The organism is Marinobacterium sedimentorum (genome assembly GCF_024267675.1).
GTDB lineage: Bacteria > Pseudomonadota > Gammaproteobacteria > Pseudomonadales > Balneatricaceae > Marinobacterium_A > Marinobacterium_A sedimentorum.
The window spans coordinates 115,344-173,014 of the sequence record NZ_JALDYX010000005.1 but is presented as its reverse complement, the minus strand read 5'-3'; the positions used below and the strand labels follow the sequence as shown (position 1 = coordinate 173,014).

Genomic DNA, 57,671 nt, shown 5'->3' with positions numbered 1-57,671 from the left:
TTAATGACGAAGCGATTGAAACTAGGCCCGACAACAATGGCGCGCTGCGGGTAGCCAACCCGAAACAACGGCAGAGAATGCGCAGCAAGCTGGCGATGGTATTCCAGCATTTCAACCTCTGGTCGCATATGACGGTGCTCCAAAACGTCATGGAGGCGCCGATGCAGGTCCTGGGCCTGGAGGCTGCCGGGTTTAACACTGATCTACTCGGCTCGGGCATCCTGCTTCGCCCTACCTCCTGCATCCACTGGCGCATCCGTCAGCCCCGGCTCCGGGGCGGCGATCACTTGTGGGTGCGTTCTTTTATCTCCGCAATACTCTTGCAATCCACGCACAGATTCGCCGTCGGCCGCGCCTCCAGGCGGCGAATGCCAATCTCGATGCCGCAGGTGTCGCAGTAGCCGTAATCGTCTTCACGGATCCGCCCGAGTGTCTGGTCGATCTTGCGAATCAACTTGCTTTCACGGTCTCGGGTTCGCAGTTCGAGGGTCATTTCTTCCTGCTGGGTGGCCTTGTCCAGGGGGTCGGCATGGTTCGAGGCAGCCTGTTGCAGGTGTCCCACGGTGTTGGTGATATCCTGCAACAGGGTCTGGCGCCATTTCAGCAGTATTTGCCTGAAATGGGCTAGCTGCGCATCGTTCATGTAGTTTTCGTTCTCGCCAATGCTATAGGGAACGAGGCTGATATCGCTGATCTGGTGTGCGTTCTGAAGCATGTTAAGCCATTGTTATTCTGGTTGATAAAAGCGGCCCGCGAAGCTAACAGAATTTTGTTACGGTTGCCAGAAGTAGCCCGTCTTCTGCAATTATCAGCATCTTGCGGTGGGCGATCGGCTGATATTGCCCTATCAAAATAACGAGCCTTGGGTAGCAGATTGAGCCTGTAACATTGACCAGGCTCAAGCCGGAACCGGCCCATTCCAGTACACTGATAAGTAAGGACGGGGAATGTTGAGTGCAGGATGCTTTTTGATGCAAATGAAAGAGGATCTACATCATGCTTACCTATCAGGAATGCCTCGACATGTGTGGTCTGTCCGACGATGAGATCAATGCCATCGCCGAACATGAGCATATGGAGCCGATCATTGCGGCGGCGTTTGGACAGTACCTTGTCACACACAAGGATGAACGCCGGATTCAAGGAATTATCCTGGATGACATCAAGCGGGCGGAAAACGCGGGTAATCAGCAGCATGCCGAAGCCTTGCGCAAGGTGCTGAAACATTTCCTGGCGACGCATCCGGAACATCGCGAGGGGGCGGGGGGCTGAGTCTGGCAATCTTTACGCCTTGGGCATGAGGACCCGCGATATCCAGGCCCATTTCCAGGATGCTTACGGTGTCGAGGACTCACCGACATTTATCTCCCAGGTCATCAGCGCTGTTATGGACGAAGTGAGCGCCTGGCCAAACCGGCCGCTGGATGCGGTCTTCGGCCTGTGACCTTCAGCGTCATCAATGACACATCCATGCGGCAATCGGCGTCGATACAGCCCCTGTTTCAATCTATGCGCCCAACTCGCAGAATGCCCCCGGTGCTTCCCTCCTGCGGGACCACCGCAAGGAGTTCAGTGTTGCTCCAGTCGGGGCTCGATGCTTGCCTGGCGTCGGCGCACGTGGCTTGCCAGCAGCACGCCAAGGGTAATGGTCAGCACGCCGACCAGCGCACTGGCCGACAGCCGCTCATCCAGCAGCAAGGTCGCGGCAAGCGCAGCCAGCGCCGGCGTAAAGGAGCCCAGTGCGGCGGTCTTTTCGGCACCCAGTTCACGAATGGCGACACCATAGGTGAAGCCGCCGATGATGCCGGCACCCAGCCCCTGCGTCAGCAGATAGGGCCAGAGGCCGGACCAGGCAATGGCCGTCAGGTTGGAGTCGACCCAGCCGCCGGTCAGCAGCACCATTAGCCCCAGCAGCGATCCCGCACTGAGCAGGGCGGTCGCCTCCAGGGCACCGATACCAATCACGCGCAGCCCCAGGGTATAAAAGGCCCACAGCAGGCTGGCGCCAAGAAAGGCCAGGTGGCCGCGCCAGTAGCCGTTGGCCAGATAGAGCAGACTGCCGCCCAGCAGCACCGCGATGCCGGCGACGATAACGCCAAGCCCCAGCAGCCGCTGGCGGGGCAGAGGTTCTCGGAACAGCAGTACCGCCAGTGCGGTGACGAACAGCGGCGCCGTACCGGGCACCAGAGCGCCGGCATGGGCCGCCGGGGCATAACTGCAGCCCAGCGCAATCAGGTAGAAGAACGGCAGGCCGCCGAGTATCAGCATCAGGGCGTAGTGCGGGCGGATAGGTCGAATCTGCGGCCAGCGCCGGATTAACAGTGGCGCAAACAGCAGGGCCGGCAAGCCGAAGCGCATCAGCGCAAGGTCGGTTGGCGTCAGCGCCGACTGGCTGCCTGTGCGCAGCGACAGCAGAAAGCCGGTCCAGATCAGCAGTGTTACCGCGATGGCCACCAGACCGCAGGCGGTGACCGCCGGTTCGCCACGATATTGATCCACAGTTGCACACCTCGTTCGTCCTGTCTGTGGCGACATTATCCGACAGGGCGGTAAACCGATTCGTGCTATAAGGCTTGCTGTATTGGCTATTTGGGGTTAATGATTGCTCAAATGGTGGAAAATTTGGCAGGAAGTATCGGAATGGCGACCAGCAATCATATCGACACCACCGACCTCAAAATTCTGCGGGCACTGCAGCGGGACGGGCGCCTCAGCAACGCCGATATTGCCGACACGGTTGCACTGTCGCCCTCGCCCTGTCTGCGCCGGCTGCGGCGGCTGGAAGAGGACGGCGTCATCACCGGCTACCGGCCCCAGCTCGACCGGCGCGCCATTGGTCTTGGCATGACAGTGTTCGTGCAGGTCAAGCTGCAGGACCACGGCGCCGCCTCGGTCGAGGGCTTCGAACAGGCGCTGATGGAGATGCCGGCGGTCATCAATGCCAGCACCGTTTCGGGCTCGGCGGACTATCTGCTGGAAGTGGTGGTTGCAGACCTGGCGGACTACGACGTCTGGGTCCGCGTCATGCAGGCGCTGGCCATGGTGCGTGAGATCGAGAGCAATTTCGCGCTGCGCGCAGTCAAGTCCGAAGCGCCGCTGCCGCTGCCGCGCCTGCTGCGCTGACGGTTATTGCGATTCGATGTGAAGCAGGCCCGAACGGCCTGTCGTGACGGCGGCGTTTTCTTAAGGGCGCGGATCGGGTCGGGCGTCCTCCGCCTTGTAGTGATAGGCATAGTACACCACCGGGATCACCAGCAGCGTGAGCAGTGTCGATACCAGGATACCGAAAATCAGCGAAACGGACAGACCGCTGAAAATGGGGTCGTCCAGAATAAAGAAGGCGCCCAGCATGGCGGCCACCGCCGTCAGCAGGATGGGGCGCGCCCGGATGAGGGTGGCATCCACTACCGCCTGCTCCAGCGGCTTGCCGTCACGCACCTGTTGCTGGATAAAGTCCACCAGCAGGATGGAGTTGCGCACGATAATGCCGGCCAGGGCGATCATGCCGATCATGGAGGTGGCGGTGAACTGCTTGTCCAGCAATGCGTGGCCGGGCAGGATGCCAATCAGTGTCAGCGGGATCGGCGCCATGATGATCAGCGGCAGACTGTAGGAGCGGAACTGGGCCACCACCAGCAGGTAGATCAGGATCAGCCCCACCGAGTAGGCCAGGCCCATGTCGCGAAAGGTCTCGAAGGTGATCTGCCATTCGCCGTCCCATTTCAGGCTCCAGGCGTAGGGATTGTCGGGTTGCCCGGTGAAAAACTGTTGCAGCGGCGCGGCGCCCAGGATCGGCAGTTCGGCCAGTTTTGATGAAACCTCGGCCATGCCGTAGAGCGGGCTGTCCAGAGGTCCGGCCATATCGCCGGTGACAAACATCACCGGCAGCAGATCCTTGTGATAGAGCGTCTGCTCGCGGTTGCTCCAGCGAAAGTCGGTGACTTCGCCAACGGGCACCAGGGCTCCGCTGGCGCTGCGCACCCGCAGTGCGCCCAGCGCATCGATGTCGGCCTTGTTGCCCTCGCTGAATTCCAGCCGTATCGGTATGGGATATTTGCTGTTTTCGCTGTGCACGTAGGAGGCGTCTTCGCCGTGCAGGGCGGCGCTGAGCGCATCGACCACGCTGCGCTGGCTGACCCCCAGGTGCGAGGCGCGCTGACGGTCGACGGCGACAATGAGTTTGGCTTGTGGCGCCTCGATGAAGTCGTCGACATCGACGATATCGGTGGTGGCTTCCATGACCTGGCGCACGGCCAGGGCGGCGTCGATCTGGCCGCGATAGTCCAGCCCGTAGATCTCGGCCACCAGCGGCGCCAGCACCGGTGGCCCCGGCGGCACTTCCACGATCTTGACGTTGGCGCCCAGTGCGCGGCCGATCTCCTGCAGCGGTGCACGCAGGGCACGGGCGATGTCGTGACTCTGGCGCTGGCGCAGATGCTTGTCGACCAGGTTGACCTGAATATCACCCTGATAAGGTGCGCTGCGCAGGTAATACTGGCGCACCAGGCCGTTGAAATTGATCGGCGATGCGGTGCCGGCGTAGGTCTGGTAGTCGGTCACTTCGGGTACGGTGGCCACGCGATCCGCCAGGGCATTGAGCACCCGGTTGGTGTCCTCCAGTGGCGTACCCTCGGGCATTTCGACCAGCACCTGAAACTCGGACTTGTTGTCAAATGGCAGCATTTTCATGACCACCCACTGCATCCCCGCCATACCGAAGGAGCCTGCGATCAGCAGCAGCAGTGTCAGCAGCAGCAGTATCCGGGCGGCGCGGCCGCGCCTTGCCCGCAGGAATGGCTGGATCAGGCGTGCGAACAGTACCTGCAGTTTGCCGCGGGGCTTTTGCGCGTCATTGTGCTCATGGGTGGTGGCGACCTGCCGAAACACGCGCCGGTACAGCCAGGGCGTAAAGACAAAGGCAACCGCCAGCGAAATCAGCATGCCCATGCTGGCGTTGATCGGAATCGGTGCCATGTAGGGGCCCATCAGGCCCGATACGAAGGCCATAGGCAGCAGCGCCGCAATCACCGTGAAGGTGGCAAGAATGGTCGGGCCGCCGACCTCGTCGACGGCGCCGGGGATTGCCTCGGTCAGGCTCTTGCCGCCCAGTTGCATGTGGCGGTGGATATTCTCGACCACCACTATGGCATCGTCCACCAGGATGCCGATGGAAAAGATCAGTGCAAACAGCGAGACCCGGTTCAGGGTGAACCCCCAGGCCCAGGAGGCAAACAGCGTGATCGCCAGCGTAACGACGACGGCCGCACCGACCACCAGCGCCTCGCGCCGGCCCAGGGTGAGAAACACCAGCAGCACGACCGAGGCGGTGGCAAATGCCAGCTTCTTGATCAGGGTCTGGGCCTTGTCGTTGGCGGTTGCGCCATAATTGCGCGTTACCGTGGCCTGTACGCCCTGTGGCAGGAAGGTGCCGCGCAGCTGCTCGAAGCGTGCGATCAGCTTGTCGGCCACCTCGACTGCATTCTCGCCGGGCTTTTTGGCCACGGCGACGGTCACCGCCGGCTGGCGTGCCATGGCTGCCAGGCCCTTGTGGCTGGCGGCAGGACCGGTGCCAAACTGCACGTAGCGCGCGGGCGTATCGGCCCCATAGCGAATGTCGGCGACATCGCGCAGAAACACAGGGGCACCCTGGTTCAGACCGACGACCAGATCCGCCACCTCATCGGCATTGACCAGAAAAGTACCGGCCTGGATCTGGATTTCACGATTGTTGGCCAAGGCGCGCCCGGCATCGCTGGAGGCGTTGGCCGCCAGCAGCGCCTGGCGCAGATTGTCGATATCAATGCCGTGTCCGGCGAGGCGTTGCGGATCCAGCAGCACGTGCAGCACGCGGTCGGGGCTGCCGATGGTGTCGATGTCGCGGGTGCCGGGCACGCGCTGCAGTTCGGCCTCAATGGCGTGGGCAATGCGGGACAATTCATAGGCGCCGATGGCCGGGTCTTCACTCCACAGGGTACCGGCGACAATCGGCACATCGTCGATGCCCTTGGGCTTGATCAGCGGCTGGCCGATACCGATGTTGGGTGGCAGCCAGTCGCTATTGGAATAGAAGGCGTTATACAGGCGCAGGATGGTATCGCTGCGTTTTTCCCCCACCTCGAACTGCACCGTCAGTACCGCCATGCCCGGCTGCGAGGCCGAATAGATGTGATCGACACCGGTCAGTTGCGACAGTATCTGTTCGGCCGGCGTGCTTACCAGCTGCTCCACCTCCCTGGCGGAGGCGCCGGGAAACGCAATGAAGACATTGGCAAAGGTGACGTCGATCTGCGGTTCTTCCTCGCGCGGTGTGACCAGCACCGCAAACAGGCCCAGCATCAGACCGACCAGCGCCAGCAGTGGCGTTATTTCGGTGGTTAGAAAACGCCGGGCAACGGCGCCGGATATCCCCAGTCGTGTGGGTTCGCTCATGGGGTCACCGCGGCATCGCGGGCTGACTGCTGTTTCAGCGCGATGCCCGCGGCAATGGGGTCCAGCGCCACGCGCTCGCCGGCGATGAGTCCTGCCAGCACCGGTAGCTGACCGTCGGCGCGGGCTGTGCCGATGCGCAGCTGGCGAAACTCGATGCGGTTGTCGGGGCGCACCACATAGGAGGCGGTGACTTCACTGCGCTGTACCACCGCCGTGGGCGGCAGCAGCAGCATCTCTTCGCTGCCACGTTTGAAGGCAACCTTCACCAGGGTGCCGGGGAACAGGCCGTGGTCGCCCTCGGGCAGGGTCACCTTGACGGGGAAGCTGTGGGTCGCAGGATCCGCGGCCGGCGGAATGCGAACGTCGGTCGCCGCCAGCTGTCCGCCATCGGGCAGGATAACGCGGGCCTGTTGATGTTCGCGCAGCGGGCCTATCAGGCTTTGTGGCACCTCGACCAGCGCCCGCAAATGCTCCAGCGACAACCCGGTCATCAGTGGCGTGCCAAGCGTGGCCATTTCGCCGAGCTGGATATGCCGCTCTTCGACGATACCGCTGTAGGGCGCGCGCACAATCATGTGCTCCAGGCGCTCATTCGCCTGGTTGAGCGCCGCCTGGGCCGCGCTTGCCCGGGCCCGGGCCGATGCGTAGGTAGCGGTGGCGCCGTCCATCTGCGACTTGGCAATCAGCTTGCGGGCATAGATGTCGCTGATCCGCCCGTAATCCTGTCGGGCCTCGTTGAGGCGGGCCTGGGCTTCGCGCAGGTTTGCCTCGGCGCTGCGCACCTGTTCCTGCTGCTCGGTGTCACGAAAGCGGACGATGATTTCGCCCTTCTTCACATAGTCGTTCACATCAAAGGGCAGTTCGACGACCCGTGCATTGGTTTCGGCGGCCACGGTGGAGCGGCTGACGGCTTCAAGGCTGCCATCGAGCAGGGTTTCCCGATCGATGGTTTGCAATTGTGCGGTCAGGGTTGCCAGCGCAGGCGCGCCTGGCACCGGGTCGTCTGCACCCCAGGCCAGCACGGCCGTCGCGACCAGCACCCATCCGATAACCCGTCTCAAGTGATGCATAGATGTCCTCCGGTCACGCCAGCCTGGCGGGCTTTAGTGCAGCAGATCCGTATCCGATCCGACAGGCTGCCAGGCTCAGCGGCTCTTGAACGCGGGCCCCGCGCTGAAGCCGAGCCAGGCCAGTGCCCGTGCCAGCGGGCAGAAGCCCGTGAACGAAGCCTGCAGCATGTTGGCGCCGACGAAGGCGGTGACCCAGAGCCAGTAAATCGAGTGTAGCTGCGATAGCAGCAACGAGAGCAGGATAAAGCTGCCGGCCAGGCGGAAAACCCAGGTGTCGATGTTGCTTGATGACGTCATGATGTCTCTCCTGCATGTTGTGAGGCTGCGCGCAGACTTAACTGTTGGTGCAGCAGTTTAATAATCTTCAGTACCAGCCCGTTGGCGATTCGGTAATGGATGCTCTGGCTTTCGCGCCTTGTGTCTACCAGACCATCACGACGCAGCACCGACAGGTGCTGCGACAGCGCCGATTGGCTCAGTGGCACCAGGGCATTGAGTTCGCTGACCGACAGCTCGCCTTCGCTGAGCAGGTACAGGATCATCAATCGGTGCGGGTTGGCCAGTGCGCGCAGAAGCTGAGCGGCCGGTTCGATATGCCGGGCCATTCGGGACGGATCAGGGCGGCTTCGCATTGCCGGGTTCCCTGCGTAGCCTGTAGTGTTCATAGCGAACCCACTGTGGTTACCCGTCTGCCTGAAGTTTTGTTAGTATAGGTTTTTCTAAATTAGTAAATTTAAATATAATGCGGTCGGTTCGGTTTGGCAACGGAGCGTCTATCCTAAAACGCAGCGCCTGATCTGGATCAAGGTATTGCACCGGTTTGCGGCCCAGACTGGATCGGCGGAGGCTTTCAGGCCGGTCCTGGCCCTGCTGATAGGTGCGGCATCAGGTTTCTGCCCGTGCATGTACAAGGCGCCGACTCAATGGCTGCCTGGCACCCCAATCCTTGGCGGAGTGAGTATGCTGGAGATCTTTACCTACCTGGCCGACGTGCTGGTTTACCGCCTGGCGGGTCTGGATCCGTCGTTAAAAGTCGCGGATGCACTGCATTTCTTTATTGAAGATACCAGCAAGATTTTTGCCCTGTTGCTGGTAATGATCTATCTCATTGCCCTGGTACGTGCCTCGTTGCGGGTTGAGCAGATCCGCCAGTGGCTGGATGGGCGCAATCGCGCCGCGGGCTATCTGCTGGGGTCCCTGTCGGGTGCCGTCACACCTTTTTGTTCCTGCTCCAGCATCCCGATTTTTCTGGGCTTTACATCCGCCGGGATACCCATTGGTATCACCATGTCCTTTTTGCTGACGTCGCCGCTGATCAATGAGGTGGCGGTGGTCCTGCTGGGCAGTTTGCTGGGGTGGAAGTTTACGCTGCTGTATATCCTTGTGGGCATGGCCGTTGGCATCCTCGGCGGTGCCGTACTCGATCTGATCCGGGCAGAACGCCTGCTGCAGCCCTTTGCCGCGAAAGCCTATCTTGACGCCAACCAGGCGGGTGCCACGGCAGAGCCACTGCGCCTCACGCTGTCCGAGCGGCATCGGTTTGCACTGGATGAGTTGCGCGATATATTCACCCGGGTCTGGAAATGGGTGCTCATCGGCGTCGGCCTGGGGGCGGCACTGCATGGCTTTGTGCCTGAAGGCTGGTTTGAACAGCATCTGGGCGAGGGGCAGTGGTGGTCCGTGCCCGCGGCGGTGGTGCTTGGCATCCCGCTGTATTCCAACGCAACCGGCGTGATACCGGTCATGGAAAGCCTGATCAGCAAGGGCCTGCCGATTGGCACGACACTCGCGTTCTGCATGAGTACGGTCGCGGCCAGTTTTCCGGAATTTATCCTGCTCAAGCAGGTGATGCAGTGGCGTCTGCTGGCGATACTGTTTGTGCTGCTGCTGGTGGCTTTCACACTGGTGGGCTGGATCTTCAACCTGCTGGCCCCGTTTATTATCTGAAGACAGGAGTACAGCGATGAAAACGTTCAAGGTACTGGGTTCGGGCTGCAGCAAGTGTCAAAAAACGGCGGCATCCATCGAGCAGATCGCTGCAGAGCTGGGTATCGAGGTGCGTGTTATCAAGGAAACCGACCCCATGGTGATCATGCAGTATGGGGTTATGAGTACCCCCGCAGTTGTGGCAGACGAACAACTGGTACACAGCGGATCCGTACCCCAGCGTGCTGAGATTGAAGGCTGGCTGAGCGCCTGATCCGGCTGCTGGACTCCATCCGAGTCCGCCGGTACAAGGCAGGGGCTGTTGCTGGCGGCAGGAGGCAAGGGCGAGGGGGTTTGAAACCGCGCGGGCTCAGGAGCCGGGGCGCTGCAGACCGTATTTGCGCAGTTTGATATAGAGCGTGCTTTTGGCAATGTTGAGTTGCTTGGCTGCTCGTGTCAGGTTGCCGCCCTGTTCGCGTACAGCCTGAGCGATGACGTCTTTTTCCGCCATGTCGAGCGCATTGTCGTTCTGGCTGGGGCTGGGCGTCGCTGTCTTATGAAAGTCGTCTGGCAGATCCCGGGGGGTTAGCTCCTCGTTGTCCGATAGAAAAAACGTCGCAGTGATCAGGTTACTGAGTTCACGGATATTGCCTGCCCAGGGTCTTGTTGCCAGCAATTCAAGCAGCGGTTTACCCAGGGTTTTTCGTTCTCCACCGTGTTGTTCGTTCAGGTGCGCAAGCATGTGCTCGGCCAGCAGGGGAATATCCTCACGCCTTTCCCGTAGCGGGGGTATGGTCAGCACCATCGACGAGATGCGGTAGAAAAGATCCATGCGAAAGCGCCCCTCGGCCACTTCGCGAGTTAGATCGCGGTTGGTGGCAGCGATCAGACGGAAGTTGACCTTGCGCGGCTGGGTCTCGCCAATGCGACAGATCTCCATCTCCTGCAGTACCCGCAAAAACATGGGTTGCAGGTCCAGCGGCATTTCGCCAATTTCATCCAGAAACAGCGTGCCGCCACTGGCCGCTTCGATCTTTCCGGTCATTCCGCCCCGGCGAGCACCCGTGAAGGCACCATCCACATGACCGAAGAGCTCACCCGCCAGCAGATCCCGCGAAAGGCCGCCGCAATTCAGGGCGATAAATTTTCCCTCCCGGGTCGGCCCCTCATCGTGAATTGCCGAGGCGAACAGTTCCTTGCCAACGCCGGTTTCGCCCTGCAGTAAGATGGGTATCGGAGCCTTTGCCAGCCGTCTGGCTTGCTTGACGGTTTTGGCAAACAGCGGACTGGACCCTACCAGCCGCGAGAAACCGGCAGACTTTGCCATGGCCGTGCTCGGTGGGGTGCTGCCTGCCCGGTTAGGGGACTGACGTTGAGGCATGGGGACCACTGCCAGATAGCCAATAGCTTCGCCCTGATACGGAACAGGTTCTATCCAGGTTTTATCAATCTGCTGGAGGGTCGGTTCGGGATCTGCACCGCTGATTGCATCGGTGTTCAGGGTCAGAATCGGATTGTACGGAGTCAGATTTATCCGTATTCCACGTGCCGCCAAAACCTTCTGGGCTTGAGCGTTGGTTCGAACCAGTTTTCCCTGCATGTCGAACAGTAAAACCGCATCCGTTCCCGCAGCGCTAAGGCGCGCGATGGTAAGCCCTAGCAACAGATCCCGTTTGGCCAGCTTAAGCTGGGCAAGTTGCCCCTCGATCCTGCGGGCACCGGAAACCGCCAGTGCCAGGCAGTAGTCGTGAAGGGTATTTTTCAGACCGGAGATGTTCACCGCACCCAGCAGGTGATTGTCGAACGGGTCGCGGATCACGGCGGCGGAGCACGTCCACTGGTTGATATTCTCGCAGAAGTGCTCGAAGGCATGCACCTGAACCGGCGCGCCGATACGCAGTGCCGTACCAATGGCATTGGTGCCGGCCGCCTGCTCCTGCCAGTTGGCGCCGGGTATGAGGCTTACATTATGGGCCAGCGCCAGCGTGGCCGGATCGCCTTCGCTACGCATAATCAGGCCGTCTGGCGCTACCAGATGCATGATCGTATTCGATTCCGCCAGCATCTCCTTTGCTTCGCGCATGATGATCTCTGAGGCTGACAGCAGTTCCTTGTTGCGGCGCAGGTGGGTTTGCAGCTGTTCATCGTTCAGCTCATGCGCGCTGTTGGCCAGCAGGGGGTTGACCTGTCCGGACAGGCAGCGTTGCCAGGATGCTTCGATGACCGAGCGCACCGTTTGCCTGGGCAGCTGTCCGTGAGTCAGTAAACGCTCCCGTGCATGCGCGATGCGCGTCGGATGCTCAACCGCGGTGGAGCCCTTCAGGGGGGCATCGGGCTTCATGAGGCGCTCCATCTTTTTTTCTAATTTGGAGGATGCGAGTTTAATTTAATCTTCACCCAGTGCCCGCCCAATTACAACCGATTCAAGTGGATGACTTCTATCCATATTAAAAGCCGCTAGTTTTCGTTTGATTAACGGTCGTCGAACGGACGATTATCGAACGCTGGGAGATTTTTGTGGTGAGTTTATTTAAATTAATTCTAATAAAAACAGTTTGTTAGTTGCTGTTTATGGTCTTGGCATGGGGGTTGCTCTTCTTATATTCGAGCGCTGAGCGCAGACGTGATCGACGTCGCTTAGCCTCACTGAACTCCGGCCCTTTCAAGTACAGCAGGGCAGGGGCAAAGAACAACAATAAGAGGATATAACCTTGAACCAATTAGCGAATCCAGTCGAAGTCCTCGGTATAGATGCCGGTGGCACCATGACCGATACCTTCTTTGTACGCGCCGATGGGGAGTTTGTCGTCGGCAAGGCTCAAAGCAACATCAACGAGTCACAGGCGGTGCTGGAATCCAGCCGGGATGCCCTGGCTCACTGGGATAGAACGGTCGAAGACGTGTACCCGGAAATGGTGACCTGTGTCTTCTCGGGAACCGCCATGCTTAACCGGGTGGTGGGCCGCAAGGGGCTGCGTACCGGCCTGATTGTCAGCAAGGGGTTTGAAGACTTCCATCGCATGGGGCGCGCGATTCAGAGCTATCTGGGATACGCCTTTGAAGACCGGATTCACCTCAACACGCACAGGTACGATGAACCGCTGGTGCACATCAAGGACACCCGTGGTGTGACAGAACGGATTGATTCCAAGGGAAATGTGGTTATTCCGGTGCGCTTGCACGAAGCCCGTGAAGCCGCTCGCGAGCTGATCGAACAGGGTTGCAAGGCGATTGTGATTAGCCTGTTGAGCTCTTACCTGAACGAAGCGCATGAAAAAGCCGTGCGCGATGTTTGCAAGGAAGTGGCCAAAGAGATGGGGGTTGAGATCCCTGTATTTGCATCCGTTGACTATTATCCGGTGCGCAAGGAAAGCCATCGCACCAACACGACGATACTGGAGGCTTACGCCGCCGAGCCGTCTCGTGCCACGCTGGGAACGATCAGCGACAGCATGAAAGACGTGGGTGGCAAGTTCGATCTGCGTGTTATGGCCAGTCACGGCGGCACCATCAGCTGGAAGGCAAAGGAGCTGGCACGCTCGCTGGTGTCGGGTCCTATCGGTGGTGTTATCGGCGCCAAGTTCCTGGGCGAAAAGCTGGGGTATGAAAATATCGCCTGTTCCGATATCGGCGGTACCAGCTTCGACATGGCGCTGATTACCAAGAATAACTTCGCCATCCACAAAGATGGCGATATGGCGCGGCTGGTGCTGTCTCTTCCGCTGGTGGCGATGGATACCATAGGCGCTGGTGCCGGCAGTTTCGTTCGCATCGACCCCCATGCCAATGCCATCAAGCTGGGGCCGGACAGTGCCGGCTATAAGGTGGGCACCTGCTGGCCTGATGGCGGTATCGACACGGTTTCGGTGACGGATTGCCACATCATTCTGGGCTACCTGAATCCAGAAAATTTCCTTGGTGGCATTTTGCAGTTGGATGTTGAACGTGCGCGTCGGGAGATCAAGCGGCAGGTCGCCGATCCCCTGGGGCTTTCGGTTGAAGATGCTGCTGCCGGCGTTATCGAACTGCTGGATCTGTCGTTGCGCCAGCATCTTCGCGCCATGATTACCGGCAAGGGCTACAGCCCGACCGACTTCGTCTGCTTTTCCTACGGCGGCGGTGGCCCTGTACATGCCTACGGTTATACCAAGGGGCTGGGTTTCAAGGAAACGATCGTACCCGCCTGGGCGGCCGGCTTTTCGGCGTTTGGCTGCGCCACGGCGGACTTCGAGTATCGCTACGACAAGAGTGTCGATATTGGCATTACCGAAGAATCCAGCACCGCGGACATCGCTGCGGCGACCACCACGCTACAAGCCGCCTGGAATGAATTGCGTACCAAAGTCCTCGAAGAGTTCCGCATTAACGGCTTCAAGGATGATGAAGTGACACTGACACCGGGATACTCCATGCAGTACCTGGGCCAGCTGAATGACCTTGAAATCGACTCACCGGTATCGGAACTGTCGGGTGCTGACGACTGGGACGCGCTGGTTGATTCCTTTAACAGCACTTACGCGCGTGTCTATGCCGATGCGGCTCGCTCGCCGGAGCTGGGCTATGGCATTACCGGCGCGATCATGCGGGGCTCGGTCGTAACGAAGAAGCCCAATATCCCGGAAGAACCAGACGCCGGCCCTGTGCCATCGGCTGAATCACGGCAGGGCACCAGGCCCTTCTATTATGAAAAGCAGTGGGTCGATGCCGAAATATTTAAAATGGAGCTGCTTAAACCCGGTAATGAAATAAAAGGACCGGCCGTCATCGAGTCTGATGCGACCACCTATGTGGTACCGCCAGGGTTTGAAACATTCCTGGATGTTAATCGACTGTTTCATTTGATTGAATGCTGATAACCAGATAATAAATATAACAGCTTGAGGAATACTCATGACTATTCAACAAACCCTTGTTTCTGAAGAAACAAAATCTGCAAAGTTGCTGCGCAGCGGATTAACGCTGAATGAACATCGCAACATGATTCTTCAGCGTACGACCTCCAGCGGATTTTACGACGGTCTGGAAACCCTTGATTTCAAGGAAACCGATCCTATCGGCTATGAGCGGATTTTTTCCAAGCTGCGTGCTGGCCTGGTCAACTCTCGGGAAGTGGCCAAGAAAATAGCCGCGTCCCCGATTGTGGAACAGGAAGGGGAGCTGTGCTTTACCCTCTATAATGTCGCTGGCGACTGTATTGCCACGTCCACCGGGATCATTATTCATGTGGGCACCATGGGCGCTGCGATCAAATACATGATCCAGAATAACTGGGAGTCCAACCCTGGCATCAACCCCGGTGACATGTTCACCAACAACGACTGCCAGATCGGTAACGTCCACCCCTGTGACATCGCCACCATCGTGCCGATTTTCCACGCAGGTTCCCTGATCGGTTGGGTTGGCGGCGTGACCCATGTTATCGACGTGGGTGCGGTGGGCCCGGGCTCCATGTCCAACGGCCAGATTCAGCGTTTCGGTGACGGTGTACAGATCACCTGTCGCAAGACCGGTATCAACGATACGCCGTTACGTGACTGGCTGCACGAGAGCCAGCGTAACGTGCGCACGCCCAAGTACTGGATTCTGGACGAGAAAACACGTATCGCCGGCTGTCACATGATCCGGGATCTGGTCGAAGAGACGGTGCGTGAAGAGGGCATCGAGGCCTATGAAAAATTCGCCACCGAAGTAATCGAGGACGGCCGTCGCGGCCTGACCAGTCGCATCAAGGCGATGACCATTCCCGGCAAGATCCGCACCGTGGCCTTTGTGGATGTACCCTACGCCCACGAGGATGTGGTGGTACCTTCTCCTTTCGCCAAGATCGATACCATCATGCATGCGCCCTGTGAAATCACGGTCAAGCCGGATGCGACCTGGCGCCTCGATTTTGAGGGCTGCAGCCGCTGGGGCTGGCACACGTACAATGCCAACCCGGTCGCTTTCACCAGCGGTATCTGGGTCATGATGACGCAGTCTCTGGTGCCAACGGAACGTATCAATGACGGTGCCCGCTATGCCACGGAATTCCGGCTGCCCAAAGGCACCTGGACCAATCCGGATGATCGCCGCACCGCGCACGCCGATGCCTGGCACTTCCTGGTTTCCTCCTGGAGTTCACTGTGGCGAGGTGTGAGTCGCACCTATTTCGGCCGCGGTTATCTCGAAGAAGTGAACGCCGGCAACTCCAATCCCTGTAACTGGCTGCAGGGCGGCGGCATCAACCAGGAAGGCGAGATTCACGCCGTTAACAGTTTTGAAACAGCCGCCTGCGGCACCGGTGCCTGTGCGGTCAAGGATGGCTTGAACCATGCGGCGGCCATCTGGAATCCCGAAGGCGATATGGGAGATATCGAGATCTGGGAACTGGCTGAGCCGCTGCTCTATATGGGACGTACCATCAAGACCAACACCGGGGGTTATGGCAAGTATCGCGGAGGTCTGGGCTTCGAGACACTGCGCATGGTGTGGGGCTCTGCCGACTGGACCATGTTCTTCATGGGCAATGGTTACATGAACAGTGACTGGGGACTGATGGGCGGCTACCCCGCGGCGACCGGTTACCGTTTTGAAGCACATAATACCGGACTTCAGGATCGCATTGGCGAAGGCAAGTCTCTGCCCCTTGGCAAGGACCGTGATCCCGGCGAGTGTGAATTTGAAAAGCATCTGGGGCCGGATGCCAGGGTCAAGCGTGACAAGCAGTGTATTACCACTGAAGCCATTTTCGAAAACGGCGATCTGTACCTGAACTATTTGCGTGGCGGGCCTGGATTTGGTGACCCTCTGGATCGAGAAACTGCGGCGATCGCGGATGATCTGAATCAGAATTTCCTGCTGCCGGAATTTGCCCAAAAAGTCTACGGGGTCGTGATTACGCAGAACAAGGCCGGTGAATGGTCCGTGGATGAAAAGAAAACCATGGCACGCCGTCTCGAGATCCGCAAGGAGAGGATCGCCCGGGGCACGCTGACCCAGCAGTGGATGGAAAGCGAACGCCAGAAAATTATCGATAAGGATGCATCGGTTCAGGTTCAGCAGATGTTTGCGTCGAGCTTTTATCTGTCAGCGCGGTTCCTGTCCGAATTCAAGCAATTCTGGGATCTTCCAGAAGGCTGGGATTTAAAAGAGGAAGAACTCGGTATTCCAATGTTCGGCGCCAAGCATCATATGGACCTGAGTGAACTTCCGGATGTGCATCCGGTGATTATGACTGAGCAGTAGGGCGCTCTGTGACGGGGTTGACATGAGCATACCCCGTCGTCTTATCTCAAAATTCGAAGAATAAATGAGAGACTTATTATGTCAACTTATACAAAAAAACAAGTATCAGATTTGGTAAAAGGTGATCTCGACTGGGATACCCTGCATCGCATGCTGTCGATGCCAAAAGACAAAGGGCGTTATAGCCATTACATGTCTGTTTTACAGGATCAGGTGTCCTGGAAGGATAAGATTATCCTGCCGCTGGGGCCACATCTTTTCCTGGCGGAAACCAGTGTAGAGAAAAAGATCGTGACCAAATGTTCCTGCGGGCACGAATACGGCGATTACAAGAAAAACTGGAAGCTGAATGCACTTGTTTATGTGCGCGACAGCGTTGAGAAAATGGAGGAGGTTTACCCCAGGCTGATGGCACCGGATACCGGCTGGCAGGTTTATCGCGAGTACTACTGCCCGAGTTGTGGCGTTATGCATGATGTTGAGGCGCCCACGCCCTGGTATCCCGTCATCCATGACTTCCAACCGGATCTGAAGACGTTTTTTGACTGGCTTGACCTGCCAGCGCCCGCCGGGGTCTGACGGCATTCCGATCAGGCTCCGCACCGGGGCCTGAAATCCCTGTTCGAACCACGCCCAGGTTGATGTTCCCCCGACCTGGGCGTCGGTTACCAGCCTTGAGGATACGAGCATGTCCAGTAACGCAAACAGCACGACAACCCCCTTTTTCTCGATGCAGAAAATATTTCTGAAGACCAGCAGCTTTGAATCGCCCAATGCGGCCAGTATCTTTGCGCAGGACTGGAAGCCCGAGACCACCCTTGATCTGAATGTTACCCACAGCTGTGTGGATGAGGCGCGCTATGAGGTTGTTTTGTCCGTGGCCATCACGGCTCGTAATGCGGATCAGCTGGCGTTTGTACTCGAAGTCGATCAGGCCGCCCTGTTCCTGATCGACGGGTTTACCGCGGAACGTCGGCTGGAGGCGCTGGGCGCGGCCTGTCCCGCCATCATTTTTCCCTACCTGCGTGAAACCGTGGATCATCTGCTGCTCAAGGGTGGCTATCCGCCGCTGATGCTGGCGCCGGTTAACTTCGATGCGCTCTATGCAGACAAGCAACGACAATCGGCCCAACAGGCTGCCAATGCATGACCTGTCTTTCCTGTTGAGCCCTTGGGCGGTCAGGGTCCGGCGCTGCGCCAGCACCGGCCGATTGAATGTGGCCTTGACCCGGAAACACAGCCATGGATTATCCTGTCACTGCCCCCGAGACGGTTATCGCGTGTCCTTTGTCATCCGTGATAGTACGATGAGCGGACCCGCTGAGCCGATCACGGTTGCGAACGCGGCGTTGATTCATTTATATCCTGACAAAGGCGCAGTATTCCATGCAGTATTCCGGGAACCTGGCTTCTTTCTGGGCACGACTGTCCACTCTGATGGCTGTTGTCTGCCTCGGGATGATCGTCAGTCCCGGCTGGGCCCAGCAGCGCTCGGTCGAAGGCGCCAGTAGCGCAGCGCCAATTATCGTCGGCGGCGACCATTACCATCCCCCGTATGAGTTTATCGACGAGGATGGCCGGCCGGCCGGGTACAATGTGGAACTGACCCGTGCCATTGCCGAGGTGATGGGGCTGGAGGTGGATATCGAGCTGGGCAATTGGGCCGACATGCGCCAGGGGCTGGAAAACGGCCAGGTCGATATCCTGCAGGGCATGTCCTATTCGCAGGAACGGGCGCAAGTCTTTGACTTCTCGCCACCCCACGCCATCGTGCACCAGTCGATATTCGCTCGCCGCGGTGATCCGGTGGTGGGCGTTGACGGGCTGCGTGGCAAGGAGGTGATCGTCCAGCAGAAAGACATCATGCACGAGTACCTGCTGTCCCACGAGGTCGGTGCGCACATCGTCACCACCGATACCCATGCCGATGCGCTGCGCCTGCTTGCTGCGGGCGAGCATGACTATGCACTGGTGGCGAACCTGCCGGCGCTCTATCTGAGCCAGCAGCTGGGGCTGAGCAATATAGTGCCGGTGGCCAATCCGTTTTCGCTGCGTTACGGCTATGCGGTGAAAAAGGGCAATTCGGACCTGCTCGCCAAGTTCAGCGAGGGGCTGGCCATCCTCAAGAACACCGGCCGCCATCAGGCCATCTACGACAAGTGGCTGGGGCCGCTGGAAGAGACCAGCAGCTTTCCCTGGAAGAAGGTCGGCCAGGTCGGGGCCGCGGTGTCGGCTCTGCTGTTGCTGATCCTGGGGGGCATCGTGGTCTGGAACCGCATGCTCAAGCGGGAAGTCGCCAGCCGGACCGAAGAGCTGCGCCAGCAGCAGCTGCAGCTGATCCAGGCCGACAAGATGACCTCGCTGGGCATACTGGTATCCGGCGTGGCCCATGAAATCAACAACCCCTGCAGTTTCCTGCTGTTCAACCTGCCGATCGTGCATGACGCCTGTCGGGACTCGCGCGACATCCTGGAAGCGCACTACCAGACCCATGGCGATTTCGAGTACGGCGGGCTGGCGTATTCCCGGATGCGGGACGAGATCCCGCTGATACTCGACGGCATGCAAGAGGGCGCCCAGCGTATCCGGCGCATCGTCGGCGACCTCAAGGATTTTGCCCGCCAGGGCGATGCCGAGCTGAATGAGTCGCTGGACCTCAACGAGGTCGTGACCAAGGCCATTCGCCTGGTCGACAACTCGATCCGCACGGCCACCGAACAGTTCGAGGTGGCGTTTGCGGATAGTCTGCCTGCGGTCAAGGGCAACGGCCAGCGCATCGAGCAGGTGGTGATCAACCTGATTCTAAATGCCTGCCAGGCGCTGGACGGCCCCGGGCAGGGGATACTCCTGCGCACCTACAAGGCCCCCGCCGCCAACCGCGTGATACTGGAGGTTCGTGACCAGGGCCGGGGGATCGATCCTGCGTCCAGATCCCGGCTGACCGACCCCTTCTTCACCACCCGGCGCGACAGCGGCGGCACCGGGCTCGGCCTGTCCGTTTCCGCGGGCATCGTGCATGAGCATGGCGGCACCCTGACATTCGATTCCAGCCCGGGGCAGGGGACCTGCGTCACGCTGTCGCTGCCGGCATTGGCGGCCAGTGCGCCTAATGCAGTACTATCGGAGCGTCCGGCGATGGGCTGAGTCGCGCTGCCCGCTATGTCGCCCGTAATAAAAAGATGCATGGAAGTAACCTCCGATGTCCAGAAACCTCTACCCCTCCTTCGGCCTGCTGCTGGTCGACGACGAGCCGATTTTCCTGCACAGCCTGAGCCTCACCCTCGAGCGTTCCTGCGGTATCACCCATATGCACCGTTGCGAGGACAGCCGGGAGGTGATGGCGATACTGGCACGGGAGAATATCGGCCTGGTCACCCTCGATCTGACCATGCCGAACCTGTCCGGGGAGACGCTGCTCAGCCAGATTATCGAAGAGCATCCCGATGTCGGTGTCATCGTCATCAGTGGTTTGAACCAGGTGGAAACCGCCGTCAACTGCATCAAGCTCGGGGCCTTCGACTATTTCGTCAAGACCGATGAACAGGACCGGTTGATCGAAGGCATCCGGCGTGCCATTCAGCTGCAGGAACTGCGGCATGAAAACCAGGCGCTGCGCCGGCGCCTGCTCTGCGACAGGCTGGAACAGCCGGAAGCCTTCGCGCCTATTGTAACCGCGGACAAGGGCATGCGCTCGGCGTTCAAGTACCTGGAATCGGTCGCGGTGAGCCGGCAGCCGATCCTGATCAGCGGCGAAAGCGGCGTTGGCAAGGAACTGATCGCCCGTGCGGCCCATCGCCTGAGCGGGCGCCAGGGGCCTCTGGTCTGCGTCAACGTGGCGGGGCTGGATGACAACGTCTTTGCCGATACCCTGTTCGGTCACCAGCGCGGCGCCTTTACCGGGGCGGATTGCGCGCGGGCGGGCATGATCGATCAGGCCGGGGAAGGGACCCTGTTCCTCGACGAGATCGGCGACCTGAGCCCGGCCTCCCAGGTGAAGCTGCTGCGGCTGTTGCAGGAAGGCGAATACTATCCGCTGGGCAGTGACCGTCCCAAGCGGATGCGCGCCCGCATCCTGGTCGCAACCCACCAGGACCTGGCGAAGAAGCAGGCGGCCGGGGAGTTCCGCAAGGATCTCTACTACCGGCTGCGAACCCACCAGGTGCATATACCGCCGTTGCGCAAGCGCAGGGGCGACATTGTGTTGTTACTGGATCATTTCCTGGCCGAGGCCGCGGTCGAGCTGGGCAAGCACAAGCCGACGATACCGCGGGAGCTGCCGGTGCTGCTCGCCAATTTCGCCTTTCCCGGCAATGTGCGCGAGCTGCGCTCGATGGTGTTCGACGCCATGAGCGTGCATCAGTCGCGGATGCTGTCGATGGAGGTCTTCAAGCGCGCCATTGACGAGAATCACACCGACCTGAGCCATGAACCACCACAAGGGTGCTCTGTTTTTGTCGCCGGTGAGCCGTTGCCGGCGTTGCACCATGTGGCCGACCTGCTGGTGGAGGAGGCGATGCGCCGTGCCGAGGGCAATCAGTCCATCGCATCGCGCTTGCTGGGTGTCTCGCAGCCGGCATTGAGCAAGCGCCTGAAAAAAATGTCGGCGGGCCAGGCGTAAGGGGCGCCTGAACCCCCATAACCTGCGCATTCCCTATAACCTTCGAAAATCGTTCAAAATTCCTTGATTTGTAAAGGTATTTTTCGATATTTGGCGGCAGCTGCGGTTCTGGTTATACCCCTTTTGCCGCTTTTGGATTTCTTTTAAAAGTAATTTTTATATTAAAAACAATGACATAAATGATCTTGTCGGAGCTGGCATCGCTTTTGCTGTAGTTAAAGTGGACAGAATACAGTCCGGTGGCATTTCAAACTGCCAAAAGCGGGCACCCCAGGTCAGGGTGAACCGCAGGACGATTGACAGCATATAACAAGAGCGAAGGCCTCATTTATGTACATCGACTGGAAACAATACGATCCGGGTCACTTTTTCGACGAGCTCATCGGCGCCGATGGATCCCCACGCGACCCCGCCAGCAAGCTGACACATTATTTGACCGATCTCAACACCGAAGAGCTTGAGAAACGGCGCAAGATGGCCGAGGCCACCATTCAGGAAATGGGGGTCAGCTTCACGGTTTACACCGAAGAGGGCAACATTGACCGCGCCTGGCCCTTCGACATCATTCCGCGCACCATTTCCCGTCAGCAGTGGGACAAGACCGCCGCCGGTCTGAAGCAGCGACTGCGTGCGCTGAACCTCTTCATCGACGACCTGTACCACGAACAGCGCATCCTCAAGGACAAGGTCGTACCCCGTTACCTGATCGAGAACTCGACAAACTTTCGTCCCGAATGCATCGGCGTCTCCCCGCCGCACGGTGTCTGGGCCCATATCTGCGGCACCGACCTGGTGCGCGACGGCGACGGCGAGTTCTATGTGCTGGAAGACAACCTGCGCGTGCCGTCCGGGGTCTCCTACATGCTGGAGAACCGCTCGATCACCAAGCGCGTACTGCCGGAACTGTTCGAAAACGACAATATCCTGCCGATCGATGACTACCCGGCACGGCTGTTCGACACCCTGGCCAGCCTGTCGCCGCGCCAGGTGAAGCAACCGGAGATCGTGGTGCTGACGCCCGGGATCTTCAACTCCGCCTATTTCGAGCACGCCTTCCTGGCGCAGCAGATGGGGGCCGAACTTGTCGAGGGCAGCGACCTGGTGGTGGGTGATGATGACATGGTCTACATGCGCACCATCGACGGTCTGACCCGGGTTGATGTGATTTACCGCCGTATCGATGACCTGTTCCTGGATCCGGAAGTCTTCAGGAAGGATTCGACGCTGGGCGTACCCGGGCTGATGCGCGCCTGGAAAAAGGGCAACGTTGCCCTGGCCAATGCGCCCGGTGCCGGTGTCGCCGACGACAAGGTGATCTACGCCTACGTGCCCCAGATCATCAAGTATTACCTCGACGAAGAGCCGCTGATCCGCAACGTAGAGACGTTTCTGTGCGACGACGACAAGCAGCGCAGGTACGTGCTGGCCAATCTCGACAAGCTGGTGGTCAAGCCCGCCAACGAGTCCGGCGGCTACGGCATGCTGGTCGGCCCCCATTCAACCCAGAAAGAACAGGCCCGCTTCGCCGAGCTGATCAAGGCCAACCCGCGCAACTACATCGCACAGCCGACGCTGGCGTTATCGACCGCGCCGACGCTGGTCGCCAACAACAACCTTGAACCGCGGCACCTTGATCTGAGGCCCTTCATCCTGCAGGCCAGGGATACCTATTGCACCACCGGCGGCCTGACCCGGGTGGCGATGACGAAAGGCTCCCTGGTGGTCAACTCGTCACAGGGTGGCGGTAGCAAAGATACCTGGATTGTCGATACGGAGGTGAAATAATGCTGTCCCGCGTAGCTGAACGGATTTACTGGGCTGCACGTTACCTGGAGCGTGCCGAAAACACCGCGCGTCTGGTGGGTGTCTATGACAATCTGCTGTTCGACCTGCCCCGCAGCGTCAATATCGGCTGGTTCAACCTGGTGGTCATCAACAGCGGCACCGAGCTGTTTCACGAGCGCTACCGGGTTCAGGACGAGCGCAATGTGGTGAAATTCCTGCTGGCCGACGACACTAACCCCAGCTCCATGCTGTCGTCGCTGCTGTGCCTGCGGGAAAACATCCGCACCGCCCGCGACGTGCTGCCCAGCGAGGCCTGGGAGCTGGTCAACGAGCTGCACCTGTTCGCCAGGAACAATATCCAGCAGGGCATCAACCGCAGTGACCGCCATGTTTTCCTCAACGGCATCATCGAGGGCTGCCAGGGCATCAACGGTCTGCTGGCGGGGACCATGAGCCGTGATCCCGCCTGGAGCTTCATGCGTCTGGGTTGCAACCTCGAACGCGCCGACATGACAACCCGGCTGCTGGACGCCGGTGCGGCAGCGCTGCTGTCGACCGACCCGAGCGATCCCACCAGTCTGGATCAGCTCGTCTGGGGTAACGTGCTGCGATCGGGCAGCGCCTACATGCCTTACCGTCGCACCGTGCGCACCGCTGTCAGTGGTCCGGAGGTTGCCAACTTCCTGCTGGACGACGAGCACTTCCCCCGCTCGGTGCGGTTCTGTCTTGAACAGAGCGCACTATCCGCCAGCCGCCTGCCCGATTCCGGCGAACAGTACAGCCCCGTCAAACCGGTATTGCCGACCTATGCGATCGAAGACGACAGCAGTCTGGGCCAGAACTTCCGCGACCACCTGAACGATCTTCAGCTGGTGCTGATGGACGTTCACAAGCGCATTGCCGGCAACTGGTTTCTTTGCGATGAGACACCAGGATGACCATTGGAACCAGGCTACACCGCACTGCGCGGTACAGGATCGACTGACACGTCAGCCTGAACCCCGCTGTCGTCAGGCGACGCTCAGCAGTGGATCTGGGTACCCCTATTAGCACGAACCCTTGATTTTGCGCCGCGCTGGTACAGGCGGCGTTTTTTTTTATCCGGGATATTCAATGAAGGATCTGGAAATTAGAACCTGGTCGGCGACAAAGGGCGATCAGGAAGAGTACGCCGACGGGCAGGCCGCAGGGGACTGCAGCAGTGTATCGACATATCGGCGTCAAACCATTTTCCATGGGTCAGGTTAACAGTCAATGAGCTTCACCGAAAACACGACGTTCAGCCATCAGGCCGATCAGCTGACGTATTTCCGCCAGGCCGGACTGACCGACGAAGTCCATGATCAAAGCGGGCAGGTGCGCAGCCACTGGCGATACCTGCTGAACAGCCTGCAGCAGCTGGGCTGCGAAAACATGCAGGAGCGCCAGCTCAAGGCCGAGCGTATCCTGCGCGACGACGGCGCCAGCTATACACTGGCAAGCGACAGCCTGAGCAGCCGTACCTGGGCGCTGGATCCGGTGCCCCTGCTGCTGGACAGCGAGGAATGGAGCCAGATCGAATCCGGCCTCAGCGAGCGGGCGGAACTGCTGAACCTGCTGCTCAAGGATATTTATGGCCCGCGCGAACTGGTGCGTCGCGGCATTCTGCCGCCGGAACTGATCTTCGGCCATCCGGGCTTTCTGCGGTCCTGCCAGGGTGTTCAGTTGCCCGGCGAGCATCAGCTGATCCTGCACAGTGCCGACATGGTGCGCGCGGCGGACGGCAGCATGATGGTCATTGGCGATCGGACCCAGACCCCGAGCGGTGCCGGTTACGCGCTGGAGAACCGCATCGTGATGCGGCGCGTCTTTCCGAGCCTGTTCCGCGAAAGTCATGTGCACCGGCTGGCGCTGTTTTTCAATACCTTGCGCCACAGTCTCAACAGTCTCTCACCTGCAGGCAACCTGTCCGGCGGCGGCGACCTGCCGTGCGTGGTGATCCTGACCCCCGGCGCTTACAGCGAAACCTATTTCGAGCATACGCTGCTGGCCAAGGTTCTGGGCTATCCGCTGGTACAGGGCGGCGACCTGACGGTACGCAACGGTTTTGTCTGGATGAAATCAGTCGACGGTCTGACGCGGGTCGACGTCATCCTGCGCCGCGTCGACGACAACTTCTGCGACCCGGTCGAGCTCAAGAGCGACTCGCGCCTGGGGGTGCCCGGACTGCTCGAGGTGGTGCGTGCCGGTCGCGTCGCGGTGGCCAATCCCATGGGCAGCGGCGTGCTGGAAAACCCGGCGCTGCTGAAATACCTGCCGCAGATCAGCCAGTATTTTCTCGGCCATGGGCTGCAGCTGGCCTCGACGCCCACCTACTGGTGCGGCGACACGGCCGATCGCGCCTATGTGCTGGAAAACCTGGATCGGCTGGTCATCAAGCCCTGTTCGCGGCGTACCGGCCAATACAGCATTTTTGGCAACGAGCTGTCCAAAAGCGAACAGCAGGACCTGATCGCGCGTATCAGACAGTCTCCGAACCAGTTTGCTGCCCAGGACTTCGTCTCGCCCGCCCGGGCGCCGAGCTGGCAGGGTGGCAGCCTGCAGTCCCGGCCGTCGCTGTTGCGCAGTTTCACTGTCGCCGGCGAGGGTGGCTACGTGGTGATGCCCGGCGGACTCACCCGGGTCGGCATCGATGCCGAGAGCGACCTGATTACAAACCAGGTCGGCTCGACCAGCAAGGATACCTGGGTACTGGCGTCGGAACCGGAGCGCAAAACGACACAGCAGTCGGGCCCCGGCATCGAACCTGTATCGCAACCGCGACAATACACCAACCTGCCCAGTCGCATGGTGGAGAACCTGTTCTGGATGGGGCGCTACGGTGAGCGCGCCGATACCGCCATCCGCCTGCTGCGCACCGTCTTCGTCCAGCGGAACGGCGCCAGTCGCCTGCCCGAAGGTGCGGATCGCCTGTTGCTGCGGGCCGTCACCGATGTGACGCTGACCCAGCCCGGTTTTACCCGGGACGATCCGCAGCTGTTCAGACACCCGGAGGCTGAACTCTTGTCTGTGATCTGTGACGGCCAGCGCACCGGCAGCGTCAAGTCGTCGCTGATGGCGATGCTCAGCTGTGCCGAAGAGGTCAAGGAACTGCTGTCGGCCGATATCCAGCGCATCATCAACGATATCCGCGATGCACTGAACGGCCTGGAAGACTCGGTGTCCCGTGGCATGACGTCGGCGCCGGAGGAGTCGCTGGACCCGCTGATCACGGCGCTGCTGGCGCTCAGTGGCCTCTATCAGGACAGCATGTTCCGGGGCTTGGGCTGGCGCTTCCTGCAGATCGGCCGGCGTCTCGAAAAGGCCCAGCAGATCGCCACCCTGCTGCGCACCCTGCTGGTCCCCGTGCATTTCGACTCCAGTGAAGACCTGGCGCTGGAGTCGGCGCTTATCACCACTGAAGCGCTGCATACCTACCGCCGCCGCTACCGCGCCAATGCCAGCATCGTCAGTGGTCTCGGCCTGCTGCTGGTCGATAGCAGCAATCCGCGCTCGCTGATCTATCAGCTCGACAAGCTGCGCAAGGACCTGGCCGAACTGCCATCACGCAGCCAGGGGCCGGAGCTGCCGCGTGAGCAGCGGCTGGTGCTCGAGGTCTACTCGGCGGTGCAACTGGCCGAAATGCGCCTGCTGGCCGCCACCGAGAACGGGGCCCCTGAGCGTGAGCCGCTGGATACACTGCTGCAGCTGGTCCAGCAGCGCCTCAACGCGGTGGCCCTGGCGATCAGCGACGATTTCTTTGACCATACCGGCGGTCCGCAGCAGCTGGTCAACACCGGGTGGAACGGCGAACTGTGATTTACCGAATCAGACAGCTGACCGAGTACGGGTGCCAGCAGCCGGCGAGCCTCTGCTAAAACCTGGCCCAGCTGCAGCCGCGCAACACCAGCTACCAGAACTGCCTGAGCAGCACAGTGCGGATAGACCCGATGCCGTCCTACAGCCGCAAACGCAAGGGCTATGACGGCAACAACATGCTGCATTTTCCATCGAGGTACCACACCAGACGCTCGGCATCGAGGTGGTCAGCGAAGTCCGCATCGACGAATCCCGCGCCAGCCCGGAGCTGAACCTGGACTTGGGCAATAGCTGCGCCCAGGCGCTGGCGGCGCTGCACCGGAGCCCGGGCAAGAGCACTCTCGGCGCCCGGGAATGCGTGCTCGACTCGCCGATGGTCAAGGTCATCTCGCAGCTGCGCGACTACGCCAAGGCCTCCTTTGCGCCGGACCGCCCGTTGCTGTCGGCGGCCCGAGAGCTGACCCGGCGTATCTTCACCGATTTCACCTAGGACCCGGGTTGCACGACTGTGGCGACTCCGGTGTCGGATGTGCTTGAGCACCGTCGCGGCGTTTGCCAGAACTTCGCACACCTGGCCATCGGCTGCCTGCGGGCGCTGCTTTTTTGTCGCCGGGTCGCAGAATGACGCAGTCAATATGCACGGCAGGCAGCTGAAAAGGCTGTCAGCGGGTCAGGGGAAAGGCTGTCCAAACTGCTATAACCTGCGCTTCCCCTATAACTTCTTAGGTTTTTATTTAATACATTGATTGTTAAGCACTTTTTTATTATTTGTTCCGCGATATCGCTGCTGGTTATACCCCTTTGGCGTCTTGCAGATGTCCATGTATGTCTAATTTATATATAAAAAACAATGACATAGAATATTTTTGAATATCTGGCATCCTCTTTGCAGTTTTATAACCAGCAGCCACATTGCCGCGGCAAGCAAAAATGCTAAAAGCCAGAATGTCAGGTCTCTATCCCGGGTTGCCTGGCAGGGCGATTCCGACAGTGAGTCGAGATGGCCGGGGCTGCAGCGGGCGAGGTGAGTGCCATCACGGCACCGGGTGGTTGCAGTGTGATTTTACCGACGGCGTGCCGGCGTATCCGGTAGTGGTCCGCAGGGAGTCTGTCCGCCAGCAATGGCCGCGCCAGCGCCCGATGACTTCAAGGTCAAAATGTTACTCAGGTAGTCCCGTTGTGCAGATGGGCCGACCTTTCACAATAATAACAGCGGAGTTTCCCGATGTTGGATTTTCTCAACGACATTCTCTGGGGCAAGGTCCTGATTGCCCTGCTGATCGCGGTCGGTATCGGCTTTACCGTCGCATCGCGCTTTGTACAGTTTCGCTATTTCGGCCGGATGTTCCGGATCCTCAGCGCCAGCCAGGCGTTCAAGCATGACAAGCATGACCACCTGAGTTCCTTCCAGGCGTTGCTGCTGTCCGTCGCCGGCCGGGTCGGCGGCGGCAATATCGCCGGCGTGGCCGTCGCAATCACCCTGGGCGGGCCCGGCGCCATCTTCTGGATGTGGATGGTCGGCCTGATGGGCATGGCCACCAGCTTTCTCGAATGCACCCTGGCCCAGGCCTACAAGCAGGCGGAACCCGATGGCACCTACCGCGGCGGCCCGGCTTACTACATCTCCCGCGGCCTGGGTCGCAAGTGGAACTGGCTGGCCGGTCTGTACTCGGTGCTGCTGCTGGTGACCTTCGGCTTCGGCTTTACCGCGCTGCAGTCCTACTCGGTCGCCACCTCCTTTGAAGACGCCTTCGGCATACCGGTACGGTACAGCGGCATCGGCCTGGCGATTGTCGTCGGCCTGATCATCTTCGGTGGCGTCAAGCGTATCGCCAAGGTCTCCGAGGTGCTGGTGCCGGTGATGGCCGGCGGTTACATCCTGATCGCCCTGGTGGTGCTGGGGCTGAACGTCGAGCGCATCCCGGACGCCTTCATGCTGATCGTCAACAGCGCCTTCGGCCTCGAGCAGGCGGTCGGCGGCGGCGTCGGCGCCGCCATTCTGATGGGCGTCAAGCGCGGCCTGTTCTCCAACGAAGCAGGTCTTGGAAGCGCGCCGAACGTGGCCGCCGTCGCCTATGTGCCGCACCCGGCCAACCAGGGCGTCGTGCAGTCATTCTCGGTGTTCATCGACACCCTGGTGCTGTGCTCGTCGACTGCCTTCATCATCCTGCTCAGCGGTGCCTTTGACCCGTCGATCGATGGCGGCGGCATCGTTCTGACCCAGACCGCGCTGGCCCATCATGTCGGCGAATGGGGCCGCAGCTTCGTCAGTGTCGCGTTGCTGCTGTTCGGCTTCAGCACCATCCTTTATAACTACTACCTCGGCGAGAACGGCCTTAGCTTCTTCAAAATCGAGAACCGGGCCCTGTTCAACGCCTTCCGTTTCGCCATCATCGGTCTGTGCTTCTGGGGTGCCATCACGGACCTGGGCACCGTGTTTGCGTTCGCCGACGTCACCATGGGCCTGCTGGCGCTGGCCAACCTGTTCGCGCTTATCATGCTGATGAAACCGGGCCTGCGGATCATGCGCGACTTCGACGACCAGATCAAAGCCGGCGTCGAGCAGCCAATCTTCGACGCCGCCAAGTTTAGCGACCTGAACATCGATGCCGCCGCCTGGGAGATCGAGCCGGAAGACCTCGGGCAGGTTCCGCAGGGCGCTGCCGCAGGCGTTGTCAGCTCCAACTGATCCGAGCACCCCAAGCCAAGGGCGACGCGCGGCCGGCTGCAAGCCTGTCGCGCGTCGCCGGCGGCTTTTTATGTTCAGGATGAACAGCTCCTGTAAAGCGCTGCTGCGTTTACAGGATTTCCGCCATCCATGGCGGTCACTGACTTTTTGCTCCTGCAAAGTCAGGTTTCCCGCCATCCATGGCGGTCATGCCGCGGGCGCAGGGATGCGCAGGCGCGGCGATCCATTGCCAACCCGTTGTTAGATTGCCACAGGTGCTAAATGCCCGATTCCGCTCTTCCTTTCGATAATAAAGAACAACTTCTGGCGCGCGTAACCGAGTGCCTGGAGGCGCGTTTTCCCGTGCAGGAGGTTGCTGCGATCAGCGACTTCGCCCGCCAGTTCTTCCAGGTCGTCTCCGTCAATGAACTGTTGCAGTGTTCCGTGGAGGATCTGCACGGCGTGACGCTGTCCGCCTGGCAGTTCCTGCAGCAGCACCAGGGCGATGCACCCAAGGTACGGGTATTCAATCCCGACTATGAGCAGCATGGCTGGCAGAGCCGGCATACAGTGATCGAGATTCTGCAGCCCGACTCGCCGTTTCTGGTGGACTCGGTCCGCATGGAACTTAACCGCCGCGAGCTGGCGATGCACAGCATCTGCAACACGGTATTGCGGGTGGCCCGCCAGGAGGGCCGGCTGGAGACGCTGTATCCAGTGCAGGAGCAGGCTGACGCGGGGCGTCGCGAGTCCCTGCTTCATCTGGAGATCGACCGGCAATCGGATCCCGAGGTGCTGAAAGCAATTCAGCAGGGGATTCTCGACGTGCTGGCCGATGTGCGGGTTGCGGTCGCCGACTTCCCGGCGATGCAGGCCCGTGCGCGCGAGTTGCTGGGCCGGCTGCAGCAGAGCCCGGCCGACGGGGACGTCGACGAGTCCCGGGCGCTGCTCGACTGGCTGCTCGATGGACACTTCACCTTTCTGGGCGTCGAGGAATTTGACCTCGCAACCCTTACCCGCGAAGACGCGCCGCTCGGGGTCGCGAAGCGGTGCAACCATGGCACGCTGACCGGGGAACTGCTGCCCGCGGCGGGAACCGAGCCGCTTGATTTTGCCAGGGCCGGCCGGCGTTCGCGGGTGCACAGGCCCGCCTATCTGGACGTGGTCCGGGTACGGCACCTTGACGATAGCGGCGAGCCGGTCGGCGAGTGCCGTTTCATCGGCCTTTACACCTCGTCGGTCTATCGGCAGTCGCCGCTGCAGATTCCGGTGGTACGCCGCAAGATCGAGGCGGTGATCGAACGTGCGGGCTTCATCCCCGCGGGGCACAGCCGCAAGGAGCTGCTGGACGTGCTGGAGGACCTGCCGCGTGAGGAGCTGTTCCTGGCATCGCCCGAGGAACTGTACCAAATGGCGATGGGGGTATTCGATATTCAGGAGCGGCACAAGGTGCGGCTGCTGGTTCGCCGTGAGGCGTGCAACCGCTTCTATTCCTGCCTCTATTTTGTACCCAGGGAACAGTTCAGCAGCGCGCTGCGCCAGCAGGTGCAGGACGTGCTGGCCGAGCATCTGCAGGCGCAGGAAACCGAGTTTCGCACCCGTCTCAGCGAATCGACACTGGCGCGGGTGCATTTTGTCGTCCGCGTAGACCCCAAAACCTCGGCGGCCTTCGATGGTGCGGCGCTTGAGGCGCGCGTTATCGAGGCCTCGCGGGCCTGGAACGACGAGCTCGAACGGGAGCTGCTGGAGTCCTGTGGCGAAGAGTCCGGTAATAGCTACAACCAGTTGTTCGGCCAGGCGTTCCCGTCAGCCTACCGCGAGCATTTCTCGCCGCGCAGCGCCGTCATCGATATCCAGCACTTCGACGGACTGACTGAATCCCGGCCCGTGGCCATGAGCTTCTACCGTGCGCTGGAACCGCAATCCGGCCTGCTGCGCTGCAAGCTTTATCGGTCCGGTGCGCCGCTGGTGCTGTCCGATGTGCTGCCCATCCTCGAACAACTGGGCTTCCGGGTGCTGGGGGAGCATCCCTACCCGGTTCGCACGCGCGATGGCCGGTGCCTGTGGTTGCACGACTTCACCCTGACACCGGCCGCCGCCGGGCCTGTGGAGCTCGAGGCGATCAAGCCCATCGTGCAGGAGGCATTCCTGCGCCTGTGGCACGGCGAGGCCGAAAACGACGCTTTCAACCGTCTCGTGCTGGCGGCGGGGCTGCCCTGGCGTGAGGTGGCACTGCTGCGGGCTTTCGCACGCTACGCCAAACAGCTGGGTTTCGGCTTCAGCCAGACCTACATGGCCGAGGCATTGGGGCGGCATCCGCATATAGCCCGCCAGTTGGTGGCGCTGTTCCGCGCCCGGCTGGAACCGGCGCGCCAGGCCGGCGCCAAGGGTCGGGCGCTCGCCGGGCGGCTGGAGCAGAGCATTCTCGATGCGCTGGACCGGGTTGAGAGCCTGGACGACGACAAGATCCTGCGCCGCTACCTGGTGCTGATCCAGGCGATCCTGCGGAGCAACTATTTCCAGACCGGCGACGACGGCCAGCCCAAAGGCTACTTTTCGTTCAAATTTGATCCCCGGGCGATTCCCGATGTACCGGCACCGCGGCCGATGTACGAGATCTTCGTCTATTCGCCGCGCGTTGAGGGTGTCCATCTGCGCGGTGGCAAGGTGGCCCGTGGTGGCCTGCGCTGGTCCGATCGGCTGGAGGACTACCGTACCGAAATCCTCGGCCTGGTGAAGGCGCAACAGGTCAAGAACGCGGTAATCGTGCCGGTCGGCGCCAAGGGCGGCTTCGTGGCCAGGCAACTGCCGGCAGGCGGTGGGCGCGACGAAGTGCTGGCCGAAGGCGTGGCCTGTTACCGGATCTTTATCAGCGGCCTGCTGGACCTGACGGACAACCTGGTCGGCGGCGAACTGGTGCCGCCGGCCGCTGTTGTGCGCCACGACGGCGACGATCCCTACCTGGTGGTGGCGGCCGACAAGGGCACCGCGACCTTCTCTGATATCGCCAACGACCTGGCGTCTGAGTACGGCTTCTGGCTGGGCGATGCCTTTGCATCGGGCGGCAGCCAGGGCTACGACCACAAGAAAATGGGCATCACGGCGCGGGGCGCCTGGGAGTCGGTCAAACGCCATTTCCGCGAACGGGACCTGGATGTCCAGAGTCAGGCATTTAGCGTGATCGGCATCGGCGACATGGCGGGGGACGTGTTCGGCAACGGCATGCTGCTGTCGCGGCATATCCGGCTCGTGGCGGCCTTCAACCATCAGCATATCTTCATCGATCCCGACCCCGATGCGGCGCCGGGTTTCGCCGAACGGGAGCGCCTGTTCGGGTTGCCGCGTTCGTCCTGGGCCGATTACGACAGCGCTCTGATCTCGGCCGGTGGTGGCATCTTCGCCCGCAGTGCCAAGTGGGTCGCCATATCGCCGCAGATGCAGGAGCGTTTCGATATCGCCGAGGACCGTTTGTCGCCGGCCGAGCTGATCAGCGCGCTGCTGCGCGCGCCGGTCGACCTGATCTGGAACGGCGGTATAGGTACCTACGTCAAGGCCAGCCATGAAAGCCATGCTGACGTCGGCGACAAGGCCAACGACGGCCTGCGCATCGATGCCCGGCAGCTGCGCTGCCGTGCGCTGGGCGAGGGTGGCAACCTTGGTTTCACCCAGCTGGCACGCGTCGAGTTCGGCAGCCGCGGTGGTGCCAGCAACACCGATTTCATCGACAACGCGGGCGGTGTCGACTGCTCGGACCATGAGGTCAATATCAAGATCCTGCTCAACGAACTGGTGGCCGGCGGCGACATGACCATGAAGCAGCGCAACCGCCTGCTGCAGGAAATGACCGATGACGTTGCGGCCCTGGTGTTGGGCAACAACTATCGCCAGGTGCAGGCGCTGAGCCTGGCCGAGCGCCAGGCCGCGCGGGCGCCTGATGAGTATCTGCGCCTGATCCATCAGCTGGAGGCGGGCGGGCGCCTCGACCGGGTGCTCGAGGGGCTGCCGGATGACACTGCCTTGGAGGAGCGCAGGACCCGGGGACTGAGCCTTACAAGGCCCGAGTTGTCCGTGCTGCTTGCCTATGCCCGGGCGCAGCTCAAGGAGGCGCTGATCAAGGCTTCGCGACTCTCGGACGACGACTGCCTGATGCAGGCCCTGGAAAGCGCCTTCCCGCAGCGGCTGGTTGCAGAGTTCCGCGAGCCGCTGTACCGGCACCGGCTGCGGCGGGAAATTATTGCCACCCAGCTCGCCAACGATCTGGTGAATACGATGGGGCCGACCTTCGCGCATCAGCTGCAGCAATCGACTGGCATCGACCTCGCCGAGATCGTCATTGCCTACGTTATCGCCCGCGATCTCTTCGCGCTCCCCGACCTCTGGCAGCAGATCGAGGCCCTCGACAACCGGGTGCAGGCCGAGGTGCAGCTCGACATGATGGCCGATCTGATCCGGCTGGCGCGCCGGGCCAGCCGCTGGTTCCTGCGTCAGCCCGACATGCTGCGCAACGTCGCTAAGACCCAGGCACGGTTTCGTGACGGCGTGGCGGCGCTCAGCCTGGGCCTCGACCAGCGTCTTACCGGCGACCGGTTGGAGTCCTGGACACTGCGCCATGCAGACCTGATGGAGAAAGGGGTGCCGGAGGCGCTCGCCAAGATCGTTGCCGGTGCCGACTGTCTGTATCCGGCGCTCGCAATCATCGAAGTGGCCGAAAGGTCCGGCATGCCGGTCGAACAGGCCGCCGACGTCTACTATGGCCTGGGCGAGCGGCTGGATCTGCACTGGTTCGACCAGCAGGTGAAGGCACTGACGCCCGACAGCCACTGGCAGGCGCTGGCGCGCGACGGCTATCGCGACGATCTGGACGCACAGCAGCAGGCGCTGGCCCTGAGCGTTTTGCGCCTCGAGCAGACCCCGGATGTTTGCGGCACGCCAATCGAGCGCTGGCTCGCGCGGCACGGCGCGGCGCTGGAGCGCTGGCAGCAGATGCTGGCGGACCTTCGAACGGTCGGGCAGCAGGAAAGCGCGGTCTTTTCGGTGGCGCTGCGCGAGCTCGCGCAACTGGCGCATCAAAGTGTGACAGCGGCGGACTGAGGTCCCGCACAGCTAGCAGACGCTATTATTAACCTGGCTGGTAAATAGGTTCCCTCCCTATTTGCCAGTCACCCCACAAAAACAGGCGCAAGTGCGTGGACGTTCTGGTTTTTATGGGGTTCGCATCGGCCTGCAGCCAATGATGAAGCATCCCTGCTTCATGACTTAACCCGCCGGATTAATACTGCTTAACCTGTATGGCGATGGGCACAGTTGGAAAGAAAATAATGTATCTAAATAAAAGGTATTCGATATAAACAGTCGCATTGCCAAAGGCCGTGCAGCGCTGTGAACATCATTAGGGAAAAAGCTTGTGGCCGCGGTAAATGATGGCTTTTTTAAATAAAAATATAAAAGGCATCACACCTGCCTAAGGAACCTATGAACAAGTCCCAGTTGTCCTCTGCGGGTCCTGAAGCGTGCAGCTGCTAGGCGCAGTGTGCAGGCAATGGCCTTAGTCCTTGTCAAGCGCTGCAACAACGCAGATGTATGCTTCAGGGCCCGCCCTACGGGGCTTTCAGCGCGACCCGGACTCTTTGTTGCAGCTTCTCGACAGGCCCCGGCATGCTATCGAAACTGCGCCTCGATTTCGGATCGCGCTGAAAGCCAGAGACTCATTGGGACTTATTCATAGGTTCCCTAACGGGTTGTTGCAACGCAAGGACGACACATGGATTTAGAGAACAAGCCCCTTCTTATTTTCGTCAAGGAGGCTTTGATGGGTACGGCCCAGGGCCGCGTCGTTATCATGAGCTTCACTGTTTACTGGTTGCTCAGTGTTTGCATTGTTCTGCAGCCTGTAATTTTTCTGTCCAGCCAAAATAATGTGCTGGGTACCCTGGTCGTTTTCCTCCCCTGGCCACTCGTATGCTTACTGCTTAACCTCATACTCTCCGATCCGCATTATAGATCCGATTCGATCTCGACAGTGATCGTCATGTTTTTCAGCGGTATGCCGTTATGGTGGGTGTATATTTAGAAGGTTGTCCGACAATACTTAACCTACTGCGCTTCACCTGACTCTTTAACAATAAGAGGGGCTGCTTTTTGTGCTGTTTTGCGTTAAATAGAACCACTATTCACAAGCTACATCCCTGTAGCTTGCCCGGTGGGCAGCTAACGCTGTGTAAATTGGCAATCCTGCCAATTTTTCGCCAGCCAAGGCGTGATGCGCAGTGGGGCTATGGCGACAACGAACAACGCAGGATGGCGGAAAAAGGGGCCCTTATAAGCTGCATATAGCGTGCAACAGTAAAATGGTAGCCTGCAGTGCCTGTGCGAACGGGCATCGCTTGCGGATGCCGTGATGGAGGTCTTCAAGCGCGCCATTGACCAGAAGCAGATAGGCCTGAATCCTGAGCCGCCGCAAGGACGCTCTGTTCTTGTCGCCGCCGGCGCGGCACGACCTGCTGGTGGTGGAGGCGATGCGCCGGAGGGCAATCAGTCCATCGCATCCTGGCCGCTGGGTGACTCGCAGCCGGCATTGCGTCAGCGCCTGAAAAAGCTGTCGGCGGGGCAAGGGGTAGGGGTTTCGAACCCCTATAACCTGCGCATTCTCTATAACCTGGCGTTTTATCTATAACCTATTGATTGTAAGGTAGTTATTGTTTTTTTGTGACAGCTTGGCGCCTTTGGTTATAACCCTTCGAGGTTCGAAGCGGCCGTCTTTTTTTCTGCTTAGTTTATTAAAAACAATGAGTTATCCATTATCTATGGAGCTGGCACCCTGCTTGCATTATTCAGTTGGACGCGTAGCTGCCTGTGGCATTCATTAGCGTTCAACGTCAGCACGTCAGCACGTCAGCACAAGGAAGATCGCTGGATGACTTGCAGCGCTACTGAATTCGGTAGCGATGCTGGACAGCTGCGCCCGAAGGGATGCCGCCAGGCAGCGGGCTGGTTTTCATGTGGCGTCACCAACGGCATGCCGGGATTTGCGTTTTCCGATGTGCCGGGAAACGGGCAGGGCCTCGGGTCTGTCTTGCGGCCATGGCGGCCTTCCCGCGCGTTCAAAGGCTATTCGTGCAGTCCTGAAATTTATACGGGCTCGCACTTCACTCAACAATAAAACAGCGGAGTTTTCCGATGCTGGATTTTCTTAACGACATTCTCTGGGGCAAGGTCCTGATTGCCCTGCTGATCGCAGTCGGTATCGGCTTTACTGTGGCATCGCGCTTTGTACAGTTTCGCTACTTCGGACGCATGTTCCGGATCCTCAGCGCCAGCCAGGCGTTCAAAAAGGACCAGCACGGTCACCTGAGTTCCTTCCAGGCGCTGCTGCTGTCGGTCGCCGGCCGTGTCGGTGGCGGTAATATCGCCGGCGTCGCCGTCGCCATCACCCTCGGTGGCCCGGGCGCCATCTTCTGGATGTGGATGGTCGGCCTGATGGGCATGGCCACCAGCTACCTGGAATGTACTCTGGCCCAGGCCTACAAGCAGGCGGAACCGGACGGCACCTACCGTGGCGGCCCTGCCTACTACATCGCCCGCGGTCTGGGCAGCAACTGGAAATGGCTGGCAGGTCTTTACTCCGTACTGCTGCTGCTCACCTTCGGTTTCGGCTTTACCGCCCTGCAGTCCTACGCTGTAGCCACCTCCTTTGAAGATGCCTTTGGCGTGCCTGTGTTCTATTCCGGTATTGGCCTGGCCATGATCGTCGGCCTGATCATCTTCGGCGGCGTCAAGCGTATCGCCAAGGTCTCGGAAGTGCTGGTACCGGTCATGGCCGGCGGCTACATCCTCATCGCCCTGGTGGTACTGGGCATGAACCTGGAACGCATTCCCGATGTCTTCATGCTGATCGTCAAAAGTGCCTTCGGCCTTGAACCGGCCATCGGCGGCGGTATCGGTGCGGCCATCATGATGGGTCTCAAGCGCGGCCTGTTCTCCAACGAAGCCGGTCTTGGCAGTGCACCCAACGTGGCGGCGGTGGCCTATGTGCCGCACCCGGCCAACCAGGGCATCGTGCAGTCGTTCTCGGTGTTCATCGACACCCTGATCATCTGCTCGGCCACGGCCTTCATCATCCTGCTCAGCGGCGTCTATGACCCGGCCAGCACCAGCGATATCGGCGGTGTTGCGCTGACCCAGGCATCCCTGGCAGAGCACGTCGGTGAATGGGGTCGCAGCTTCGTCAGCATTGCGCTGCTGCTGTTCGGTTTCAGCACCATTCTGTACAACTACTATCTGGGCGAAAACAGCATCAACTACTTCACCGACGACAACCAGAACCTGTTCAACGGTTTCCGTGTCGCCATTATCGGCCTGGTATGCTGGGGCGCCACCACGGATCTTGGCACTGTGTTCGCCTTTGCCGATGTAACCATGGGCCTGCTGGCGGTGGCCAACCTGATCGCCCTGATCATGCTGATCAAGCCGGGCCTGCGCATCATGCGCGACTTCGATAACCAGATCAGCGCAGGTATCGAACAGCCGATCTTCGATGCCGGCAAGTTCGCCGACATGAATGTCGACCCTGCAGCCTGGGACATCGAGCCGGAAGACCGCCAGCCGGTTCGCCCGCCGGTAAGCGTCGCGGCCGGCGTCAGCAAGTAAATCCCGAGCTTTTCCATTCCAGCTGATTTCAGCTGATACCAGCCAACCCGCAAACGGCCAGACCGTTTGCGGGTTTTTGCGTTCTTCGAAACCCTGAATGCGCGTCATAGCGTGATTGCCCGGGCGAGGTGCCGGTCGCTAACGCCTGCTGCCGCGGTTCAGCTCGGCGTTGACCAGGGCCCGCAGGCGGTTGGCGATGGGGGAGAGCTGGCGGCCCTTGACCAGCAGCAGGTAGTAGGGTGTCAGCACTATGGGCCTCTTGACCGGCAACACGCTGAGTTTGGCCCCGACCCGGTTGCCGATCAGCAGGTCCGAGACTTCGCTGGCCAGCGGGGCAATGGCCGAGGTCGACACCAGCACGGCGATCATCGCCAGCAGCGAGGTGGTGTTGATGATATTGGTGGGCAGTTCAGCCCGGGCTTGCAGAAAGGCTGAGTCAACCGCTTCGCGGATGGGGGCGCGATGGGTTTGCATGACCCACTCATAGTGCGTCAGGTCGCCGATCGACACCTCCGTCGCTCGCGCCAGCGGGTGATCTTCGCGTACCATCAGTTTCACGGTTTCGGTGCGCGCCGGCATCAGCTCGAACTCGTTGGCGTTGAAGTCCGGCGGCAGCCGCGCCAGTACGAAGTCGTTCTTGCCCCCAATCAGATCCCGCACCAGCACCTCGCTGGCTTCGACATTGACATGGATATCGGCCTTGGGCGAGGTTGCCTTGAGCTGGTTGATGGCCGGAATGACGAAACCCACCGCCGCGCCTGTTACGGCACCCACGGTAGCCGTGCCCCCTTCGCCGCTTTTCAGTTCGTGCAGGTCCCTGGACAGATCCCGCAGTTCCACCAGCAGCTTGTGCGCCCGCTGCGTCAAAGCGCGGCCGATCAGCGTCGGCACCATGCCCTTGGGGTGCCGCTCGAACAGCTTGGCCCCCAGGTTCTGTTCCGTGTCCGCCAGCAGGCGTGATGCCGCCGGCTGGGTGATGGCAAGCTCATCGGCGGCCAGGCGAATCTGGCCATGTTCGGCAATGGCGCTGATCAGGCGCAGCTGGCTGATCTTCAGGTTTCTGGCGACTCCGAGGTCCATAAAATATCCGTCATATCAAATTTGGTATGTATTTATACATAAAATGAATTTGATTGGTATGCCTTTGGCGCACTATCTTGAGGGGGCTCAATTGGCTCAATTGGCTCAATGATAAAAATAATGTGCGCTCGGCAGGCCGGATTCAGGTTCGGTGGCGGTCGCAACACTGGAGAAGCTAATGAAACACTTCAAGAAACTCATGGCCACCATCGCAATTGGTACCGCCATGCTGTCCGGCGCCGCGTTCGCGGCCGAAAAAGGTTATGTCGGGATTTCGATGCCCACCAAATCCTCGGCGCGCTGGATCTCCGATGGCGACTCCATGATCAAGCAGCTGGAGGCCGCGGGATTCAAGGCGGATCTGCAGTATGCCGAGGATGATATTCCCAACCAGCTGGCCCAAATCGAGAACATGATCGTCAAGGGGGTAGACGTGCTGGTGATCGCGGCAATCGACGGTACCACCCTGTCCAACGCGCTGGAAAACGCCCATGCCTCAGACATCAAGGTCATTTCCTATGATCGGCTGATCCGTGAAAGCGAGTACGTGGATTACTACGCCACCTTCGACAACTTCAAGGTTGGCGTGCAGCAGGCATCCACCCTGGTGGAAGGCATGAAAAAGCGCGGCCCGGGGCCTTACAACGTTGAACTGTTCGGTGGCTCGCCGGACGACAATAATGCCTACTTCTTCTACAACGGCGCCATGTCGGTACTGCAGCCGCTGATCGATTCCGGTGAGATCGTGATTGTGTCCGGCCAGATGGGCATGGATACCGTGGGTACGTTGCGCTGGGATGGTGCCGTGGCCCAGGCGCGCATGGATAACCTGATGTCGGCCCATTACACCGACAAGAAGGTGCAGGGTGTACTGTCGCCCTACGATGGCTTGTCCATCGGCATATTGTCGTCGCTCAAAGGTGTGGGTTACGGCTCCGGCGATATGGCCATGCCGGTTGTGTCTGGCCAGGATGCCGAAGTGCAGTCGGTCAAATCCATTCTGGCCGGTGAACAGTATTCCACCGTGTTCAAGGATACCCGCGAGCTGGCCCGTGTGACCGTGGGCATGGTTGAGGCCGTGCTGGCCGGCACCGAACCCGAGATCAATGACACCACCACCTATGACAACGGCGTAAAAGTCGTGCCCTCCTATCTGCTGGAGCCGGTTCCGGTTGATGCCTCCAACTGGGAAGACGTCCTGATCGGCAGCGGTTACTACAGCATGGATCAGATCAAGTAAGTCACTGCAACTGCACGTAACTTGGCCCGCCGGGTACTCCGGCGGGCCAGCATGATCGGGTTATTTCTATGCAAGACATCATTCTGGAGATGCGCGGCATCACCAAGACCTTTCCCGGTGTGAAGGCGCTGAGCGACGTCAGTATCAAGGTCAGGCGCGGTGAAATCCATGCCCTGTGCGGTGAGAACGGCGCCGGCAAGTCCACCCTGATGAAGGTGCTCAGCGGCGTCTATCCCCATGGCAGCTATGACGGCGATATCGTCTACGAAGGCAGCACAGTGGCGTTCGGCGGTATTTCCGACAGCGAAGACCAGGGCATCATCATCATTCACCAGGAGCTGGCGCTGGTGCCGCAGCTCTCGATTGCGGAAAACATTTTCCTGGGCAACGAAATTGCCGACAAGGGCATTATCGACTGGCCCCAGGTGTATTCGAATACCGAAGCGCTGCTGCGCAAGGTTGGCCTGACGGAGTCGTCTTCCACCCATATTGGCAAGCTGGGCGTGGGCAAGCAGCAGCTGGTGGAGATCGCCAAGGCGCTGTCCAAGAAGGTCAAGTTGCTGATTCTGGACGAACCCACGGCGGCGCTGCAGGAAAACGACAGCCAGAAGCTGCTGGATCTGCTGCTGGAGTTCAAGGCGCAGGGCATTTCGTCGATTCTGATTTCCCACAAGCTGAACGAGATCAGCCGGGTCGCCGACACCATCACGGTCATTCGCGATGGCATGGCGGTAGCCACGCTGGATTGTCACAACGAGGAAATCAGTGAAGACCGCATTATTCGCGGCATGGTCGGCCGGGACATGGAGCACCGTTATCCGCACCGTACGCCCAATATCGGCGCCACCTTGCTGGAGGTGGCCAACTGGAACGTCTGGCACCCCGAGTCTGCCGAACGCCAGGTGATTCACGATATCAATCTGCGGGTGGCGGCCGGTGAAGTGGTCGGCATTGCGGGCCTGATGGGGTCCGGGCGCACCGAGTTCGCCATGAGCCTGTTTGGCAAGAGTTATGGCCAGAACATCAGCGGCACGGTGCAGCTCAAGGGCCAGCCGGTGGATGTATCCACGGTCAGCAAGGCGGTGGCCAATGGCCTGGCCTATGTGACCGAGGATCGCAAGGAGCTGGGGCTGGTGCTGGATGAAACCATTCTGCGCAACACCACCCTGGCCAATCTCGAGGGGGTCTCGACGCGCGGCGTCATCGACGATACCCGGGAGCGGCGCGTTGCCGAGGATTACCGCAAGGCCCTGAGTATCCGTACGCCGAGCGTATTTCAGAAGGTCATGAACCTGTCCGGTGGCAACCAGCAGAAGGTGGTACTGAGCAAGTGGCTGTTCACCCAGCCCGACGTGCTGATTCTGGATGAGCCTACAAGGGGCATCGATGTCGGCGCGAAATTCGAAATCTACAGCATCATTAACCAGCTGGCTGACGAGGGTAAGGGCGTGATCGTGATCTCGTCCGAGATGCCCGAGCTGCTGGGTATCTGTGATCGCATCTATGTCATGAACGAAGGCGCTTTCCTTGGCGAGCTGGCGGCAACAGAAGCCAGCCAGGAAAAAATCATGTCCATGATCGTGACGGCATAAGCGGAGTAAAGACTATGGAACAAGCTAAACCCCTGAGCGAGGCAGGCCCGGTGCCACAGGCCAGGCCGTCTGTTGGCGCTTACCTGGCGAACCATCTGCGCGATTACGGCATGCTGCTGGCGCTGGTGGTCATCATGGCGCTGTTCGAGTTTCTGACCGACGGCACCCTGATGCGTCCGGTCAACCTGACCAACCTGTTTTTGCAGAACAGTTACATCATTATCATGGCCATCGGCATGCTGCTGGTGATCGTGGCCGGGCATATCGATCTGTCGGTCGGTTCGGTGGTAGGTTTCATCGGCGCCCTGGCGGCGGTCATGATGGTGGAATGGAATCTGCCGCCACTGCTGGTGGTGCCGGTTTGCCTGCTGGTCGGCTTTCTGATCGGGGCGGCCCAGGGCTACTGGATTGCCTACTGGAAAATACCCTCGTTCATTGTGACCCTGGCCGGGATGCTGGTGTTTCGAGGCCTGACGCTGGCACTGCTGGAAGGCCAGTCGGTGGGGCCCTTCCCGAAAAACTTTCAGCTGCTGAGCACCGGTTTCGTACCGGACCTGTTCGGCGCCGGGCGACCCAACGTTACGGCCATCCTGCTGGGGGTGGTCGCGGCCACAGCGATCGTGATGCTGGCGGCGCGCTCGCGTTCACGGGCGATGAAATTCGGCATTGAAGACGAGCCCTTCAGCTTCTTTGTGGCCAAGAACGCTCTGATTGCCGCCGCCATTATCTTTATCTCCTACCTGCTGGCGACCTATCGCGGTCTGCCGAACGTGCTGATCACCATGGCGGTGCTGATCTCGGCCTACACCTTCCTGACCAACAGCACGACCATCGGCCGGCGCATCTATGCGCTGGGCGGTAACGAAAAGGCTGCCAGGCTGTCGGGCATCAACACCGAACGCCTGACTTTCCTGACCTTTGCCAACATGGGCATGCTCGCGGCCCTGGCCGGGCTGATCTTTGCTGCGCGGCTCAATACCGCGACGCCCAAGGGCGGAGTGGCGTTCGAGCTGGATGTGATTGCCGCGGTCTTTATCGGTGGCGCGTCCATGTCCGGCGGTGTCGGCAAGATTATTGGTGCCGTGGTCGGTGCCTTCATCATGGGCGTCATGAACAACGGCATGTCGATTCTGGGAATTGGCATCGACTGGCAGCAGGTGATCAAGGGTCTGGTGCTGCTGGCAGCCGTCATTTTCGATGTCTACAACAAGAACAAGTCCCGCTAAGGAGTGCGCAGATGCATCTTTCTCAGTTAAAAGACGGTGGCGTAATCTGCCGCCAGGGCGACGACGCGCGCCTGGTAAGGAATGCCGGCAGCACCTATGGGCTGGCCATGGAGGCCATCGCCGCCGGTACCAGTCTGGAGCACATTATTCAGCTGCATGGCCTCGGCGAGCCGGTTGACCTGCTGGCCCTGGCGGAACAGGGCCGGCTCGACTGCCCGGTGCGCCACCCCGATACGGCGCACATGTTTCTCACCGGCACGGGACTTACGCATCTGGGCTCGGCCTCGACCCGCGACGCCATGCATGCCTCGGGGGAGGGCATGAGTGACTCGATGAAGATGTTCAAAATGGGAATCGAGGGCGGCAAACCCGCCCCCGGCGAGGCTGGCGTGCAGCCGGAATGGTTCTACAAGGGCACGGGTGCCGTGGCGATGGCGCCGGGTGAGGCGCTGTCGTCACCGTCCTTTGCGCTGGATGGCGGTGAAGAGCCGGAGATTGCCGGTGTCTATGTGATTGGGCCTCAGGGTAGGCCCCATCGCATCGGTTTTGCGCTGGCCAACGAGTTTTCCGATCACGTCACTGAGCGGCTTAACTATCTGTTCCTGGCCCACTCCAAGCTGCGCCCGGCCTCCTTCGGCCCCGAGCTGCTTGTGGGGGAGTTGCCGCGTGATATTCGCGGTACCTCGCGCATTGTGCGCGACGGTCAGGTGCTGTGGGAAAAGCCTTTCCTGTCGGGCGAGGACAACATGTCCCACAGTATTGCGAACCTGGAACAGCACCACTTCAAGTACGGACTCTTTCGCGAGCCCGGCGACCTGCACGTGCACATGTTCGGCACCGCGACCCTGTCGGTGGCCGACGGCATCGTGACGCAGGCGGGCGACCGGTTTGAAATTGAAGCCGAGGACTTTGGCCTGACGCTGCGCAATCCGCTTAAGGTCGATGAGGCCCATGATGTGGAGGTACGGACGTTATGACGACGCAGGCAGGCCAGGAGCTCGGGGCCAGGAGCGGCCTCAAGGCCATCTATCCGGATCTGAAGGGGCGCACTGTGCTGGTGTCCGGCGGTGCTACCGGAATTGGCAGGGCGCTGGTCGAGGCCTTTGCCCGCCAGGGCGCCCGCACCGCCTTCGTGGATCTGGCCGATGCCCCGGGGCAGGCGCTGCAACGCCAGCTGCAGGCTGAAGGTCATGAGGTGCAGTTCAAGTTGTGTGACATCACGGATGTGCAGGCCTATCAGCAGGTGATTCAGCAGGTGGCTGAGCAGTATGGCCCCATTACCGTGCTGGCCAACAACGCGGCCAACGATGTGCGCCATTCGCTGGATTCCCTGGGCCTTGAGCAGTTCGATGCGCTGGTTTCGGTGAATCTCAAGCATGCGATGTTTGCCGCCCAGGCGGTGGCGCCGATGATGCGCAAGGCCGGTGGCGGCTCCATTATCAACTTCGGCTCGGTGGGCTGGATGATGGCCACCGCGGGTTATCCGGTGTATGCCGCCAGCAAGGCGGCAGTGCATGGCATGACGCGGGGCCTGGCCCGGGAGCTGGGTGGCGACAGGATTCGTGTCAATACCCTGGTGCCGGGCTGGGTCATGACCGAGAAACAGCTGCAGTTGTGGGTTGACGAGAGTGCCAAGGAACTGATCAAGCGCAGTCAGTGCATGGCGGGTTCGGTGGTGTCGGAGGATATCGCCGACATGGCGCTGTTTCTGGCGTCCGATGCCGCGTCCATGTGCTCTGCACAGAATTTCATTGTTGACGGAGGCTGGGTATGAGCGATTTCAAACCCGCAGCATGGCCGCGCAAACTGCGCTCCACAGAATGGTTTGGCGGTACATCGCGGGACCACATCTATCATCGCAGCTGGATGAAAAACCAGGGCCTGCCGGCGGATCTGTTCGACGGCCGTCCGGTGATCGGCATCTGCAATACCTGGTCCCAGCTGACCCCGTGCAATGCCCATCTGCGCGATCTGGCGGAGCGGGTGGCGCATGGCATTTATGAGGCGGGCGGACTGCCGCTGGAATTTCCGGTGTTCTCGGCCGGCGAAAGCTCGCTGCGTCCCACCGCCATGATGTACCGCAACCTGGCGGCCATGGATGTCGAGGAAGCGCTGCGGGCCAATCCGCTGGATGGCGTGGTGCTGCTGGCCGGCTGTGACAAGACCACACCGGCGCTGCTGATGGGCGCCAGCAGCGTGGATATCCCGGCGATCATGGTGTCCGGTGGCCCCATGCTCAATGGCTGGTTCCGTGGTGAGCGGGTCGGCTCCGGCACGGCACTGTGGCAGATGTCGGAAGAGATAAAGGCCGGCACCATGACCCAGGAAGACTTTCTGGACGCCGAACAGGCGATGTCCCGCTCGTCAGGTTCCTGCAACACCATGGGCACGGCCAGCACCATGGCGAGCATGGCCGAAGCACTGGGCATGGCCCTGTCCGGCAATGCGGCCATTCCGGCGGTGGACAGCCGACGCCGCGTGATGGCGCACCTCACCGGGCGGCGCATCGTACAGATGGTGAAGGACGACCTCAAGCCGTCCGACATCCTGACGCGCCAGGCGTTCGAGAACGCCATTCGGGTTAACGGTGCCATCGGCGGTTCCACCAATGCCGTGATCCACCTGCTGGCCATTGCCGGACGTATCGGCGTCGACCTGACGCTGGATGACTGGGACAAGCTGGGGCAGGACATTTCGACCATCGTCAATCTGATGCCCTCCGGCAAATACCTGATGGAAGAGTTCTTCTATGCCGGCGGTCTGCCGGTGGTCATGCGCATGCTGGGTGAGGGCGGCAAGCTGCACAAGGATGCCATCAGCGTATCCGGCCAGCCGATCTGGAATGACGTCAAGGATGTGCGCAACTGGAACGATGACGTCATCCGTCCGGTTGAAAAGGCCCTGACGGCCAAGGGTGGCATTGCCGTGCTGCGCGGAAACCTGGCCCCCAAAGGTGCGGTGCTCAAGCCTTCGGCCGCCTCGCCCCACTTGCTGCAGCATCGCGGCCGTGCGGTGGTGTTCGAGGGGATTGACGATTACAAGGCGCGCATCAACGACGAGTCCCTGGATATCGACGAGCACTGCGTCATGGTGCTCAAGTACTGCGGCCCCAGGGGTTATCCCGGTATGGCCGAGGTTGGCAACATGGGCCTGCCGCCCAAGGTATTGCGCAAGGGCATCAAGGACATGGTGCGCATTTCGGATGCCCGCATGTCCGGTACGGCCTATGGCACCGTGGTGCTGCATACCTCGCCCGAAGCGGCCATGGGCGGCCCTCTGGCCGTGGTGCGTGATGGTGACATGATCGAGCTGGATGTCGAAAACCGCCGCCTGCACCTGGACATCAGCGACGAAGAGCTGGCAGGCCGGCTGGCCGAGTGGTCGGTCCCCCAGGAGCCTCCCGCCAGCGGTTATATCAAGCTGTTCCACGACCATGTACAGGGCGCCGATACCGGTGCGGATTTCGATTTTCTGCGCGGTTGCCGCGGGGCTGCGGTCCCCAAGGACAGCCACTGATGCCTGAAGCCGCAAAGCCCGGTTTCTGATTTCCCGCTGTAACGAGAGTTGAGTATTTGATGATGTTAACAGGCAAGCACTACCTGGCAGGGCACTGGGTGTCCGGCGACACCCGCTTCATGTCGGCACCGGCCTTTGGCCCGGCCCGCGAATTTTCCGCCGGCACGCCGGCCATGGTCGATACCGCGGCCCAGGCCGCGGAAGCCGCCTTTGAAAGTTATGGCTACAGCAGCCGTGCCGAGCGGGCAGCCTTGCTCAGGCGCATCACCGATGAAATTGATGCCCGTGGCGATGCCATCACCGAGATTGGCTGCCAGGAAACCGGTCTGCCGCAAGCCCGTCTGATCGGCGAGCGCGGACGCACCGTCGGCCAGCTGCGCCTGTTCGCGCAACATATCGAATCCGGTGACTATCTGGATCGCAAATACGATGCAGCATTGCCGGACCGTGCGCCCTTGCCGCGTCCTGATTTGCGCCTGATGCAGCGGCCCATAGGCCCGGTGGCCGTGTTTGGCGCCTCCAACTTTCCGCTGGCCTTTTCAGTGGCCGGCGGCGATACCGCGGCGGCGCTGGCCGCGGGCTGCCCGGTGGTGGTCAAGGGACACGAGGCGCATCCGGGCACCGGAGAACTGGTGGCCCAGGCCATCGAGGCGGCGTGCAAGGCCTGTGATGTGCATCCGGGCGTGTTCTCGCTGATTCAGGGGGGCAGTCGGGATCTGGGCCAGGCGCTGGTGCAGCATCCGCTGATCAGGGCCGTGGGTTTTACCGGCAGCCTGGGGGGCGGGCGTGCCCTGTTTGATCTCTGTGCGCAGCGTCCCGAGCCCATTCCGTTCTTCGGCGAGCTGGGGTCGGTGAATCCGATGTTCCTGCTGCCCCAGGCACTGTCGGCGCGGGCATCGGCCCTGGCGAGCGGCTGGGCGGGCGCGCTGACCATGGGTGCCGGCCAGTTCTGTACCAACCCGGGCCTGGCGATTGTGATCGCAGGGCCCGATGCGGATGCCTTTGTTGCAGAGGCCAGGCAGGCGCTGGCAGCGGTCGCTACCCAGACCATGCTGACCGATGGCATTGCCGAGGCGTATCGCAGCGGTGCCCGCCGATTGCAGCAGGCGGATGGCGTGCAGGACCTTATGTCGACCCAGTGCAGCCTGCGTGAAGCCACACCCTCCCTGTACGAAACCACCGGCACGGCCTGGCTTGCAAACGAGGTGCTGGGTGAAGAGGTGTTTGGTCCGGTGGGGCTGGTGGTGAAGGTGGCAGATTTCAACCAAATGCTCACCGTCGCTCGCGCGCTGCAGGGGCAGCTGACCTGTACCCTGCAGCTGGACAGCGCCGACAGGGCACAGGCGCAGCGCCTGCTGCCGATTCTCGAACGCAAGGCCGGCCGCGTGCTGGCCAACGGCTTTCCCACCGGGGTAGAGGTGTCCGACACCATGGTGCATGGCGGGCCTTACCCGGCCTCGACCAACTTCGGTGCCACCTCGGTCGGTACCCTGTCGATCCGCCGCTTCCTGCGCCCGGTGTGCTACCAGAATATCCCGCTGGACATCCTGCCGGCGGACCTGCGCTAACCTTCGGCTAATTCCATCCCTTTACGTGGCGATATTGCTGGCCAGCAGTGTCGCCGCGGCATCTCATCATTGCACGGCGTTCTTTTGTTTGTTCTGCGCATTCTGTTATTTGGCTTTGCTTTTCTCGATGGGCCGCATCCTGCGGTCGTATCGCCGTGCCCGGAGTGCCGTCTTGGTGCGGATTTCCGCTGGGTCTTTTTACACCAGCAGAGCCTTCAGCGGCGGGCCTTCGTGCAGCAACTCCTTCAGGCGCTCCAGCGCAATTTTTAGCTGCTCCCGGGAAGGCGGCGGTGTGATGCAGATTCGCACCGCCTGAGGCGCGGGCTGGCTGCCGACGCAAAAGGGCTCGGCGCCGATCAGGGTGACACCCCGTTCTGCGGCACGCTGGACAAACTCGACCGCTCGCCAGGGGTCCGGCAGCGCCAGCCAGGCGTGCAAACCGCAGGGGTGGTAGTTCAGTTCATATCCTTGCAGGCATTCAAGCATGAGCTGCTGGCGGGCCGCCAGTTCCTGCCATTGCCAGTCGATCAGCGTATCGGCCATGCCGCATGAGAGCCATTCGCAGGCAATGGCGCCCGGCAGGCTGGAGCTGGCCCAGCACTGGGCGCGCAGGCCCGCACTCAGCTGGGTTATCAGGCTGGCAGGTGCCCGCAGCGCGCCAAAGCGCAGGCCGCCTGCCAGAATCTTCGACACGCTGAAAATGTACAGCGCACGTTCCGGCGCCAGCTGGTAGAAGGCCTGGCCGCGATGTTCGGGCGCCACGTACTGAACCCCATCCTCCAGCAGCAACAGATCGTAGCGCCGCGCAATGGCAACTATGGCTTCACGCCGGGCCTGGCTCATATGGGCGCCTGTGGGGTTGTTGTGCTCTGGCATCAGGTAGAGCAGGCGGATGCGCTGCTGCTGGCAGAGTCGCTCGAGGGCATCCGGCCGCATGCCCTGCGAATCCATGGGTACGGGCAGGTGCTTCAAACCCAGCTGGCGTGCCGCGGCAATCATGCCCGGGTAGGTCAGGGCATCGGAGGCCACGGCTTCGCCGGGCCGGACCAGCACCTGCAGCGCCAGGAAGTCGGCATGCTGGCCACCTTCGGTCAGCACCAGTTCATCCGCGTCCATCGGCAAGCCCTGGTTCTTTAGCCAGGCAGCGAGACTCGCCCGCTGCGCCCTGTTGCCCTGTTCGGGCTGATAGCTCAGTGCGGCCTGAATGACATCGGGCCTGCCGGCCAGGCGCTCCATCAGCACCGATAGCTGCTGCTGGCGCAGCGGGTTGTCTATCGGCACGCTCAGCGACAAATCGATGCTGTCGTCCCTGGCGGCTGACAGATGACGAAACCCGGGGGCCGCAGTCTGTTGCATGCGCACACGGGTGCCACTGCCGATGCGGGCTTCGAGCAGCCCACGGCGTTCTGCTTCGCGATAGGCGCGGGTGATGGTGCCCAGGGTGACCTGGAGCGCGTCCGCCAGCAGACGCTGGGGCGGCAGGCGGTCGCCAGGCTTGAGGGTGCCGCTGGCAATATCGCTGGCCAGCTGATCGACCAGGGCCTTGTAGAGCGGGCCGCTGTGGCGCTCCAGCTCGGGCAGCCAGTGGCAGCGGGATCGCGCACGTTGCTGAACAGTCATTTTCTTCTCCGGCGGGGCAGAGCCTGAATTGTGAGGGTGACAATCGATTGTATGCATGACAAATCTACAATTGAACCCTTTTGATCTGCGGATAATACTGTCTTCTATCGATATTGTTTAACTTTTATCGCGAATTTACGCCTGATTGTATCCATACAATTTAGCGGATTCACAGTCGTATTCGTAATAGCTATTCGCAAGAGCGGGGAAGGTGAGCCATGCCGTTGATCAAAAGACCCAGTGCTGAAAATACCTGCCGCGGGCGGTCGCGTGCGGCCTCCGCGCGAGGCCGGGTTGCACGACTATGGGCAGGGCTCTCGACAGGGCTCTGGACAGGAGAAGGGGCATGAATGCGCCCGTGGCGGAATTGCTGGCGCTGGTTGGCCCGATGATGCTGTTTGCATTCAGCATGTCGGCGACGCCCGGCCCCAATAACATGATGCTGACGGCTTCAGGTGCGCTCTACGGCTTTCGCCGCACTGTGCCCCATATGCTGGGGATCTCGATTGGCGTCATGGTGCTGATGAGTGCGGTTGCGCTGGGGCTGAATGCGGTGTTTCAGCAATGGCCGGTGCTGCAGCAGGCTTTGAAACTGGTGGGCAGTGTCTATCTGCTGTGGCTGGCCTGGAAGATCGCCAGCGCACCGCCACCCAACAGGGTTCGCCTTGATGGCGATGAGACGAGGCCCATGACATTTATGCAGGCGGCGGCGTTTCAGTTTGCCAATCCCAAGGCCTGGGTAATGGCGATCAGTGCGATAGCGTCTTTTACGCTGGGTGGGGATGCCTTTACCGCGTCCGTGGTGGTGGTGATAGGCGTGATGGGGCTGGTGAACCTGCCGTCCATTGCGCTCTGGGCCGGCTTTGGTGTGGCGCTCGGGCGCCTGCTGAAAACGGCCGGCCACTGGCGGCTGTTCAACCTGCTGATGGGGGCGCTTACCGCCGGCTGCGTGGTGCTGATTCTGCTGTGACAGGCGCGCCACCCTGCGATTGCAGGGTGACGCGGGGGAGAGGCTGCGGCTGGGAAATCAGTGAATCGGCTGGCCGACCTGCACCACTTTCAGTGTATTGGTGCCGCCGTGCACGTTCATGTAGTCACCCTTGGTGATCAGCACCAGATCGCCGTCGGCCACTACGTTCAGCACCTTGAGGGCATCCACCGCCTGCTGGTTGATCTGGTCGTTGGAGAGGCCCGACAGGTCATAGGCCAGCGGATGCACACCGCGGAACAGGGCCACGCGTCTCAGGGTTTCACCGCTGGGCGCCAGGGCGAAGATCGGCAGCGACGAGCTCATGCGGGACATCAGTAGCGGCGTGGCGCCGGTGGCGGTCATGCAGATCAGCGCCTTGACGCCCACCAGGTGGTTGGCGGCATACATGGCAGCCAGACCAATGGTTTCATCGATCTCGGTGAACGCCTGATTGATGCGGTGCTTTGAGCTGTGCATGCTGGGGTGCTTTTCGGCGCCGTTAATGACGCGCACCATGGCTTCAACCGTTTCCACCGGGTAGTCGCCGGCGGCGGTTTCGGCCGACAGCATGACCGCATCGGTGCCATCGAACACGGCGTTGGCCACGTCCGAGACCTCGGCGCGGGTCGGCATCGGGCTGCTGATCATGGATTCCATCATCTGGGTGGCAGTGATGACGAGCTTGTTGCGCTTGCGGGCGCGTTCGATGATCTGTTTCTGCACGCCGATCAGCTCGGCATCGCCGATTTCCACACCCAGGTCACCACGGGCCACCATGACGCCGTTGGAGGCGTCAATAATCCCATCCAGCACCTCGGTGCAGCTCACCGCCTCGGCCCGTTCGATCTTGGCGATGATGCCGGCCTGGCTGCCGGTGGCTTCGAGCAGCTCGCGGGCATAGCGGATGTCGTCGCCACTGCGGGGGAAGGAGACGGCCAGGTAATCCACGCCTATCTTCGCCGCCGAGAGAATATCGGCTTTGTCCTTGTCGGTCAGGGCGTCCGCCGAGAGGCCGCCACCCTGGCGATTGATGCCCTTGTTGTTCGATAACTTGCCACCGATCTGCACTCTTGTATGGATTTCGCGTCCCTGTACAGCGCTGACTTCCAGCACCAGGCGACCGTCGTCCAGCAGCAGAATATCGCCGGCGCTGCAGTCATCCACCAGTTCCTTGTAGTCGATCCCCACCCGTTGCTGGTTGCCGGCGTCTCTTTCCATGGCGGCATCCAGAATAAAGCTGTCGCCCGAGGCCAGGGTCACCGGGCCATCGGCAAAGCGGGAGATGCGGATCTTGGGGCCCTGCAGGTCACCCAGAATGGCTACATGGCGGCCCTGGGCGCGGGCGGCTTCGCGCACCCGGTCGGCCCGCAGCTGGTGTTCGTCGGCGCTGCCGTGGGAGAAGTTGAGCCGTACCACATCAACGCCGGCTTTCACCAGGCGGGCGATCTGTTCCGGGGTTTCGCTGGATGGGCCTAGGGTCGCAACTATCTTGGTTCTTCGCATTAGAGCACCTGCGCAGTGGGATTCGGACTGCAGCCATTATCATGCCGCAACTGTTACAGGGCTTCGTTCAGACGACAGAAAAAAGTCGCCCTGGCGTCTTGTTTTTTGTGCAAGTGAACAGTCATGATGCTGACAGGGATCAACTGCCGCACCAGAGTGAAAACGATGTTTATAGACCGACAGATGGCGCAGAAAATCGTCGATCGGGCGATGAAAATCACCGGTGTGAACGTCAACGTGATGGATCACCACGGTGTCATTATCGGCTCCGGTGACCCTCTGCGTATCGATCAGCTGCACGAAGGCGCGTTGCATGTGCTCAGCAGCCAGAGCGAGGTGGATATTGCCAGGGACCAGGCAGGGCGGCTCAGCGGCGTGCAGGGCGGGGTGAATCTGCCGATCCGCAGCGACGGCGATATTATCGGTGTGGTGGGCATTACCGGAGAGCCACAGGAGGTGCGCCGCTACGCCGACCTGGTGGTCATGACCGCCGAGCTGATTGTGGAACAGGCGGCACTGACCGCAGCAGTGCAATGGGACAGCCGCCAGCGCGAGAGCGTGCTGCTGCGCCTGATCGAGGGGGGCAGGTCGGACTCGCTGTTCGATGATCGCGTGGCCCGGCTGCAGCTGGATCTGAGTCTGCCAAGGGTGGTTGTGGTGCTTGAACTGGTACAGGCCGCGGACGGGGCAGACCTGCCATTGCCACAGCTGCAGCAGTTGCAGCAACAGCTGACAGCGGCCAGTGCCGGCACCCTGCTGGCCATTACCACGGCGCGGCAGATGGTGATGCTGGTGCCGGTGTCTCTGAACGGCGCAGACAGCCAACGCTGGGACAAGGCCCTGTTCCGGCGTCAGCTGGAGGCCCGCCTGCGGCCGCTGCAACAGCACCATGGAGTGCATTACCGGGCCTGTGTCGGCGACTACTTTCCAAGTGCCGAGGGCCTGGCCCAGTCCTATCGCAGTGCGCTCAAGGCGCAGGCGGTGACGCGGGGCAGGGCGATGCCGGCAAGCCTGAGTTTTGCCACCGAATCGGCGCTGGATCTGCTGCTGCTGGAAGCCGCAGAGGGCTGGGCCGGCCAGCATCTGCTGCGCGAGTTCGAGGCCTTTCTGCAGCAGGATAAAAACGGCAGCCTGCAACTGACACTCGAGGCCTATCTGGCCGAAAACATGGACCTGGCGCGCACGTCTGCGCGGCTGCATATCCACCGCAATACCCTGCGCTACCGCCTCGACAAGATAGGCACCCTGCTGCAGCTTGATCTGGGGTCTGTCGATCAGCTGCTGCAGCTGTTTGTGACCCTGCGCCTCTATGGTCTGAGCCAGAGCGCGGGTTGAAAAGCCGTCTGCCCCAGGTTGAAATGGCGGCTAATTGTGCAACTGTACAAAAAACCCTATCCTGCGCTGGCGTAATTTGTCGTCCCGGCCAAAGCGCCTTTACCGCTCGCTGTGCCACTATGGTTGCAATCCCGACCGATGGAAAACCGACATGAAGATTCTGATCGCACCTGACTCATTCAAGGAAAGCCTGTCCGCCGAAGGCGTGGCCCAGGCCATTGGCCGTGGCTTCCAGGCGGTGTTCGCCGATGCCGAACTGGTCTTGCTGCCGGTCGCCGATGGCGGCGAAGGCACCACCCAGGCGCTGGTGGCGGCCACCGGCGGTGCGCTCTTCAGTGCCGATGTCACCGGCCCCATGGACGAGACGGTCAGCGCCTGCTGGGGCACCCTGGGGGATGGTACGACGGCGGTGATCGAATCGGCGGCAGCCTCGGGGCTGGATCTGGTACCCATGGCGCAGCGCAACCCCTGGGTCGCAACGACCCGGGGCACCGGCGAGCTGATTCTGCAGGCGCTGGATGCGGGCGCGCGGCATATCATTGTCGGCCTGGGCGGCAGCGCGACCAACGATGCTGGTGCCGGCATGTTGCAGGCACTGGGGGTGCGGCTGCTGGATGCACAAGGCAATGACATAGGTGCCGGTGGCGGTGCACTGCAGACGCTGCACAGCATTGATGCCAGCGGCATGGACCCGCGCCTGGCGGAAACCCAGTTCGAAATCGCCTGCGATGTGGATAACCCGCTGACCGGCGAATATGGCGCCTCGGCGGTGTTCGGCCCGCAAAAGGGTGCCGATGCGCAGATGGTCAAACAGCTGGACGCCTGCCTTGGGCGTTTCGCAGAGGTGGTGCTGGCCTGTCACGGCAAGGATATAGACGCAACGCCCGGAGCCGGTGCTGCCGGCGGCCTGGGCGGTGCCTTTCTCGCCTTTACCCAGGCGCGGCTCAAAAGCGGTATCGATATAGTGCTGGATGCGGTCGAGATAGACCGCCACCTGGAAGGCGCAGACCTGGTGATCACCGGGGAAGGGCGCATCGACAGCCAGACAGTGCGCGGCAAGACCCCGGTGGGGGTCAGCAAGCGCGCCCAGAAAGCCGGTGTGCCGGTCATCGCCCTGGCGGGTTCGGTCAGTGAGGATTCGGACCTGGTGCACGGTCATGGCATCGATGCGCTGTTCAGCATAGTTCCGGGGGTAGTAACACTGCCCGAAGCGCTGGAAGATGCCGCCGACAACCTGTACCGCACCGCCCGCAATATTGCCGCCACCTGGCAGCTGGCGCAGGCGTTCGAGGCGAAACGGCGCTAGCGCTCGGTTATCGCCGGGTCGGGTAGAACGGTATTTCTGCTCGAAGAGGGATAAAGGCCGTTCTGATCGTCCTGTACGGCACAGCTGATTCCCTGCTTGCCGCTTGCGGTGCCCGTAAGAGTCGCGCCCCGCGACGAAGCTCTTTCGCTGCGCTCTAAGTTCATTGTGCGAGCGCTACTTCCGTCAAGGTGCAGAGCGGGCATCGCTGTGCCTAATCTGCGGCTCGACTAGTCCTGTCCCGCCCCGTCTAGCCAATTCGCAAAATGAGCGCAGTGCTCGCTGGCTTAAGACCATGGATGGCCAGTAGTCAGAAAATGCAGGAGCAATTTTCTGCTCGAAGGGGGATGAAGGGCGTTCTGACCGTTCTGTACGGCGCAGCCTGATTCCCTGATGCCTTGATTCCCTGATTGACGCTTGCGGTGGTCGTAGGAGTCGCGCCCCGCGACGAAGCTCTTTCGCTGCGCTCTAAGTTCATTGTGCGGGCGCTATTTCCGTCTAGGTGCAGAGCGGGATATCGCTGTGCTGTAGCGGCAATTCGGCAGCTCATCACGAATAGTGGTTACAGTGCAGTTCACCCACATAGGTAACAGTTCTGTTCAATGGCATGGGTGACACTTTGCTGGGTGCTGGTACGTCCATCTTCTGGAAAATACCGTGCTGGCGGGTGTTTCGAGGCGGCTTGATGGTTTGGGTTGCGCCTAGCTGGCGCCATACTTTCTTTGCTCGTGCAAAGAAAGTATGCAAAGAAAGCACGCCCCGATGATGCCTTTCTGCTGCGCTCTGAGCCCATTCGACGGGCTCCGCTGACGGTACATCCATGTACCTCATCGGAGGCGCAACAGTCCCTGTCTCGCCCCTGCGGGCCAATTCGCCGAATGAGCACAGTGCTCGCCGGCTTCATAAGGGGTGACAGGAGCCGTTCTGATCGTTCTGTACGGCTCAGCCTGATTCCCTGCTTGACGCTTGCGGTGGTCGTAGGAGTCGCGCCCCGCGACGAAGCCTTATCGCTGCACGCTGAACCCATTTCCCGGGTACCGCTGACGTCACGTCCCTGTGCCGCATCGGCAGCTCGGCATCCATGCCTCGCCCCGTCTAGCCAATTCGCAAAATGAGCGCAGTGCTCGCTGGCTTAAGACCATGGATGGCCAGTAGTCAGAAAATGCAGGAGCAATTTTCTGCTCGAAGGGGATAAAGGCCGTTCTGATAGTTTTGTAGCGATTTAATGAAACCGGCGCAGCCTGATTCGCTGCAAAAGCTTGCGGTGGCCGTAGGAGTCGCGCCCCGCGACGAAGCTTTTTCGCTGTGCTTTAAGTTCATTGTGCGGGCGCTATTTCCGCCAAGGTGCAGAGCGGAGCATCCTGTGCCTAATCTGCGGCTCGGCAGCTCATGCAATGCATATCTACATGCCCGTTTGGTTGCTGCTGGATAAGCCTCCGTTAAACCGGAATATATGTGGTTTTGGTGACGCACGTATTTCGCCTTTCGGCGACCTACTTTCCTTGTTACGCGACAAGGAAAGTAGGCAAAGGAAGCGCGCCCCAATGAAGCCTTTCCGCTGCGCTCTGACGCCATTGTGCGGGTGCAGCTAACGGAACATCCTGTTCCTAATCTGCAGCTCGACAGTCCCTGTCATCACCCCTGCGGGCCTGATCGCCCAATGACGTCAGTGCTCGCCGGCTTCAAAAGGGGGGATGTAAGCCGTTCTGATGTATTGGTGGTAATGGGGTGGCGGGGCACGGGTTTTGGTAGGGTGCTAATGAACTTGCGAATTGCTCGGGGCGGCCTTCCGCGGGACGGCGTTCCGTCAGGCGCCGCACCGCCGTGCGGCGGCACGCCGCCATGACGAATCAGGAATCATGAATCGTGCTGTCGCTTTTTTAACCTCGCACCTCGCACCTCGCACCTCGCACCTCGCACCTCGCTCTTGCCCCTTGCTCCTGCTTTCGGCATTATGCTGAAGGCACCGACGGAGTACTGGTGCCTGATTTTGATCGTAAATAAAGCACAATCGTCAGCTGAGCATCGGAAGCCAGGCTGGGTGAACTTTCCCCCCAAGCTCAATTCCTCCGTTCTTCCTGGCTCTGCCTGCATCGCAGGCCTGCATTTCGTTATCGTTAGGGCGGTAGCGTGGTTTTTAGACGCGTTCGGTCAGTCCAGCCTGATAAACGGCCTTGCAGGCCAGTATCCTGGCGTGTGACTAAAAATTTGCTGATACTTATTTGAAATCATGAAGTTACAAGGCATAGTCAAAAAGTGGATATGAGGCTTGGTGATCGTTTTGTCATATTCAGTTCAACTGAGCCACTGGCCTGAACAGCCAGGGCAAACGCATGAACGTTTTTTGAACAAACGAATCACTTCTGGTTGATTTTTGATGTGATCACCATGAAACTTGCCCATTTCTCACCATGACTCAGAACAGCCCAACACTGCTCGACCGTATGATGGCACTGGAAGATCCCCGTCAGGCCGCCAAATGCACCCACGACCTCGGCGAGGTCGTCTTCATGGC

At 60.6% G+C, this 57,671-nt stretch carries 41 protein-coding genes and 1 pseudogene (1 of these 42 only partly in view); 32 read left to right on the top strand and 10 right to left on the bottom strand.

The window, feature by feature from the left end; all coding sequences use genetic code 11:
• Positions 1–283: 283 nt before the first annotated feature.
• Positions 284–643 (bottom strand): RNA polymerase-binding protein DksA, encoded by a 360-nt coding sequence (gene dksA / locus MRS74_RS07225; RefSeq protein ID WP_254579623.1) that lies wholly within the window; start codon positions 641–643, stop codon positions 284–286.
• A gap of 353 nt (positions 644–996) precedes the next feature.
• Here dksA and MRS74_RS07220 point away from each other — a divergent pair, with 353 nt between their 5' ends.
• Together MRS74_RS07220 and MRS74_RS07215 are read left to right on the top strand one after the other, a co-directional pair.
• A complete protein-coding gene (locus tag MRS74_RS07220; protein WP_254579600.1) occupies positions 997–1,272 on the top strand; it encodes a hypothetical protein in 276 nt (91 codons plus the stop codon).
• 7 nt (positions 1,273–1,279) lie between these two features.
• Positions 1,280–1,435, top strand: a pseudogene (locus tag MRS74_RS07215) (transposase); the annotation flags it as partial.
• Between the two features lie 134 nt (positions 1,436–1,569).
• Here MRS74_RS07215 and MRS74_RS07210 read toward each other — a convergent pair.
• Positions 1,570–2,499: a DMT family transporter gene (locus MRS74_RS07210; protein ID WP_254579599.1), complete on the bottom strand. Its 930-nt coding sequence runs from the start codon at positions 2,497–2,499 to the stop codon at positions 1,570–1,572.
• 141 nt (positions 2,500–2,640) lie between these two features.
• On the opposite strand from MRS74_RS07210, the gene MRS74_RS07205 reads away from it, so the two are divergent.
• Positions 2,641–3,123, top strand: coding sequence for an Lrp/AsnC family transcriptional regulator (locus MRS74_RS07205; RefSeq protein WP_254579598.1), 483 nt, complete (start codon positions 2,641–2,643; stop codon positions 3,121–3,123).
• A 60-nt stretch (positions 3,124–3,183) separates the two neighbouring features.
• Here MRS74_RS07205 and MRS74_RS07200 read toward each other — a convergent pair whose 3' ends face one another.
• From MRS74_RS07200 to MRS74_RS07185, 4 genes are all read right to left on the bottom strand, one after another.
• Entirely contained in the window at positions 3,184–6,429 is a 3,246-nt protein-coding gene (locus MRS74_RS07200; protein WP_254579597.1) for an efflux RND transporter permease subunit, read from the bottom strand.
• Positions 6,426–7,499 carry an efflux RND transporter periplasmic adaptor subunit gene (locus MRS74_RS07195; RefSeq protein ID WP_254579596.1) on the bottom strand — a complete coding sequence of 358 codons (1,074 nt, stop codon included), beginning with the start codon at positions 7,497–7,499 and terminating at the stop codon, positions 6,426–6,428. Before MRS74_RS07195 ends, MRS74_RS07200 begins: the two co-directional genes overlap by 4 nt.
• 75 nt (positions 7,500–7,574) lie before the next feature.
• Positions 7,575–7,796, bottom strand: coding sequence for a YgaP family membrane protein (locus MRS74_RS07190; protein WP_254579595.1), 222 nt, complete (start codon positions 7,794–7,796; stop codon positions 7,575–7,577).
• Entirely contained in the window at positions 7,793–8,131 is a 339-nt protein-coding gene (locus tag MRS74_RS07185) for an ArsR/SmtB family transcription factor (RefSeq protein ID WP_254579594.1), read from the bottom strand. Before MRS74_RS07185 ends, MRS74_RS07190 begins: the two co-directional genes overlap by 4 nt.
• A gap of 328 nt (positions 8,132–8,459) precedes the next feature.
• Between MRS74_RS07185 and MRS74_RS07180 the strand changes: the two genes are divergently transcribed.
• A complete protein-coding gene (locus MRS74_RS07180; protein ID WP_254579593.1) occupies positions 8,460–9,446 on the top strand; it encodes a permease in 987 nt (328 codons plus the stop codon).
• Between the two features lie 16 nt (positions 9,447–9,462).
• A complete protein-coding gene (locus MRS74_RS07175) occupies positions 9,463–9,699 on the top strand; it encodes a thioredoxin family protein (protein WP_254579592.1) in 237 nt (78 codons plus the stop codon).
• Between the two features lie 96 nt (positions 9,700–9,795).
• On the opposite strand, the gene MRS74_RS07170 is transcribed toward MRS74_RS07175, so the two are convergent.
• Positions 9,796–11,766: a sigma-54-dependent Fis family transcriptional regulator gene (locus MRS74_RS07170; RefSeq protein ID WP_254579591.1), complete on the bottom strand. Its 1,971-nt coding sequence runs from the start codon at positions 11,764–11,766 to the stop codon at positions 9,796–9,798.
• 370 nt (positions 11,767–12,136) lie between these two features.
• Here MRS74_RS07170 and MRS74_RS07165 point away from each other — a divergent pair, with 370 nt between their 5' ends.
• The 16 genes from MRS74_RS07165 (at position 12,137) to MRS74_RS07100 (ending at position 38,203) form a co-directional block, all read left to right on the top strand.
• Entirely contained in the window at positions 12,137–14,278 is a 2,142-nt protein-coding gene (locus MRS74_RS07165) for a hydantoinase/oxoprolinase family protein (RefSeq protein ID WP_254579590.1), read from the top strand.
• A 124-nt stretch (positions 14,279–14,402) separates the two neighbouring features.
• Complete coding sequence (locus tag MRS74_RS07160) at positions 14,403–16,649, top strand: hydantoinase B/oxoprolinase family protein (protein WP_254579589.1); 2,247 nt, start codon at positions 14,403–14,405, stop codon at positions 16,647–16,649.
• 78 nt (positions 16,650–16,727) lie between these two features.
• On the top strand, positions 16,728–17,228 hold the full coding sequence (locus MRS74_RS07155) for an acetone carboxylase subunit gamma (protein WP_254579588.1): 501 nt from the start codon (positions 16,728–16,730) through the stop codon (positions 17,226–17,228).
• A gap of 109 nt (positions 17,229–17,337) precedes the next feature.
• Entirely contained in the window at positions 17,338–17,799 is a 462-nt protein-coding gene (secB, locus tag MRS74_RS07150) for a protein-export chaperone SecB (protein ID WP_254579587.1), read from the top strand.
• Between the two features lie 236 nt (positions 17,800–18,035).
• A complete protein-coding gene (locus MRS74_RS07145; protein ID WP_254579586.1) occupies positions 18,036–19,793 on the top strand; it encodes a transporter substrate-binding domain-containing protein in 1,758 nt (585 codons plus the stop codon).
• Positions 19,794–19,848: 55 nt separating this feature from the next.
• Positions 19,849–21,267 carry a sigma-54-dependent transcriptional regulator gene (locus tag MRS74_RS07140; protein WP_254579585.1) on the top strand — a complete coding sequence of 473 codons (1,419 nt, stop codon included), beginning with the start codon at positions 19,849–19,851 and terminating at the stop codon, positions 21,265–21,267.
• Between the two features lie 330 nt (positions 21,268–21,597).
• Positions 21,598–23,052, top strand: coding sequence for a circularly permuted type 2 ATP-grasp protein (locus tag MRS74_RS07135; RefSeq protein WP_254579584.1), 1,455 nt, complete (start codon positions 21,598–21,600; stop codon positions 23,050–23,052).
• Positions 23,052–23,990: an alpha-E domain-containing protein gene (locus MRS74_RS07130; protein WP_254579583.1), complete on the top strand. Its 939-nt coding sequence runs from the start codon at positions 23,052–23,054 to the stop codon at positions 23,988–23,990. The genes MRS74_RS07135 and MRS74_RS07130 overlap by 1 nt, the downstream gene beginning before the upstream one ends.
• A gap of 316 nt (positions 23,991–24,306) precedes the next feature.
• A complete protein-coding gene (locus MRS74_RS07125) occupies positions 24,307–26,889 on the top strand; it encodes a circularly permuted type 2 ATP-grasp protein (protein WP_254579582.1) in 2,583 nt (860 codons plus the stop codon).
• A gap of 116 nt (positions 26,890–27,005) precedes the next feature.
• A complete protein-coding gene (locus tag MRS74_RS24200) occupies positions 27,006–27,161 on the top strand; it encodes a hypothetical protein (protein WP_368671256.1) in 156 nt (51 codons plus the stop codon).
• Complete coding sequence (locus tag MRS74_RS07120; RefSeq protein ID WP_254579581.1) at positions 27,113–27,379, top strand: hypothetical protein; 267 nt, start codon at positions 27,113–27,115, stop codon at positions 27,377–27,379. Before MRS74_RS24200 ends, MRS74_RS07120 begins: the two co-directional genes overlap by 49 nt.
• Positions 27,380–27,397: 18 nt before the next feature.
• Entirely contained in the window at positions 27,398–27,514 is a 117-nt protein-coding gene (locus MRS74_RS24195) for a transglutaminase domain-containing protein (RefSeq protein WP_368671255.1), read from the top strand.
• Between the two features lie 600 nt (positions 27,515–28,114).
• Positions 28,115–29,578: an alanine/glycine:cation symporter family protein gene (locus tag MRS74_RS07115; protein WP_254579580.1), complete on the top strand. Its 1,464-nt coding sequence runs from the start codon at positions 28,115–28,117 to the stop codon at positions 29,576–29,578.
• Positions 29,579–29,839: 261 nt separating this feature from the next.
• Positions 29,840–34,648: an NAD-glutamate dehydrogenase gene (locus MRS74_RS07110; protein WP_254579579.1), complete on the top strand. Its 4,809-nt coding sequence runs from the start codon at positions 29,840–29,842 to the stop codon at positions 34,646–34,648.
• 1,306 nt (positions 34,649–35,954) lie between these two features.
• Positions 35,955–36,230, top strand: a complete 276-nt coding sequence (locus MRS74_RS07105; protein WP_254579578.1) for a hypothetical protein — start codon at positions 35,955–35,957, stop codon at positions 36,228–36,230.
• 503 nt (positions 36,231–36,733) lie between these two features.
• Positions 36,734–38,203 (top strand): alanine/glycine:cation symporter family protein, encoded by a 1,470-nt coding sequence (locus tag MRS74_RS07100; protein ID WP_254579577.1) that lies wholly within the window; start codon positions 36,734–36,736, stop codon positions 38,201–38,203.
• A 138-nt stretch (positions 38,204–38,341) separates the two neighbouring features.
• On the opposite strand, the gene MRS74_RS07095 is transcribed toward MRS74_RS07100, so the two are convergent.
• Positions 38,342–39,283, bottom strand: a complete 942-nt coding sequence (locus MRS74_RS07095) for a LysR family transcriptional regulator (protein ID WP_254579576.1) — start codon at positions 39,281–39,283, stop codon at positions 38,342–38,344.
• Between the two features lie 178 nt (positions 39,284–39,461).
• Between MRS74_RS07095 and chvE the strand changes: the two genes are divergently transcribed.
• The 7 genes from chvE (at position 39,462) to MRS74_RS07060 (ending at position 48,425) form a co-directional block, all read left to right on the top strand.
• Positions 39,462–40,523 carry a multiple monosaccharide ABC transporter substrate-binding protein gene (gene chvE, locus MRS74_RS07090; RefSeq protein WP_254579575.1) on the top strand — a complete coding sequence of 354 codons (1,062 nt, stop codon included), beginning with the start codon at positions 39,462–39,464 and terminating at the stop codon, positions 40,521–40,523.
• Between the two features lie 68 nt (positions 40,524–40,591).
• Complete coding sequence (mmsA, locus tag MRS74_RS07085) at positions 40,592–42,115, top strand: multiple monosaccharide ABC transporter ATP-binding protein (protein WP_254579574.1); 1,524 nt, start codon at positions 40,592–40,594, stop codon at positions 42,113–42,115.
• Positions 42,116–42,129: 14 nt separating this feature from the next.
• Positions 42,130–43,341, top strand: a complete 1,212-nt coding sequence (mmsB, locus tag MRS74_RS07080) for a multiple monosaccharide ABC transporter permease (RefSeq protein ID WP_254579573.1) — start codon at positions 42,130–42,132, stop codon at positions 43,339–43,341.
• An 11-nt stretch (positions 43,342–43,352) separates the two neighbouring features.
• Entirely contained in the window at positions 43,353–44,318 is a 966-nt protein-coding gene (gene araD1 / locus MRS74_RS07075; RefSeq protein WP_254579572.1) for an AraD1 family protein, read from the top strand.
• On the top strand, positions 44,315–45,115 hold the full coding sequence (locus tag MRS74_RS07070) for an SDR family NAD(P)-dependent oxidoreductase (RefSeq protein ID WP_254579571.1): 801 nt from the start codon (positions 44,315–44,317) through the stop codon (positions 45,113–45,115). The genes araD1 and MRS74_RS07070 overlap by 4 nt, the downstream gene beginning before the upstream one ends.
• Complete coding sequence (gene araD / locus MRS74_RS07065) at positions 45,112–46,857, top strand: L-arabinonate dehydratase (RefSeq protein WP_254579570.1); 1,746 nt, start codon at positions 45,112–45,114, stop codon at positions 46,855–46,857. The genes MRS74_RS07070 and araD overlap by 4 nt, the downstream gene beginning before the upstream one ends.
• Positions 46,858–46,916: 59 nt before the next feature.
• Complete coding sequence (locus MRS74_RS07060; RefSeq protein WP_254579622.1) at positions 46,917–48,425, top strand: aldehyde dehydrogenase (NADP(+)); 1,509 nt, start codon at positions 46,917–46,919, stop codon at positions 48,423–48,425.
• A gap of 198 nt (positions 48,426–48,623) precedes the next feature.
• On the opposite strand, the gene MRS74_RS07055 is transcribed toward MRS74_RS07060, so the two are convergent.
• On the bottom strand, positions 48,624–50,045 hold the full coding sequence (locus MRS74_RS07055) for an aminotransferase-like domain-containing protein (RefSeq protein ID WP_254579569.1): 1,422 nt from the start codon (positions 50,043–50,045) through the stop codon (positions 48,624–48,626).
• A gap of 346 nt (positions 50,046–50,391) precedes the next feature.
• Here MRS74_RS07055 and MRS74_RS07050 point away from each other — a divergent pair, with 346 nt between their 5' ends.
• Positions 50,392–51,015, top strand: a complete 624-nt coding sequence (locus MRS74_RS07050; RefSeq protein WP_254579568.1) for a LysE family translocator — start codon at positions 50,392–50,394, stop codon at positions 51,013–51,015.
• A gap of 57 nt (positions 51,016–51,072) precedes the next feature.
• On the opposite strand, the gene pyk is transcribed toward MRS74_RS07050, so the two are convergent.
• Positions 51,073–52,518: a pyruvate kinase gene (pyk, locus tag MRS74_RS07045; protein WP_254579567.1), complete on the bottom strand. Its 1,446-nt coding sequence runs from the start codon at positions 52,516–52,518 to the stop codon at positions 51,073–51,075.
• Positions 52,519–52,683: 165 nt separating this feature from the next.
• Here pyk and MRS74_RS07040 point away from each other — a divergent pair, with 165 nt between their 5' ends.
• The 3 genes from MRS74_RS07040 to MRS74_RS07030 all read left to right on the top strand — a co-directional run.
• Positions 52,684–53,853 (top strand): sugar diacid recognition domain-containing protein, encoded by a 1,170-nt coding sequence (locus MRS74_RS07040; RefSeq protein WP_254579566.1) that lies wholly within the window; start codon positions 52,684–52,686, stop codon positions 53,851–53,853.
• A 151-nt stretch (positions 53,854–54,004) separates the two neighbouring features.
• Positions 54,005–55,159, top strand: a complete 1,155-nt coding sequence (locus MRS74_RS07035; protein ID WP_254579565.1) for a glycerate kinase — start codon at positions 54,005–54,007, stop codon at positions 55,157–55,159.
• 2,408 nt (positions 55,160–57,567) lie between these two features.
• Positions 57,568–57,671 carry the start of an ISAs1 family transposase gene (locus MRS74_RS07030; RefSeq protein WP_254579564.1) on the top strand. It continues 1,024 nt past the right edge of the window, so only the first 104 of its 1,128 coding nucleotides appear in the window; the start codon lies at positions 57,568–57,570; its stop codon lies off the right edge, out of view.

Coding starts and splice junctions, on each gene's coding strand:
- MRS74_RS07070 (WP_254579571.1), top strand. CDS start 44,315: ATGACGACGCAGGCAGGCCAGGAGCTCGGGGCCAGGAGCGGCCTCAAG.
- MRS74_RS07190 (WP_254579595.1), bottom strand. CDS start 7,796: ATGACGTCATCAAGCAACATCGACACCTGGGTTTTCCGCCTGGCCGGC.
- pyk (WP_254579567.1), bottom strand. CDS start 52,518: ATGCGAAGAACCAAGATAGTTGCGACCCTAGGCCCATCCAGCGAAACC.
- MRS74_RS07175 (WP_254579592.1), top strand. CDS start 9,463: ATGAAAACGTTCAAGGTACTGGGTTCGGGCTGCAGCAAGTGTCAAAAA.
- MRS74_RS07060 (WP_254579622.1), top strand. CDS start 46,917: ATGATGTTAACAGGCAAGCACTACCTGGCAGGGCACTGGGTGTCCGGC.
- MRS74_RS07140 (WP_254579585.1), top strand. CDS start 19,849: ATGTCCAGAAACCTCTACCCCTCCTTCGGCCTGCTGCTGGTCGACGAC.
- MRS74_RS07125 (WP_254579582.1), top strand. CDS start 24,307: ATGAGCTTCACCGAAAACACGACGTTCAGCCATCAGGCCGATCAGCTG.
- MRS74_RS07050 (WP_254579568.1), top strand. CDS start 50,392: ATGAATGCGCCCGTGGCGGAATTGCTGGCGCTGGTTGGCCCGATGATG.
- MRS74_RS07095 (WP_254579576.1), bottom strand. CDS start 39,283: ATGGACCTCGGAGTCGCCAGAAACCTGAAGATCAGCCAGCTGCGCCTG.
- mmsA (WP_254579574.1), top strand. CDS start 40,592: ATGCAAGACATCATTCTGGAGATGCGCGGCATCACCAAGACCTTTCCC.
- MRS74_RS07200 (WP_254579597.1), bottom strand. CDS start 6,429: ATGAGCGAACCCACACGACTGGGGATATCCGGCGCCGTTGCCCGGCGT.
- mmsB (WP_254579573.1), top strand. CDS start 42,130: ATGGAACAAGCTAAACCCCTGAGCGAGGCAGGCCCGGTGCCACAGGCC.
- MRS74_RS07105 (WP_254579578.1), top strand. CDS start 35,955: ATGGAGGTCTTCAAGCGCGCCATTGACCAGAAGCAGATAGGCCTGAAT.
- MRS74_RS07220 (WP_254579600.1), top strand. CDS start 997: ATGCTTACCTATCAGGAATGCCTCGACATGTGTGGTCTGTCCGACGAT.
- secB (WP_254579587.1), top strand. CDS start 17,338: ATGTCCAGTAACGCAAACAGCACGACAACCCCCTTTTTCTCGATGCAG.
- araD1 (WP_254579572.1), top strand. CDS start 43,353: ATGCATCTTTCTCAGTTAAAAGACGGTGGCGTAATCTGCCGCCAGGGC.
- MRS74_RS07160 (WP_254579589.1), top strand. CDS start 14,403: ATGATTCTTCAGCGTACGACCTCCAGCGGATTTTACGACGGTCTGGAA.
- MRS74_RS07135 (WP_254579584.1), top strand. CDS start 21,598: ATGTACATCGACTGGAAACAATACGATCCGGGTCACTTTTTCGACGAG.
- MRS74_RS07040 (WP_254579566.1), top strand. CDS start 52,684: ATGTTTATAGACCGACAGATGGCGCAGAAAATCGTCGATCGGGCGATG.
- MRS74_RS07205 (WP_254579598.1), top strand. CDS start 2,641: ATGGCGACCAGCAATCATATCGACACCACCGACCTCAAAATTCTGCGG.
- MRS74_RS07035 (WP_254579565.1), top strand. CDS start 54,005: ATGAAGATTCTGATCGCACCTGACTCATTCAAGGAAAGCCTGTCCGCC.
- MRS74_RS07180 (WP_254579593.1), top strand. CDS start 8,460: ATGCTGGAGATCTTTACCTACCTGGCCGACGTGCTGGTTTACCGCCTG.
- MRS74_RS07155 (WP_254579588.1), top strand. CDS start 16,728: ATGTCAACTTATACAAAAAAACAAGTATCAGATTTGGTAAAAGGTGAT.
- dksA (WP_254579623.1), bottom strand. CDS start 643: ATGAACGATGCGCAGCTAGCCCATTTCAGGCAAATACTGCTGAAATGG.
- MRS74_RS07145 (WP_254579586.1), top strand. CDS start 18,036: ATGCAGTATTCCGGGAACCTGGCTTCTTTCTGGGCACGACTGTCCACT.
- MRS74_RS07130 (WP_254579583.1), top strand. CDS start 23,052: ATGCTGTCCCGCGTAGCTGAACGGATTTACTGGGCTGCACGTTACCTG.
- MRS74_RS07100 (WP_254579577.1), top strand. CDS start 36,734: ATGCTGGATTTTCTTAACGACATTCTCTGGGGCAAGGTCCTGATTGCC.
- MRS74_RS07115 (WP_254579580.1), top strand. CDS start 28,115: ATGTTGGATTTTCTCAACGACATTCTCTGGGGCAAGGTCCTGATTGCC.
- MRS74_RS07185 (WP_254579594.1), bottom strand. CDS start 8,131: ATGCGAAGCCGCCCTGATCCGTCCCGAATGGCCCGGCATATCGAACCG.
- chvE (WP_254579575.1), top strand. CDS start 39,462: ATGAAACACTTCAAGAAACTCATGGCCACCATCGCAATTGGTACCGCC.
- araD (WP_254579570.1), top strand. CDS start 45,112: ATGAGCGATTTCAAACCCGCAGCATGGCCGCGCAAACTGCGCTCCACA.
- MRS74_RS07170 (WP_254579591.1), bottom strand. CDS start 11,766: ATGAAGCCCGATGCCCCCCTGAAGGGCTCCACCGCGGTTGAGCATCCG.
- MRS74_RS07195 (WP_254579596.1), bottom strand. CDS start 7,499: ATGCATCACTTGAGACGGGTTATCGGATGGGTGCTGGTCGCGACGGCC.
- MRS74_RS07110 (WP_254579579.1), top strand. CDS start 29,840: ATGCCCGATTCCGCTCTTCCTTTCGATAATAAAGAACAACTTCTGGCG.
- MRS74_RS07055 (WP_254579569.1), bottom strand. CDS start 50,045: ATGACTGTTCAGCAACGTGCGCGATCCCGCTGCCACTGGCTGCCCGAG.